The following is a 56,955-nucleotide window of genomic DNA, read 5'->3' as shown; positions in this document are numbered from 1 at the left end:
GGGCGCAATAGTGCTCGACGTCGGCGTCAGCCGCGTAGAGGACGCCAACGGCAAGGCTGTGGTCACCGGAGACGTGGACCCCGCAGCTGCCGACGTCGCCGCCTGGTTGTCCCCGAACCCGGGCGGCGTGGGTCCGATGACCCGCGCCATGCTGCTCGCCAACGTCGTGGAGAGCGCCGAGCGCGCAGCTGGCATCGCCTGAGGCGTACCAGCAGTCGAAAATGCAGGGCGCCTACTCCTCCGGGAGTAGGCGCCCTGCTCCGTTAACCCGACGACGAACACCCGGACCAAAGCTAGGCTCGGTGTATGCAACCCCGTTTCCCTGGTGGCCGCCGTTTCGCAGGCCCACCCACGAGCTTCATCGTCATCACGGTGGCGCTCATCCAGGTGGCGGGGACGCTTTTTTCCGCGAGCCATCAGGACGCCCCACGGCCGTTGGACGCGCTAGCGATCCTGTTGCTGCTGGCCGGGCCTGCTGGACTGGCGTTCCGGAGGCGGGCGCCTGTGGTTATGCTTCCCGTCGCCCTTGTGGCCACGGGTGCCTATGTTGGCCTTGGCTATGCCTGGGGTCCGATTCCGCTCTCGCTGGCGTTGGCCATGGTTCTCACGTCATCGGCGGGTTTGCGGTGGCAGGCGTGGGTGGGGGCCGGAGTCGCCGCTGCCGCAGTGGTGTTCGCGGCCGCACTCAGCGGCGATCCCAACTGGCCCCTCCGCGCTTCAGCAGGGGTGGCATGGGCCGCCATCTTGGTGCTGATAGGACAGGGATTCCGACGCCGGAGCGAGCGGTTCGCGGAATACCGACGTCGCCGGGAGGCCGCCCGGAAGGCCGAACGCGATGAGTACCGGCTCACGCTCGCCCGCGATATCCATGATGTCGTGGCTCATTCGTTGTCCATGATCAACGTGCAGGCATCCGTGGCGTTGCACGTGGGCTCGGATGATCCCCAGAAGCTTCGGCCTGCACTGGAAGCCATCAAGGCAGCCAGCAAGGAATCCCTCACGGAAGTCCGGCAACTTCTGGGCGTGTTGCGGGAGGACGTGCCGCTTGCCCCGGCCGCCCGCCCTACGCTTGCCAGGATCCCCGAACTTGTGAAGAACGCGGAGCTGGGTGGCTTGCAGATCCGTTTTGAGGACCACTCGAACCATGAGCTCGTCGGCCCGGCGCAGCAGGAAGCGGCGTACCGGATCATCCAGGAAGCCCTGACCAACGTCGGCAGGCACTCGGGCGCCCAATCCGCCGTCGTGAGCGTCTCCAGCGGTGAGGGGCTGTTGACTGTCCGGATAGACGACGACGGCGCGGGCATGGGCGGGGCGCTCCCGGGCAACGGCCTCACGGGGATGCGCGAGAGGGCGGTCGGCTTGGGCGGGACGCTTACGCTACACGAACTCCGGCCCGGGCTCCGCGTAGAGGCGCTGTTGCCCATAACAGAGCAGGCAGAAGGAAACCGCCCATGATCCGCATCCTCCTCGCCGACGACCAAACCCTGATCCGGGCAGGCTTCCGTGCCCTCCTGGACGCTGAACCGGACATGGAAGTGGTGGCCGAGGCCGGCACCGGAAGGGAGGCAGTGAGGCTGGCGGCGCGCGACAAACCGGACGTCATCCTCATGGACATCCGGATGCCGGACGACGACGGCCTCACCGCCACCCGCAGGATTCTCTCGGACCCAACCCTGTCCGGCACACGCATCATCATCCTGACAACCTTCGAGCTCGACGAGTACATCGCCGAGGCCGTCCGCGCGGGCGCAGCCGGCTTCCTGGTGAAGGACACCGAACCCGCAGAGCTCATCCGCGCCGTCCGGGTCGTCCACGACGGCGATGCGCTCCTCTCGCCCTCGGTCACCCGGCGGATCATGGCACAGATGGCATCGCAGAGCCGGGCGGCAGGAAAAGTGGTTCCCCTCGAGCAGGTGACGGAACGCGAACGCGAAGTCCTGGCCTTGGTGGGGGAGGGCCTGAACAATGCAGAGATCGCCGAACGCCTGTTCATCACCCCGCTGACCGCGAAGACCCACGTTTCGCGCATCATGACCAAGCTGATGGTGAGGGACCGCTCGCAACTGGTGGTGCTCGCTTACGAATCGGGCCTGGTCCGGCCAGGATGGAGCAGCTGACCGCCGCCCGGCCACTCCGCACGGAGTAGCGGGCCGCTTCCAAGTGACTCCCGACGGCGGACGTCCCGCCGGCCGTCCGCGGGCAGACTCGAATCAGAGCCGAAAGACGGTTCGCGCCGGGAAACGGCGGAGAGAGTTTGGATCACTGACATGTTCACCGCATTGGCTTCAATCGTCGGGGAAACCACCACGCCCGGGGGAGCGCTGGCACAGTTGCCGGCCACCGTCGTCGCGCATGGTCCCTGGGGAGACGGTACGTACTGGCCGTTCTTCCTGCTGTTCCCGCTGTTCTGGATCCTTGTGATCTTCCTGTTCATTTTCGTCGGCCGGAGGGCTTGGCGCCGCAACCATCACTGGGTAGCTACCCAGGGTGCCGAGGGCGTGCTGCGCGAACGCTATGCACGGGGCGAAATTGATGAGACAGAGTTCAGGCAGCGGCTGGAGGTATTGCGCTCGCAGCCACCGTCCTGACCTGGACGAAAGCGAAAATGAGAGGGCTCTTGCAAAAATATCTGCAAGAGCCCTTTCACATATTCGTTGGCGCTACTAGTCTGCTGAGGGTGCACAATGAAGCAACCGGCTCTGCAACACACTCCGAATCGTGGCAAACCAGCTTCGACATGAACCCACCCACCGTCATCAGCGCGCGGAACCTCACCAAAACCTATGGCGAGCTCACAGCCGTGGACAACATCTCCTTCGATGTTCCGGCGGGAGAGTCCTTTGGGCTGCTCGGCCCCAACGGCGCGGGCAAATCCACCACCATGAAAATGATCGGCGGCGTCTCGCAGCGCACTTCGGGAACGCTCAACATCATGGGCCTGGACCCGGAATCCCATGGACCCGAAGTCAGGGCACACCTGGGCGTCGTTCCGCAGCAGGACAACCTTGACGAAGAACTGAAGGTTCGCGAGAACCTGATCGTCTACGGCCGTTACTTCGGCCTGCCGCTGAGCTACCTGCGGCCCAAAGCGGACGAGCTCCTGGAATTCGCGCAGCTCACGGACAAGGCCAACTCCAAAGTGGATGCGCTGTCCGGTGGCATGAAACGGCGGCTCACCATCGCGCGGTCGCTCATTAACGAACCCCGCATCCTGCTCCTGGACGAGCCCACCACGGGCCTTGACCCGCAAGCCCGGCACATCCTCTGGGACCGCCTGTTCCGGCTCAAGGAAAACGGCGTCACACTGATCCTGACCACCCACTACATGGACGAGGCAGAGCAACTCTGCGACCGCCTGATCGTGGTGGACAAGGGCAAGATCATGGCCGAGGGATCGCCGGCCAGCTTGATCCGCGAGCACTCCTCCCGCGAAGTACTTGAATTGAGGTTCGGATCCGAGCGGAACTCGCGTATCGGCGTCGAACTTCAGGGCATCGGCGAACGGCTGGAGACACTTCCTGACCGGGTGCTCATCTACGCGCACGACGGGGAGGCGGCCCTGGAGCAGGTTTCGGCGCGGGGGCTGCGCCCGATGACGTCCCTGGTGCGCCGTTCCTCCCTGGAGGACGTGTTCCTCCGGCTCACGGGCAGGAGCCTCGTTGATTAAGGATCCGTTGGGACCTTTCGGTGAAGGTACTGCCAAACCAATCACGACGGCGGAGCAGCCGTTGCGTGCACACCCGCCTGCCGTCTCGGCAGCCAGGGCGCGTCGTTGGGGTTCCTTCTTCTACGCGGAACAGGTGCTCCGGGTCATGCGCAATTACGGCTGGTCCGTGGTGCTCTACAGCGTGGGGCAGCCCGTGGCCTACTTATTCGCCATGGGAGTCGGGCTGGCAAGCCTGGTTGATGCGAACAGCGAATCCGTCTTCGGGGGCGTCAGCTACCTGGAATTCGTGGCACCAGCGCTGCTGGTCTCAGCGGCAGTCATGACGGCTTCCGGAGAATTCTCCTACCCCATCATGGACGGCTTCAAATGGCGGCGCGTATTCTACGGGCCGCACGCCTCGCCCCTGGTACCGCAGCAAATAGCGAGCGGCCACATCTTGGCAAGCACGCTCAGGTTCCTGCTGCAGTCGCTCGTCTACTTAGCGGTAGTGGCCATGTTCGGGGCCTCGCCGAGTCCCTGGGGATGGGCGTCCGCACTGGTTGCCACCGTGGCGGCATTGTCCTTCGGCATGCCACTCATGGCCTATGCCGCCAGCATCACCCAAGACAAGGGGCAGTTCGCGCTAGTGCAGCGATTCATCGTCATGCCACTGTTCTTGTTCTCCGGGACGTTCTTCCCCCTGGACACGCTGCCGTGGGCTGTCCGCTGGATCGGCTGGATATCGCCAGTGTGGCACGGAACTGAGCTGGGGCGGGTCTTCACTTATGGCATGGACGAGAACCCCTTGCTGACCATGACGCATGTGGTGTACCTCCTGGGGACCGCCACGGCCGGCTGGCTGCTGGTCAGGCGCCAGTTCGTGAAGAGGATGGGCTCATGAGCATCCTGACCGGCGGCCACAGCGCCACGGATATCGCCCGGGAACGCAAGTTCGGACCGCTCTACTCCCGAAATGCCAAGGCAGTGGTGGCCCGTGGCCTCATGGCCGCCAAGTCCAGTACCTGGCTGGTGTTGCTGTCCGGGTTCTTCGAGCCGGTCCTCTTCCTGCTGGCCATGGGCGTAGGGATGGGCTCGATCGTGGGCACAGTCCAAGGACCCGGCGGCGCGGACATCAGCTACGCGGCCTACATAGCGCCGGCACTCCTGGCGGTCTCAGCCATGAACGGCGCCATTTACGATTCCACCTGGAACGTCTTCTTCAAGATGAACTTCGCAAAGCTGTACCAAGGGATGCTGTACACATCCCTTGGCCCGCTGGACGTTGCCATGGGCGAGATCTTCCTGGCGCTGTTGCGGGGTCTTCTCTACGCCACAGGTTTCACGGCAGTGATGGGAGTCATGGGGCTGATTACTACCTGGTGGGCCATCCTGGTTATTCCTGCGTCAGTACTGATCGCCTTCGGCTTTGCGAGCTTCGGCATGGGCATCACCAGCTTCATGAAGACGTTCCAGCAAATGGACTGGATCAACTTCTTCCTGCTGCCCATGTTCCTGTTCAGTGCCACGTTCTACCCGCTCAGCGTCTACCCGCAGGTCATCCAGTGGTTTATCCAGGCCATGCCCCTATGGCACGGGGTCGAGTTGCTGCGGCAGATCAGCGTGGGCTCGTTCAGTCCTGCCACTGCCATCCACGTTGGCTACTACCTGGTGATGATTGCCTTGGGGATCATGCTCACCACCGGACGGCTGCGTCAACTGTTCCTGAAGTGATGGCTTTGTGTTCGCCATCCGTGGAAGCGGCACAGGCACCTTCAGGGGTTTGCGACAATTGACTCATGCAATCTCTCGGCGACCCGCACCCGTCCACGTCCTCGTCCGGTAGAGGCCTTTTCAAGGGCTTCCGCATCGGCGGCCTGGGGATGACCGTAGTCATCATCGCTTTCGTGGTGGCTGTTATTTTCGCGGCCAACCAGAACGATTTTGTGGGTTGGGTAGTTGCGGTGGTCGCCTTCGGCTGGCTCGCACTCGCCGCCTTCGTGGTGTTCAGCATTCGAAGGGCCGCGCGGCGCGCCGGAGCAAAATTGAGCGAAGCGCAAGCCGCCTTCAACTCGGCAACCGGCCGCGCGCCGTCGTCGTCCTCGGCTGACAGCGGCGGCACCCGCGTTGTCGCTGAACGCAGCCAGGCCGATGAAGTACGGGACCTCAAGCTGGACCATTCCTTCAAGATTGTCCAGGTGCAGGTGCGCGTTGTGGACGAGGAACGTGCCAAGGGTGCAGCGGCAAACCAGGACACCATCAACCGCGCGCTGGAAACCATCGCGATCACGGCCACCAATGCGCGGGACATGATCAAGTCCTCAGGTGGCTCGGACGAGCCCGTGGCCGGCACCATCATCGACTAGAGTAGACCGGGTGAGTACGGCATTGAAGAAGGACTTCCTTCGCATCGCATCGGTCAACGTCAATGGCCTTCGGGCTGCCTACAAGAACGGCATGGCGGAATGGCTGGAGCCACGCGAAGTAGACATCCTCTGCTTGCAGGAAGTCCGCGCTCCTGACGCAATCGTCAACACCCTGCTCGGCGAAGGGTGGTACATCCTCCACGCCGAGGCTGAGGCAAAGGGTCGCGCAGGCGTTGCCATTGCTTCCCGCGAGGAACCCACAGCCACCCGGATCGGAATCGGCGATGACTACTTCGCCACCGCCGGCCGCTGGGTTGAAGCGGATTTCATCGTCACGAACACCGGCGGTGAATCCTCCACGTTGTCCGTGGTCAGCGCCTACGTTCACTCCGGTGAGGCAGGTACGCCCAAGCAGGATGACAAGTACCGCTTCCTGGACGCCATGACCACCCGCCTCCCCGAGCTCGCCAAGCACAGCGATCACGCGCTGGTAGTTGGCGACCTCAACGTCGGACACACTGAACTGGACATCAAGAACTGGAAGGGCAACGTCAAGCGTGCCGGTTTCCTGCCGGAGGAGCGCGCTTATTTCGACCGCTTCCTGGGTGAAGAAATCGGATGGAGGGATGTCCACAGGGGCCTGGCAGGAAATGTTGCCGGCCCCTACACCTGGTGGTCCCAGCGCGGAAAGGCCTTTGACACTGACACAGGCTGGCGCATCGACTACCACCTGGCTACTCCCGGACTTGCAGCAGCCGCGTTCTCGGCTGTCGTGGATCGGGCGCCTTCGTGGGACACCCGCTTCTCTGACCACGCACCGCTGGTAGTGGACTACCGGCTTTAAGCTTCACGAAAGTATTGCTCAATGACTAGCTCCATCACGACTGAAACCGGCACCCCAGCCGCCACACTGCCCAGCGGGAGTACCGTGACCTCCACCAAGCTTGCCGTTGGCGCCAAGCAGCGCGTCCTTTCAGGTATGCAGCCCTCTGCTGATTCCCTGCACCTTGGCAACTACCTTGGCGCTTTGGTCAACTGGGTTCGCATGCAGGACGAGTACGACGCCGTCTTCTTCATTCCGGATCTGCACGCCATCACCGTTCCGCAGGATCCTGCCGAGCTCGCCCGCCGCACCAGGGTTACGGCTGCCCAGTACATAGCCGGCGGCGTGGACGTGGAGAAGTGCACGCTGTTCGTGCAGTCGCAGGTCCCCGAGCATGCCCAGCTTGCGTGGGTACTGAACTGCATCACCGGTATGGGTGAAGCCGGCCGCATGACGCAGTTCAAGGACAAGGCACAGAAGCAGGGCTCGGACCACGCCAGCGTCGGCCTGTTCACCTATCCCATCCTGCAGGCTGCAGACATTCTGCTCTACCAGCCGCACGGCGTACCTGTCGGCGAAGACCAGCGCCAGCACGTGGAGCTCAGCCGGGACCTCGCGAACCGCTTCAACAGCCGTTTCGGCGAGACGTTCCAGGTGCCCGAGCCCTTCATCCAGAAGGAATCGGCAAAGATCTACGATCTCCAGAACCCCACGGCCAAGATGTCCAAGTCCGCTGAATCACCCGCTGGCCTCATCAACCTGTTGGATGACCCCAAGACCGTGGCCAAGCGCATCAAATCCGCTGTCACTGACACTGAGACCGAGATCCGCTACGACCGCGAAAACAAGCCGGGCGTCTCCAACTTGCTCACCATCTACTCGGCCATCAGTGGTACCCCGGTGGAGAAGATCGTGGCCGACTACCAGGGCAAGATGTACGGCCACCTCAAGGTAGATCTCGCCGAACTCGTCTCCGGACGCCTTGCGCCCATCCGTGAGCGGGCCAACGAACTTCTAGCGGACCCCGCAGAACTGGACCGTCTCCTGGCTCACGGTGCGGACAAGGCGCGTGAGATCGCCTCGGCGACGCTCGCCGATGTCTACTCCAAGGTAGGCTTCCTGCCCTACCGCGGGGATGCCTACCGCAGCGAGCAAGGAGTCCGCTAAGTTCATGTGCGCAGCTGGCCAGCTTAACGTCAAGACCGATACCCCCCAAGGCGTCGGTCCGGACGAATCGCGCCAGCCTGCTGTCACCGGCACCGATTGCGGTGCCGGTGACACCATGTGCGTTGGGGTGATCCTCGGCTTCCCGCCGGAGATCGCGCGTGAACTGCAGGCCTGGCGCGCCTCCTTTGGGGATCCCATGGCCGAAGTCATCCCAGCCCACATCACCCTCATCACCACCACGCCCACCCAGGATTGGGCAGCCACCCGGGACCACGTGCGCGAGATCGCCCGCTCACAGGAACCGTTCACCATCACCATCTCCGGTACCGGTTCGTTCCGGCCCGTTTCGCCCGTGGTTTTCGTCAACGTGGAAGAAGGCTTTGAAGAGTGCGTGCAACTGCACGAAAAGCTCCAGACGGGTCCGCTTGAGCGTTTGCTTCCTTTCCCGTACCACCCGCATGTCACCGTGGCCCATGATGTGGCCGAGGAAAATCTGGACGAGGCCGAAACGGTCCTGAGAGATTACCGGGCGACCTTCCCAGTGGTTAGCATGGGACTTTACGAGCACGACACCAATGGAATTTGGCAGCTACGGGAAGAGCTCGACTTTGGCGGCGACACTGACGAAACGCAGCAGGCGGAATCAACATCCACCGGCGGGAAGTCCTCCGCTGCCAACTGAGCTGGCAAAGCTAAAACTTCAACTTCTTCACAAGCGGCAGGACTGGGGCCATGCCAAACGTGCCGGAGAAGGCCTGCCGAAGAGGGCCGGAGCCCTTCTCGCCCTCCTGATTGCCAGGCTGAACACCAACCGGGCCATGCGCTCCTTCCAGAACTACACCCGGCAGCATGGACCGCTTCTGAGTGCGGGCATCGGCTTCAACATGTTCTTCTCCATCACGGGTCTGCTCACCACGGGTTTCGCCGTCGCCGGAATCGTCCTCGGCGGCAACCCGGTCCTCGAAGACGCCGTCATTGGCAGCGTTGCCTCTGCAGCTCCGGGACTCCTCCAGGTCAATGGCGGCGAGGGACTGGTCGATCCCCAAACACTGCTCAATCCCTCAGGGCTTGGGTGGACCGCGGTCATCGCGGCTGCGGTAACCATCTTCACGTCCCTTGGATGGATTGCCAGTGTCAGGGAAGGCCTGCGTGGCGTAATGGATGCTGATCCGCTCCAGCGCAGCCCCATCCTGCAGAAGCTGATCGACGCCGGCACCCTCCTGCTCCTTGGCGTGATCCTCGTGGTCAGCGCCGGCGCATCCCTGATCTTTGGCACGGCTGCTGCGTGGATCTTCGACCTCCTCCGGTTGGACGAAGCAGTGGCGGCTCCCGTGGCGGCCGTCGTCAAAGTCGTCGTCCCCCTCCTGCTGAACTGCGCGACGGCGGCAGTGTTGTTCCATATCGCAGGTGGCCTCAAGCTGGGGCGCCAGGCGTTCATCGAAGGGGTTGCGCTGGCTGGCATCGGGACCACCGTGCTTCAGCTGTTCAGTACCGAACTCCTCGCCCGGGCAGGACAGAACCCTGTCCTCGCCTCGTTCGCCATCATCATCGGCCTTCTGATCTGGTTCAACCTGGTAAGCCAGGTGTACCTTGTTTCGGCTTCGTGGGCCGCCATCCGCGAAGCTGACCTGCAGGCAGGGGAGACCCCGCGCAAGAGGCTCCTCGGTTCACGCCGCACAACGCCCCAGACGTAAGAGTTGCTTTCTTCCAGGAGGTTTCATGAACAACCAGTTGTGGATCGCTTGCCTCCTGGGAACCGCTGCAGGGCTGGTGGTTGGCCAACTCGTGTTCAACTCTCCATTTGTGGGAATCCTCGTTGGCCTCGGCCTGGGCGCCTTGGTTGGAGCGGCTGTAGGACCCCGCCGCGAATAGAGGACCCCGCCGCGAATAGCAACGCGGGGTCACTTACGGCCCATCCGGAGGGGGATTATGGGCCGTAAGTGACCCCGCGTTGGTTCCAATCCGGCTATGGTGCCCGGACCAGACCTTCCCACCTGACGGTCCAGTCAGCCGGGAAACCTGGTGCGTGGCGGTCCGGTCCGTTGTCCCAACCAGCGGCCATCAACGCGACGGCGGCGAGCAGCCCACCATTCCCAGGCAGATATAACGGAAGCGAATCCGTTTGACGCTTGTGCCCGTTTGTCAGCACGGTGTTTTTTCCGGCGTCCAGCAGAAGGGCGTCGACGGCGGCCTCCGGGTCCTCCAATCGGGCAGCGGTCATTGCCATTACTGGATAGTCCCACCCCCAGGTGCTTCCCCAATCCCAGTCCGCCAGGACATCCGACAGGGTAGCGCGCATGATGTCCGGATCAATCAGGTCCGTCAGAGGGAGGACCCCCAGCGCGCACAGCATCGAAGGGTGGTCCGTGCGGATAGTGAAGGGCTCCACGTCGATCGCAGCGTAAACGCCATTCACCACGCGTGGCTTTACCAAAGCGTCCGCAACGTCAGTCCACGCTTCCACGGGTTCCAGACCCAGCCGCTCGCGCCAGGCAGCTGCGGTCCGCAGCCCCCACTGCCAGTAGGCCAACTCAAATGTGGGATTGGTGACCCTGGCCCGGATGGAGCCGTAGCTTTCCTGTGCCGGAATCAAGGGTGGCGCCAGCTCGAATCCACGCTGCGTTAGATGGGCGAAGCTGGCCATGAAGGCAGCTGACTCGAACACAATCTCCGCGAATTCTTCCAACACCTCACGGCTGGGATTTGCCCGGTACGCAAGCTCGGCCAAGTAAATGGGGTGTGGCTGCTGCCAGATCAGGAATGTTCCGATCGGACTTGGGCTTTCCCGGCCGTCCGGCCCGATCTGCTTGGGCCAGCGCACGCCGTCGAATCCTTGCGCGTTTGCCGTTTGACGCGACACCTCCAGCACTGTGGAGTACCACCGTAGCGATGGCAGGAGCAGCTCCACCCGGTTCCAGTGGGCAAAGTGTGCAGCATGCCACCAGTGCATTTCCAAATGGAAGCGGCCGCGCCAGGAGTTGCACACGAGTCCGGTTTCCTGCGGAGGCAGCGAACCTGAGCAATTGATCGCCGTCAGATACTGCGAAAGGACAATCCGGCGCTCAAGTTCCTTTGCTCTGGGATCGTCGGTCGCATCAAGTTCGATCGCCCCGCCGGAGGACCAGAACCCGGGCCAATAGGCCTCCGAAGCTGCGGTCACGCTAAGGGCAGGTGAAAGCCCGACGCCGGTCTGGCCAATGGCGTCAGGGCTCACCGCTGGCGTCGTGGCTGTTGGCCTGTTGTTGCCTCGAGGGATGCAGTCGCCATCTCCGGCGGACAGGAAGGCGACGGTGAAGTCCAGCATCTGGTTGGTTTCCGGACGCCCGGTCATGGCGTGAGCTACTCGGAGTTGGTGCTGTCCGGTCTGTTCCACTGTCAGGTTGTCGCCGGTGATCACCACCTGATAGCGGGCCTCATCCAGTTCCCGGTGGACTGTCCATGTTGGACAGCCATCATGCTCTTCGGACATCACGGGACCGTCTACCGAGGTGGTGTGGGCGTCCGGACTGTTCCAGTCAGCCGCGTCGTGCCAGGCCTCGGAACCGTAGGGGAAGCTGATGCCAATAAGCAGACCGGCGCCCAGTGCTGGCGACTCCACGCGGAAGCCGAGTTCGTCACGGTCCGGGTGGCACGCCGTCGTGACCTTGACGCGGTGTCCGGCCAAGGTGAAGCGGCTGATGATTACTCCCGACCATAAATCGAGTGTTTGTTCGGTGTCTGTGATTTCAGCCTCAAGGATGGAGCGCGCCGTGCCATTCTCCAGCCACTGGAAGCCGATGCGCCCCAGGTCCAGCCGGTGCTGGTTCGCCCGGAGCCAGGTTTCAGCCGTGGATGTGTCTGTCTCGCGATCATTGACGATGCCACCCACCATGTCCACGTAGGGCACTGGGCCGCGGGGGGAATCGTAGAGGACTATCGAGTCGGCAAGGTCGTACGGCTGCGGCGGCGGCACGGAGTGCCAACCCCATTGTGACTGGGTTCCCAGAAGCGTGCCCGGCGGGAGGTCATCGCGGGCGCCCACAGGGTAAGACGCCGACAGGGATTGGAGTCCGGTGACGTCAACGGTGAAGCCGAACTCGCCATTGCCCACGGAGAGCGGGCTTCCGGGATCGAGACGACTCTGATGGACGTTGTGCCGCTGAACGAGAGCCTTCCGGTCGATTTTTCCGGCTGTTGTGTGCACTCCGCACGCCCTCCCAGTTTGTGATCGAAATAGTTAATACTCATAACTATTGACGAGCATAAACCCTCTTGATACGTTTCAGGAACCGTTTTCTCAGACTTGAAGGAAGTTACCCAATGACGCGTAAATCTGTCCGTCGCATGCGAAAGTCAGTAGCAGTTTTGGCTGCCGTCAGCCTGTTGGGGCTCACCGTGGCATGCTCCAGCCCCTCATCCAACCAGTCCGGGGACGGGCCCGTGGAAATACGGTTCTCGTGGTGGGGCAATGCCACCCGCGCTGAACTGACCAGCAAGGCCATCAAGGAGTTCGAGGCCGCCAACCCCAACATCAAGGTCAAGCCGGAGTACGGCGACATTGGAGGCTACTTCGACAAGCTGGCAACCCAGGTGGCAGCCAACGACGCCCCCGATGTCATCACCATGGGAGGTGCCTACCCGGCCGAGTATGCAAACCGTGGCGCCCTGCTGGATCTGTCCAAGGTGGAGGGCTCACTCGACCTCTCCAAAATGGATCAGGGAGCCCTTGAAAACGGCCAGGTCAAGGGCAAGCAGTACGGCATCTCAACCGGTGCCAACGCTTTGGCCATCGTGGTGAACCCCGCTGTTTTCCAAGCGGCAGGCGTCTCCCTGCCGGATGACAACACGTGGTCATGGGATGACTTCGCAAAGACCGCAGAAGACATCACGGCCAACAGCCCCAAGGGAACGTACGGTACAGCCACAGTCCTCACGCATGACTCGCTGGACGCTTTCGCCCGTCAGCGGGGCAAGTCGCTTTACACAGAAGACGGCCAGTTGGGACTGGACAAGGAAACCGTGCAGGACTATTTTGATTTCTCGCTCAAGCTCAGCGAGTCAGGCGCGGCCCCCAGCGCTTCGGAGACGGTAGAAAAGCTCAATGTCAGCACTGAGCAGACACTTATGGGCATGGGGCAGGCGGGCATGATGCTCACCTGGACGAACTCCCTGACCGCACTGAGCAAAGCCTCCGGCGCTGAGCTGAAGTTGCTGAAACTGCCTGGGGAAACGCCCGCTCCCGGCATCTGGCTGCAGTCTTCGCAGTTTTACACCATCTCAGCCCGCAGCAAGCACACGGATGCCGCTGCCAAGCTGGTCAATTTCCTCGTGAACAATGAGGCCGCAGCAAAAATCATCCAAAGCGACCGTGGCGTACCCAGCAACTCCGGCATGCGTACGGCCATCCAGGATCTGCTGACGCCGCAGGGCAAGGCAGAGGCCGCCTATATCGACCAGATCGGCAAGATGGATTTCGCCCCCACATTCATCGGTCCCACCGGTTCAACAGCGGTCTCCGAGATCACGGCGCGCATCAACACCGAAGTCCTCTTCAAGCGGCTGACGCCGGAGAAAGCCGCCGAGCAGTGGCTTAGTGAGAGCAAAGCGGCCATCGGCAAATAGGGAACACCAACGCGGGGTCACTTAGGGCCCATCCGGAGGGGGATTATGGGCCCTAAGTGACCCCGCGTTGCTTTAATCAGTGGGCGTCCCGGACTTCCAAGTAGGGATCAGCCCAGGCGCTGATGATCCGTGCCACCCGGGCGGCTTGTCCTTTGCCCGTCAGGAGGTGCTCGCTGCCCTCCAGGGAAATGAAGCTGCGGGGATGCCGGGCCGTCCGGAAGATTTCGCTGGCGTTATCGATGCCCACGGTGTTGTCAGTGGGGGAGTGCATCACCATCAGAGGCTTGTGGAGGGTGCGGATGCAGTCGCGCAGGTCAGCGCGTTCCACGTCCTCCACAAAGTGCCGGCGGATTTCCATGGGCCTGCCGCCCAGGTCAACCACGGCGCTGCCGTCGCGCAGGATGGAATCTATTTCGGCGTCGAACATGTGCTCGACGTGCTTTGGCTCGTAAGGTGCGCCCACGGTCACTACGGCGTTGAGGCCGGGGATGTCGCGTGCAGCAGCCAGAACCGCGGCGCCACCGAAGGAGTGGCCCACCAGCAAGGAGATCCCCCTGCCCTGCTCCCGCATGAAATCGGCAGCCAGGATGGTGTCGGCCACTTTGACGCTGAACGAGCCTGCGGACCATTCTCCGGCAGAGCCGCCCAGGCCAAGGTTGTCGAACCGGAGCATGCCCACACCCTGCTCCGCGAGCCCTTTGCAGATCCGGGAAGCAGCAGGGCTGTCCTTGCCCAGGGTCAGGCCGTGCGAGTACACGCCCCAGCCACGTACAGGGCCCTCAGGCACGTCTACAATGCCAGCAAGGGCATCACCCGTACTTCCAGTGAAAGTGATCTTCTCAGGGCGTGACACGCTGGTCTCCTTGCTTTTGCACTATCGGGCCGGAGCCGGACTGGTGAAGTGATTAACGACGACGGCGCCACTCACCAACAGGGGTGGGCGGCGCCGTCGTCGTTTGGTTCCTAGGGGGACCGGCGAACTAGATCTTGCGGGCCAGGATGGCCTGCTTCACCTCGGCGATTGCCTGGGTCACCTGAATGCCGCGGGGGCATGCTTCCGAGCAGTTGAAGGTGGTGCGGCAACGCCACACGCCTTCTTTGTCGTTCAGGATTTCCAGGCGCATGTCGCCGGCGTCATCACGGGAATCGAAGATGAAGCGGTGTGCGTTGACGATTGCGGCCGGACCAAAGTACTGGCCGTCGGTCCAGAAGACCGGGCAGGACGAGGTGCAGGCAGCACAGAGGATGCACTTGGTGGTGTCGTCAAAGCGCTCACGGTCTTCAACGGACTGCAGGCGTTCCTTGGTGGGCTCGTGGCCCTTGTTGATCAGGAACGGCATGACTTCGCGGAACGACTGGAAGAAGGGTTCCATGTCCACGATCAGGTCCTTCTCCACGGGGAGGCCCTTGATCGGCTCGACCGTGATGGGCTTGGTGGTGTCCAGGTCCTTCAGCAGCGTCTTGCAGGCGAGGCGGTTACGGCCGTTGATGCGCATGGCATCCGAACCACAAACACCGTGTGCGCAGGAGCGGCGGAAGGAAACGCTGCCGTCGATCTCCCACTTGACCTTGTGCAGGGCATCCAGAACTCGGTCCGTGCCATACATGGTCAGCTTGTAGTCATCCCAGCGGGCTTCTTCCGAGATTTCGGGATCGTACCGGCGGACGCGCAGGGTGATGTGGAAAGTGGGGATTTCACCGTCGCCGGCGACACTCGCCGGAAGCTCGATCTTGGAAGCGGGCTCTGCCATTTCGGTAGTCATTAGTACTTACGCTCCATCGGCTCGTAACGGGTGAAGACAACGGGCTTGGTCTCCAAACGGATGCCCGCAACGGATTCGGCCGACGAGTCGACGGTAACGGAGGAGTCCAGGTAAGCCATGGAGTGCTTCATGAACTTTTCGTCGTCGCGGTCCGGGAAGTCCTCGCGGTAGTGGCCGCCGCGCGACTCTTCACGGTGCAGTGCACCGACGGTCATGACCTTGGCCATGTCCAGGAGGAAGCCCAGTTCCACGGCTTCCAGCAGGTCCAGGTTGAAGCGCTTGCCCTTGTCCTGGACGGTAACGTTCTTGTACCGCTCTTCGAACGACGCGATGTCGCTGAGCACCTTTTCCAGGGATTCCTTGGTGCGGAACACCTGCATGTTCGCGTCCATGGTGTCCTGCAGTTCCTTGCGGATCTGGGCAACACGCTCGGTGCCGCTGCCGTTAAGCAGGCCGTCAAGGATGCCTCGCGTCATGGCCTCCGGGTCCTCGGGCAACTCGACGAAGTCGGCCGTCTTGGAGTACTCCGCAGCCGCGATGCCGGCGCGCTTGCCGAAGACGTTGATGTCCAGAAGCGAGTTGGTGCCCAGACGGTTGGAGCCGTGGACGGATACGCAAGCAACTTCACCGGCTGCGTAGAGGCCCGGAACGATCGTGTCGTTGTCCTGGAGGACTTCGGTGGTGATGTTCGTGGGAATGCCGCCCATTGCGTAGTGGGCGGTGGGGAACACCGGAACCGGGTCCGTGAACGGTTCCACACCAAGGTAGGTGCGGGCGAACTCGGTGATGTCCGGAAGCTTGGCCTCGATGTGGGCAGGCTCAAGGTGGGTCAGGTCCAGGAGGACGTAGTCCTTGTTCGGACCACAACCACGGCCTTCACGCACTTCGTTCGCCATGGCGCGGGCCACGATGTCACGGGGTGCAAGGTCCTTGATGGTGGGGGCGTAACGCTCCATGAAGCGTTCACCCTCGGAGTTACGCAGGATGGCACCTTCACCACGTGCACCCTCGGTGAGGAGGATGCCCAGGCCTGCGAGGCCGGTCGGGTGGAACTGGAAGAATTCCATGTCTTCCAAGGGGATGCCACGGCGGAAGGCGATGCCCATGCCGTCGCCTGTCAGGGTGTGGGCGTTGGAGGTCGTCTTGAAGACCTTGCCTGCACCGCCGGAGGCGAACACTACGGACTTGGCCTGGAAAACGTGCAGTTCACCGGAAGCAAGATCGTAGGAGACTACGCCGGCGACACGCTTCTGCTTGTACGGGGTACCGTCTTCGCGTACTGCGTCTTCTTCGACGATCAGCAGGTCAAGGACGTAGTACTCGTTGTAGAACTCAACGTTGTGCTTGACGCAGTTTTGGTACAGCGTCTGCAGGATCATGTGGCCCGTGCGGTCGGCAGCGTAGCAAGCACGGCGGACAGGAGCCTTGCCGTGGTCGCGGGTGTGGCCACCAAAGCGGCGCTGGTCGATCCGGCCTTCGGGCGTGCGGTTGAACGGCAGACCCATCTTCTCCAGGTCCAGCACGGCGTCGATGGCTTCCTTCGCCATGACCTCGGCTGCGTCCTGGTCAACCAGGTAGTCGCCACCCTTGATCGTGTCAAAGGTGTGCCACTCCCAGTTGTCTTCTTCGACGTTGGCCAGTGCTGCACACATGCCACCCTGGGCTGCACCGGTGTGCGAGCGGGTGGGGTAGAGCTTGGTCAGTACCGCTGTGCGTGCGCGCTGACCGGATTCGATCGCGGCGCGCATGCCGGCGCCACCTGCACCGACAATGACGACGTCGTACTTATGGACCTGCATACCAGATGCTCTCTCTTTCAAAAATTCAGATGGTCGGCGGAGGCTGTTCCGCTAAGTCAGGCGCAACCGGTTCCCTGCAGGGCCGGCCGGCTGCGCCAGGAAGCCGCTACGGGGCCGGGCAGAAGCCGCCGGGCAGCTGAACGCCGTCGACGACGGGGCACGGGTTGAACGTGAAGATCACCAGGGTGCCGAGAATGATGATGACAGCCGTGGCTGCATAGAGGACTACCTTGAGCCAGAAGCGCGTGGAGTCCTTTTCCGCGTAGTCGTTGATGATGGTGCGGACGCCGTTGGTTCCGTGCAGCATGGCAAGCCAGAGCATCGCGAGGTCCCAGAACTGCCAGAAGGGATCTGCCCACTTACCGGCAACGAAACCGAAGTCGATGGCGTGGATACCCTCACCCACCAGCAGGTTCACGAAGAGGTGGCCGAAGATCAGCACCACCAGGACGATGCCGGAGAGGCGCATGAAGAGCCAGGCGATCATCTCGAAGTTGCCACGGCTGGAGCCGGTGCGGTTGTACTTCGGAGCAATCTTGCCCGAACCGATTTTTCCGCTGCGGGGGGATTCGATCGTCGTCATGGTTTAGTGGCCTCCCAGCGCGAGGGAAAGGTGGCGGATAGCGAAGCCGGCGAACGTAACGAGCCACAGCGCAAGCACGATCCACAGCATCTGGCGCTGGTACTTCGCGCCTTTCTTCCAGAAGTCGATGGCGATCACACGAAGGCCGTTGAAGGCGTGGAAGATGATCGCCGCGACCAGGCCCGTTTCACCCAGGGCCATGAGGGGGTTCTTGTAAGCACCAATGACGGCCGTGTAGGCCTCGGGGGACACGCGCACCAATGAGGTGTCCAACACATGGACCAACAAGAAGAAAAAGATCACTACACCGGTAATACGGTGTCCAACCCAGGACCACATGCCTTCACGGCCGCGGTACAAGGTGCCAGCTGGTTTTGTCGGCACTGATTAAACCTTCCTGCAACACAGCGGCGCTGGCATGGGATCCATGCGGGGGGAACGCCTGCTGCGAGAGCACTCGTAGCTCACGCCTAAATCTAGGCTTCGCTACCAGCTTATTCAATTTAGGACGCGCTTCTCTGGTTGTTAATTCCATGTTTCCTGCCCGTATTTAGGCGATATTTCGGCGATTTCCCGTACTTCGTGAGACGAAGGCCACATGTGTGGAGGCCTGCGGGGCTTCGCAGCCGCGTCGGATAAAGTGTTGCGGTGAGTACAGAAGACGCGACATTCCCGGAATCTCCATTGAACCGCTTCCACGCGGTTATTCCGGCGGGCGGTGTGGGGACCCGGCTGTGGCCACTCTCGCGTGCCGCTGCGCCCAAGTTCCTCCATGACCTGACCGGCTCCGGCAGCACGTTGTTGAGGGCCACCTATGACCGCCTTGAGCCGCTGGCCGGTGAGCGGGTGCTTGTTGTGACCGGCGAGGCACACCGTGCCGCTGTATGCCGGCAGCTCCCCGAGGTGGGCGACGACGAGCTGGTGCTCGAGAGCGAGCCCAAGGACTCCGGTGCTGCCATCGGATTGGCCGCCGCGATTCTCCACCGCCGCGACCCGGAGACCATCATGGGTTCGTTCGCCGCGGACCAGGTGATCAGCCCTGACGACCTCTTCCAGGAGACCGTGCGCGAGGCAATTTACACCGCTGCCACGGGCAAGATCGTCACGATCGGCATCAAGCCCACGCACCCCTCCACCGGCTTCGGCTACATCCGCTCCGGTGAAGCACTGAACGTGGAAGGCGCTCCGAACGCGCTTGCCGTGGCTGAGTTTGTTGAGAAGCCCAGCGAGGAAGTCGCGAAGAAATATGTAGAAGCAGGGGACTACGTCTGGAACGCAGGCATGTTCGTGGCTCCCGTAGCGCTCATGCTCCAGCACCTCGAAGCGAACCAGCCGGAGTTGTTCAAGGGCCTCCAGGAAATTGCCGAAGCCTGGGATACGCCACAGCGCGCTGAAGTTACCGCGCGTGTCTGGCCCACACTGCCCAAGATTGCGATCGACTACGCGGTTGCCGAGCCGGCAGCGGCAGCCGGCGATGTCGCCGTCGTGCCTGGTACTTTCCGCTGGGACGATGTTGGCGACTTTGCCGCGATCGGCCGCCTGAACAACGCGGGCGACGTCGATGAAGTTACCGTTCTTGGCGAAGGTGCCCGGGTGTTTGCCGAGAACGCGAGCGGCGTGGTGGTGTCCGATACCAAGCGCGTGATTGCCCTCATCGGCATCAAGGACGTGGTCATCGTGGACACGCCCGACGCACTCCTGGTGACTACCAAGGAACATGCCCAGTTGGTCAAGGGCACTGTCGACGCCCTGAAAGCGAGTGGCGATACGGACGTCCTGTAGCAATCCCTTATACCGTGAGCCACCTCTTTGGTTGTCCTGCGCCTGAACGCAGCGTAACCAAGAGGTGGCTTTCGTTCTTCGGAGGCCGCGGATGGCTAGAGTTGTGACGTGCGCAATTACACGACTGAAACCGAGCCGACCCCCGTTGTAAGTCCGTGGGTGGATGAGCTGCTGCCTGGACTCATCGATTTCAGGCGGGACCTGCACGCGCACCCTGAACTCTCCTTCAAGGAATTCCGCACCACCGACAAACTCGTGGAGCGGCTCGAAGCTGCAGGATTGCAGCCGCGCCGCCTTGAAGGAACCGGACTTACGGTTGACGTGGGCGAAGGCCCTATTGCCACTGCACTGCGCGGTGACATCGACGCCTTGCCCATCATCGAGGAAACGGGTCTGCCGTTCGCTTCGAAGAACCACGGCGTCACGCACGCCTGCGGGCATGACGTCCACACCACCACCATGCTCGGCATCGCCTTGGTGCTGCAGCGGATGCACAAGAACACCCCGCTGGGCGGGACTGTCCGCATTATTTTCCAGCCAGCCGAGGAGACGATGCCCGGCGGTGCTTTGTCGTGCATCGAGCAGGGTGTGCTGGAGGGCGTTCCCCGGATCCTTGCGTTGCACTGCGATCCCAGGATAAACGTGGGCAAGATCGGCACCCGGATCGGGGCCATCACCTCGGCATCGGACACCATCAAGATCGAGCTCACGGGCCGGGGTGGCCACACGTCCAGGCCGCACCTGACGGAAGACCTGGTCTTTGCCCTGGCGCAGATTGCGGTCAACGTACCCGCCGTGCTCTCCCGTCGCGTGGATGTCCGCAGCGGCGTGTCAGTGGTGTGGGGCCAGATCTCGGCAGGTTCTGCACCCAACGCCATCCCGGGCACTGGCTACATGGCGGGCACCATGCGCTGCCTTGACCGCGATGCCTGGCATAGTGCCGGGGAGTTGCTGGACGACGTCGTGAAGCAGGTTGCCGCTCCTTACGGCGTGGACGTGCACCTGGAGCACACCCGCGGCGTTCCTCCAGTGGTCAACTCCGAGCATGAGACAGCCCTGATTGAAGCGGCGGCGCGAGCTGAACTCGGCGAGAACGCCGTCGTCCTGACACCCCAGTCCATGGGTGGCGAAGACTTCGCCTGGTTCCTGGCAGACCTCCCGGGAGCCATGATGCGGCTCGGCACCCACACGCCCGGCGGCGAGGAATATGACCTTCACCGTGGCGACTTCATCGTGGATGAACGCGCCCTTGGCTACGCCATCCGCGTCCTGACCGCAGCCGCCCTCCGCACCATCCGCGACCTCCAGGACTGACCCCAACTGAGTCGCAGTTAAGCGCGTTTTGAGCTCTCAAAACGCGCTTAACTGCGACTCAGTTGGGTACCAGCACGGGAAGATGAGTTGTGCACAATTGAATTGTGCACTATCGTTTTCTTCATGAGTGATGCACCCCGCCTCCGCCACCAGGTCTGCTTTGCGTTGTATTCAGCGTCCAAGGCGGCGACGGCGGTCTACCGCCCCGTGCTGGACGAGCTGGGTCTGACCTATCCGCAGTACCTGGTGATGCTGGTCCTGTGGGAGCAGGAACCGCGCAGCGTGCGGGAACTCGGCGCCGAACTCGGGCTCGACTCCGGCACCTTGTCGCCTCTCCTGAAGCGCCTTGAAGCCCTTGGGTTCGTTGAGCGCCATCGTTCCCTGGAGGATGAACGCCGTGTGGATGTCGTCCTGACCGACGCCGGCAGGGAGTTGAGCACCCGCGCCCAGGCCGTCCCCAAGCGCCTCGCTGATGCCGCCGGCCTGTCCGCGGACGAGATTGAGCAACTGCATGCCACGCTCGGCAAACTCACGGCTGCACTGCAGAAGTCACTCTGAGAATTTTTCCAAGCCACACCCAAGCCCTTTGATATCCAAGAGAAAAGGAAGATTCGTGAAGACTCTCTACACTGCCGAGGCTTTGGCCTCGGGCGAAGGCCGCGACGGCAACGCCCGCACCAACGACGGCAAGCTCGACGTCGCCCTCGCCAGCCCGGTTGAGCTCGGAGGCAACGGACAGGGCACCAACCCCGAGCAATTGTTCGCCGCCGGCTACGCGGCATGCTTCCACTCCGCCCTGCGTTTGGTGGGCCGCATGGAACGCGTTGACCTCAGTGATTCCGCCGTTGCCGCCAAGGTCCACTTCGGTGCACTCACCGACCGCGAGGGTTACGGCTTGGCCGCCGAGCTGGAGATCGCGCTGCCCGCCTTGGATCGCGACACCGCCGAGGAACTGATGGCCAAGGCCCACCAGATCTGCCCGTATTCCAACGCCACCCGCGGCAACATGGCAGTGGACCTCAAGCTCGTGGAGTTTGCAGCATGAGCACTGCAACAACTGTCCTGCCAGTGGAAACCCGGGAAATCCAGCTCACCTCGCGTCCTGTCGGCCGCCCATCGCCGGAGAACTTCCGTCTGGCCGCCTCCGGGCTGCCGGACCTTCAGGACGGGCAGATCCTGGTCCGGAACCAGTTCATGTCCGTGGACCCCTATATGCGCGGGCGGATGAATGACGTCAAGTCCTACTCGGCACCTTTCCGCCTGGATGCAGCGCTCGACGGCGGTGCGGTAGGTGAGGTGATCGCGTCCAGGTCCGACGCGCACAAGGTGGGTGACGTCGTCGTGCATCAGCTGGGGTGGCGTGAGCACGCGGTGGTGGACGCGGCCGCGACAACCACCGTTCCAAGCGGCCTTGCTCCAACATCGGCATTCCTTGGTGCTTTGGGCATGACTGGCCTGACCGCGTATGCGGGCCTGCTCAAAGTTGCCGAGTTCAAAGAAGGCGATGTCGTCTTCGTGTCGGGAGCAGCGGGTGCTGTGGGATCCATGGTGGGCCAGATTGCGAAGGCGTCGGGAGCCGGCAAGGTGATCGGCAGTGCCGGTTCTGCCGGGAAGGTCGCCAGGCTGCTGGAGCTCGGCTTTGATGCCGCCTTCAACTACAACGATGGTCCCGTTCTTGAGCAGTTGCGTGAAGCTGCGGGGGAGCGCGGCATCGATGTGTACTTCGACAATGTTGGTGGCGAACACCTTGAAGCCGCCCTGGCTACGCTCACCGTGGGCGGGCGCGTTGCCATGTGTGGTGCCATTGCCCAATACAACTCCACCGAGCCGCCGGTTGCACCAAGGAACCTGGCCGTGGCGATTGGCAAGCAGCTGACACTGCGTGGATTCCTCGTTGGTGGCCAGCGTCAGCACGCGGCGGAATTCGCGGAGAAGATGGCCGGTTGGCTGGCGGACGGAACGGTTCGCTACGACGAGACGATCGTGGACGGCCTGGAGAACGCACCACAGGCATTCATTGATTTGCTGGACGGCGCAAATACCGGAAAGATGCTCGTCCGGCTGTGATCTGCGGGGTGGGCCGGGTGTGACTTGCACACCCGGCTACTGCTTGGTAACAAAAGGTCAACAATCTGCCCTCGGGGACCGGATTGTGCTACCTGCGTGTGGTCTGCGCCACTAGTGTTGGGGGTATCAAGGCGCTTCGGCGCAGTGCTGCGAACTTCAGTGAAAACAGAATTTCTGCCTCGGGTATTCGAAACGGACACTCATTGACCATCCGTCGTAGCGCGACTCACTTTCTTCCTGGAGGAAAATTGAAGAACCCACTGCGTTCCACCCTTAAGCGCGGTTCAATGGCCGGAATTGCAACCGCAGGAGCCGCAGCGCTCTTGCTCAGCGGTTGCGGACAAGCTCCTGACGCCGGTTCGGGCGCCGCCACCAAGAGTGACTACATCGGCTGCATTGTGTCCGACTCCGGCGGATTCGATGACCAGTCCTTTAACCAGTCCTCCTTCGAGGGTTTGCAGAAGGCCGAAAAGGACCTCGGCATCACCATGAAGTCGGCGGAGTCCAAGGCCAACAGTGACTACGAGACCAACCTCAACGGAATGGTTTCCGCCGGCTGCAACCTGACCATCACGGTCGGCTTCCTCCTCGGCGATGCCACCAAGGCTGCCGCGGAGAAGAACCCGGACAAGCACTTTGCGATCATCGACGTCTCGTACCCGGCCCCCGTCGCGAACGTGAAGCCCGTGGTCTACGACACCGCACAGGCCGCTTACCTGGCTGGCTACGCAGCTGCTTCAGCAACCAAGACCGGCAAGGTGGGTACCTTCGGCGGCATCAAGCTTCCCACGGTCACCATCTTCATGGACGGCTTCTATGACGGCGTCCAGGCCTACAACAAGGCCAAGGGCAAGTCCGTCCAGGTTGTCGGCTGGGACAAGACCAGCCAGGATGGCTCGTTCACGGGCGACTTCGAGAAGCAGGACACCGGCAAGCAGATCACCAAGAACCTCCTGGACCAGGGTGCGGACATCGTCATGCCCGTAGCGGGCCCTGTAGGCAAGGGTGCCGGAGCAGCGCTGAAGGAAGCCAAGGCAGCCGGCAAGGACGTCAAGCTCATCTGGGTTGACTCCGATGGCTACCTCACCGCCCCTGAGTACAAGGACCTCATGCTGACCTCCGTGGTCAAGCAGATGGGTCAAGCCGTGGAAACCCTGGTGAAGGACGACAAGGAAGGCAAGTTCAGCAACGAAGCCTACGTTGGCACCCTGGCCAATGAGGGCGTCGCCATCGCCCCGTTCCACGACCTCGATTCCGCAGTTTCCGCCGAGACCAAGTCCGAGCTCGACAAACTGAAGGCGGACATCGTGTCCGGCAAGCTGGTTGTTGAATCAGCGTCAAGCCCCAAGAAGTAACAACTCCCGGACGCGCCGCCAGTACCGAGTGCCGGTACTGGCGGCTCGTTTTTGCCCTGACCTGCGCCTATTTTGCGGACGCCAGCGCCTATCTTGCTGGCCCTCGCAAGAATAGGCTTCTGCTCAAAGCCAATGGCTTTGAGCAGTACAGCCGTCCCTCGGACTCAAAGAACGGTGGGAGTTGTGAAACTCGAATTGAAGGGGATCTCGAAAGCCTTCGGGACCTTCTACGCCAACCAAGACATCGACCTCGTGGTCGAATCCGGCCAGATCCATTGCCTCCTCGGCGAAAACGGCGCCGGAAAATCAACCCTCATGAACGTGCTGTACGGACTCTATGAACCGACGGCCGGACAAATCCTTGTTGACGACAAGCTCGTTAACTTCCGCGGCCCCGGCGACGCCATGGCCGCCGGCATTGGCATGGTCCACCAGCATTTCATGCTGGTTCCAGTCTTCACTGTCGCCGAAAACGTGGCCCTCGGCGCAGAGCCGACGTCGTTTGGCGGCGTCCTCAGCATTGATGAAACCCGGAAGAAAATCCGGGACATATCAAAGAAGTACGGCTTCGACGTCGATCCCGATGCTCTGGTTGAGGACTTGCCCGTAGGCGTCCAGCAGCGCGTCGAGATCATCAAGGCGTTGGTCCGGGAGGCCAAAGTGCTCATCCTGGATGAACCCACGGCAGTCCTCACGCCCCAGGAAACCGATGAACTCCTGGACATCATGCGCCAGCTCAAGGCAGCTGGCACATCGGTTGTGTTCATTTCGCACAAGCTTCGCGAAGTGAAGGCCGTCGCGGACGTCATCACGGTCATCCGTCGCGGCAAGGTAGTAGGAGATGCCCCACCTACAGCCTCGGCCACGGAACTTGCTTCCATGATGGTGGGCCGCCCGGTCAGCCTGACCTTGGACAAAGCCACGGCCCAGCCCAAGGAAACCACGTTCGTGGTGAAGGACCTGACAGTCCGCGCCCCCAATGGAACCAACGTGGTTGACGGCATCAGCTTCGACATCGCCCAAGGCGAGATCCTCGCCGTCGCGGGTGTCCAGGGCAACGGCCAGACGGAACTTACGGAAGCCATTCTCGGTATCCAGCCGCACGTTACGGGATCCGTGACGCTGGACGGCAAGCAGCTCCTGGGCCTGCCGGTCAAGGACGTGCTGCGCTCCGGCGTCGGGTTCGTCCCGGAAGACCGCACAGTGGACGGCTTGGTGGGTCCCTTCTCTGTTGCCGAGAACCTGGTGCTGGACCTTTACGACCAAGCACCGTTCGCCAGCGGCATCAGCATGAAGCCCTCCAAGGTTGCAGAAAATGCCGAAGCGAAGATCCAGGAGTTCGATATCAGGACGCCTTCGGCGGGAGCAGCGGCCGGAACCCTGTCCGGCGGCAACCAGCAAAAAGTGGTCATGGCCCGTGAGCTCTCCAGGCCCTTGCGGCTGTTCATCGCAAGCCAGCCCACGCGTGGCGTGGATGTTGGCTCCATCGAATTCCTGCACAAACGCATAGTTGCCGAGCGGGACGTCGGAACACCCGTGATGATCATTTCCACGGAACTCGATGAAGTGATCGAACTCGCGGACAGGATCGCTGTCCTTTACAAGGGGAAACTCGTGGGCATTGTCCCTGCCGGAACTCCCCGCGACACGCTCGGCCTGATGATGGCCGGCGTCGGCCCGGAAGGAGGCTCCCATGACGAGTAACGACCAGACCCCCGGTAAGGACCAGACCCCCGGCAAAGACCAGACTCCCGAGGAATCTGCCTCGGAAGTACGTGCGGCGGATGTCGCACTCGACACCGCTGGCGGCACGTTGGAACCGTCCATCGTTCCTGTGTCCTCGCAGAGCGGGGACACCGGTCACCGGCAAGCCAGCACGATGCGCAGAATCGTCATGGGCAACGGCTTCGTGTCGGTCCTGGCCGTTATCGTGGCGCTGTTCCTGGGCGGATTGCTCATTGCCAGCACGGACAAGAAGGTTTCCGAGAGCGCGGGTTACTTTTTTGCCCGGCCATCCGACTTCCTGCTGGCGCTGTGGAATGCCATGACCAAGAGCTACGTTGCGTTGTTCCAAGGCTCGGTCTTTAACACCCGCCAGGGTTTCATGCCACTGCTTGAAACAATGACGGTAGCCACGCCCCTGATCTGTGCAGGCCTCGGCGTTGCCTTGGCCTTCCGGGCCGGCCTGTTCAACATCGGTGCCCAGGGCCAGATCATCATCAGCGCTACGTTGGCTGCCTATGTCGGGTTCACCTGGCACTTGCCGTTCGGGCTCCACCTGCTGCTGGTCATCATCATGGGCGTCCTCGGAGGCGCCGCATGGGGTGCGATTGTTGGCATCCTCAAAGCCAGGACCGGCGCACACGAGGTCATCGTGACCATCATGCTGAACTATGTGGCGCTGTTCCTTTTGGACTTCCTCCTGAACACGGCGGCCTTCCGGCGCCCGGGGGACAACAGCCCCATTTCACCCCGCTTGGATGAGACTGCCACCTACCCCGTGCTCATCCCGGATTCCCGGCTTCATCTGGGCTTCCTGGTGGCCGTCCTGCTGACATATGGCGTGTGGTGGATGCTGAACCGCTCCACCATTGGCTTTGAGTTCCGCGCTGTTGGTGCCAACCCCGTTGCTGCACGGACGGCCGGGGTCAAGGTACCGCGGGCCACTATCCTGGTGATGGCGTTTGCCGGCGCGCTTGCTGCCTTCGGCGGCGTTGCCCAGGTAGCGGGTACGGAAAAGGTCCTGACCGGCGGCATTGCAGCCCAGATCGGTTTCGATGCCATCACAGTTGCCCTGCTTGGCCGAAGCACTCCGTGGGGCACGTTCTTTGCGGGCCTCCTGTTTGGTGCTTTCCGGGCCGGTGCAGTCCAGATGCAGATCCAAACGGGCACGCCGATCGACATCGTGTTGGTGGTTCAATCGCTGATCGTCCTGTTCATCGCAGCACCGCCATTGATCAGGTCGATCTTCCGGCTTGAGCCGAAGAAGAACAAGACAACGAAGGCGGCTCGGAAAGCTGCCCTTGCCAACGCCGCCGGAGGTGCCAAGTGAGCGCAACATCCACCGCCCACATGGCGGGAGGAACAGAATTGCCTGGACTTCGCCCCTCCTTGAAGGTCCCGGTTTCGCTCGGCGTCCTGGCACTCATTGCGCTCGTCTTCTTCGGCCTCATGGGTCCGGACCAGACAGCAGAGATGAAGATCAGCGATCCCGGCGATGCCTTTGTCGTCCCGGCGCTGGCGATTCCAGGCCAGGTAGGTGGCATCGTCCTGGCCATCGTGCTCCTGGCCATGGCCGCTTACTCCATCTTCCTGTGGACGCGGGGAGAGCGATCACCCAAGTGGTTGCCCATCGCGTTTGCGGTGGTCTTCGTCTTCGCCTTGTTGGTATGGATTGTTGCCGGTGCGCGCCAGCCCTCAATCTCCCTTGCCGGCCTGGTTGCGGGTTCGGTGACCTTGGCTGTTCCCTTGGTGTTTGGCTCCCTCTCCGGCGTCTTGTGCGAGCGGGTTGGCGTGGTCAACATTGCCATTGAAGGCCAGTTGCTCTTTGGAGCCTTCACCGCCGCCTTGGTTGCCACGGTGACTGGTAGCCCCTACGTCGGCCTGATTGCTGCCGCAGCCGCCGGCGCAATCGTGTCCATGGTCCTCGCCGTCTTCAGCATCAAATACCTCGTCAACCAGATCATTGTGGGCGTTGTCCTGAATGTGCTGGTCTCCGGCCTCACGGGCTTCCTGTTCGGCACCGTCATGGTTCCCAACAAGGAGCAGTTCAACACCCCTGGCCGCCTGGATATCCTGCCGATTCCGTTCCTTTCGGACATTCCCATCGTTGGGCCCATCCTGTTCAAGCAGTCCATCGCGGGCTACCTGATGTATGTGGCCGTGGCCGTAGTGTGGTTCGGCCTGTTCAAGACCCGTTGGGGCCTGCGCGTCCGCGCTGTCGGCGAGCACCCGCAGGCTGCGGACACCTTGGGCATCAACGTCAACGCCACCCGCTTCTGGAACGTGACGCTTGGCGGTGCGATCGCCGGCATCGGCGGTGCCGTGTTCACACTGGTGACCATCGACTCCTTCACCAAGGAAATCTCCGGTGGCCGCGGCTTCATCGCCCTGGCAGCCCTGATCTTCGGACGGTGGAATCCGATCGGAGCCTTCCTCGCCTCCCTGCTGTTCGGCTTTGCATACAACCTGCAATCGATTCTGGGCATCATCGGAACCCCGGTTCCGAGCCAGTTCATGGCCATGCTGCCGTACCTGGTGACCATTTTCGCCGTCGCTGGTTTGGTGGGTAGGTCGCGGCCACCTGCCGCAAGCGGCATACCGTACGTGAAGGGTTGACGATGCCGACTCTTCATGAAAGGCGCGTCGATTGGCATGCGCTGGAAGAAGCTGCAGTACAGGCCATGGAGCGGGCCTATGCCCCGTATTCCAAGTTCCCGGTGGGGGCTGCGGCCCTCACCGAGGACGGCCGGATTGTCAGCGGCTGCAACGTGGAGAACGCCAGTTATGGACTGACGCTGTGCGCTGAGTGCGCGTTGGTGGGCCAGCTGCACATGACCGGCGGAGGCAGGATCGCGGCTTTCTATTGCGTCGATGGCGAAGGGAACGTCCTCATGCCGTGCGGGCGTTGCCGGCAGTTGCTCTACGAATTCCGGGCGCCCGGCATGCAGCTCATGACGACGCAGGGAATCAAGTCCATGGACCAGGTGCTGCCTGACGCCTTTGGTCCCGAAAACCTGGAGGAAAGCACGTGAGAAGCACCGAAGCCTTCGACGCCGTTCAGATCATTTCCATTAAACGCGATAAAGGCACGCTCACACCGGAACAGATTGACTGGACCATCGATGCCTACACGCGCGGCGTGATTGCCGAGGAGCAGATGGCGGCGTTGAACATGGCGATCCTGCTCAACGGCATGAACCGTGAGGAAATCTCCCGCTGGACTTCGGCGATGATCGCCTCGGGGGAGCGGATGGACTTTTCCTCGCTGACAACGCCCGACGGCGGCCGGAAACCTACCAGCGATAAGCACTCCACCGGTGGGGTAGGGGACAAGATCACCCTGCCGTTGGCTCCGCTGGTGGCAGTTTTCGGCGTCGCCGTTCCGCAGCTGTCCGGCCGTGGACTCGGCCACACGGGCGGCACTTTGGACAAGCTCGAAGCGATCCCCGGATGGCGCGCGAATTTGAGCAATGAGGAGATCATGGCCCAGCTCCAGGATGTGGGAGCGGTGATTTGTGCTGCCGGATCCGGTCTGGCGCCGGCTGACAAGAAGCTCTACGCCCTGCGCGATGTCACCGGAACCGTCGAAGCGATCCCGCTGATTGCTTCCTCCATCATGAGTAAGAAGATCGCCGAAGGTACGGGCTCGCTCGTGCTTGACGTGAAGGTGGGATCCGGTGCGTTCATGAAGGATGAGGCGCGGGCACGTGAGCTGGCGGAGACCATGGTGGCCTTGGGGAAGGACGCGGGTGTTCACACTGTGGCACTGATGACCGATATGTCCACGCCGCTGGGCCTGACAGCAGGCAACGCCATCGAGGTGGAGGAATCCGTGGAGGTGCTTGCGGGTGGCGGTCCGGAAGACGTCGTCGAACTGACTGTCCGCCTGGCCGAGGAGATGCTGGCCGGGGCCGGCATTCACGACGCCGATCCTGCGGCTGCCCTCAAGGATGGGCGCGCCATGGATGTCTGGAACCGGATGATCGAAGCACAGGGTGGCGACCCGCGCGCTGCGTTGCCGGTGGCGAAGGAATCCGAGGTTGTCTACGCCCCGGCCGACGGTGTCCTGGTGGAGCTCGATGCTCTGTCCGTGGGCGTTGCGGCGTGGCGGCTCGGAGCCGGCCGGGCCCGCAAGGAGGACAAAGTCCAGGCCGGAGCCGGGGTACGGCTGCACGCAAAACCGGGCGCGCTGGTCAGGGCCGGCGAACCGTTGATGACCCTGTTGACGGACACTCCTGAAAAGTTTGACAGGGCCAAGGAAGCACTGCAGGACGCCGTGGTGATTGCGCCTGAGGGCTCGAGACCGGCCCATCAGCTGATCATCGACAGGATCGCCTAGGCTTAGATCCTGTGCAGGCCATCAACGATTTCATCCTCGCCGCGGCCGGGCAGCCGTGGGTGTTGTTCCTTGTGTTGGCCTGCTGCCTGATCGACGGTTTCTTCCCACCGATTCCCAGCGAGTCCGTGGTGGTCGGCTTGAGTGCGGTCTCCGGCGGCGGAGGCTCGCCCAACGTGTGGCTGCTCGGTGTGGTGGCTGCAATTGGCGCTTTCTCAGGCGACAATATTGCCTACTTGATCGGCCACCGCATCGGGATCCAGCGTTGGCGCTGGATGCGCACCCAGCGCATGCAGGGCGCCTTCCGCTGGGCCGGCAAGGAACTTCGACGGCGGTCGGCCTCACTCATCATGGTGGCGCGCTTCATTCCGATCGGACGGGTGGCGGTCAACCTGACGGCCGGTGCCACGCATTTCAACCACCGCCGCTTTATTGGGCTCACCGCAATGTCGGCCATCCTGTGGGCCAGCTATTCCGTGGTCCTGGGGTACTTCTTCGGGGTCTGGTTCGAGCACAACCATCTATTGGGTGCCGCGATTGCGATTGTGGTGGCGGTGATCCTGGGAATCATCATCGACCGCATCATCAGCAAAGTCCGGGGATCGGTTCCGCTGGACCGCAAGAACATCGCCGAAGGCACGAATGTCGCTGGGGAAGAAGCCCCGCCTCCACCCACGGTATGACACGGACGACGCCGGAAGATCAGTCCGGCGGCTGAGGCCGGAACGCGGGGTCCACGAGTAGCGTTAAGTCAGTGATCCCGAGGCCGGGGCGTAGCGAACGACGTCCCGGCCATGGGACACTAAGAGCGACTTCCGTCACAGTGTCAAGTCATATTCGCCTAGGAGCTACCGCCGCGTGGAGTTTTTGAACCAAATGCTCGAGCATGCAGCAGGGCAGCCCTGGATTTATCCGGTCCTTCTGGTCTTCTTCTTCATTGACGGATTTGCCACCATCCTTCCCAGCGAAACAGCCATCGTTGGCCTCTCGGCACTATCCCTCCACAACGGACAGCCCAACCTGTGGATCCTCGGCGGCACCGCATTGGTGGGTGCCATGGCAGGCGACAACATGGCCTACATGCTGGGCCGCAAAATTGGCTTGAACCGTTGGAAGTGGATGCGGCGCCCCAAGGTCCGGAAGATGTTCGCCTGGGCCCAGTATGAGCTCGACAAACGTGGGGCTGTCCTGATCTTCACGGCCCGGTATATTCCCTGGGGACGTGTGGCTGTGAACTACGTTGCCGGACAGACGGGATTCCGTCACAGGACATTCTTCTTCCTGGATGCCTTTGCCTGCGTCACCTGGGTTTGCTACTCCATCGGCATCGGACTCCTCGCAGGGCAATGGGTGCACAACAACCCGCTGCTTGGCGTGGGCATTGCAGTGGCGTTCGCGGTGATCCTGGGCATTGTCGTGGACCACGTCCTTCGCTGGTGGCACAAGTACCTGGAAAAGAAGGACCTGGAGAAGAAGGATCAGGCTGCCGCCGCTGCGGCAACTGCGCTGGCGCCCACGACCAACCCGCAGGAGTTGACCCCAAAGGCGGCCGCCGGCGTCGACCTCTCCAAGCCTGCTGGCTAAGCACCTGCGGTCCCCCTACAGTTAGTACGTGACTGAGCCCATTGTTGACGCTGCCCCTGCCCTCGACTTCGATTTGAAGAGCCTTCCCAAGGTTTCCCTCCATGACCACTTGGACGGGGGACTGCGGCCTGCAACCATCATTGAATTGGCGCACGCCGTCGGCCACACGCTGCCTTCCACTGATCCTGTTGCCTTGGGCCAATGGTTCCGGGAATCCGCGGACTCCGGTTCGCTGGTGCGGTACCTGGAAACGTTCGACCACACGATTGCCGTGATGCAGACCAAGGAGGGCTTGTTCCGGGTCGCCAAGGAATTCGTGGAAGACCTCGCCGAGGACGGCGTCGTGTACGGTGAAGTCCGGTGGGCCCCTGAGCAGCACCTGCAGAAGGGCCTGACCCTGGATGAAGTGGTGGAAGCGGTCCAGGATGGCCTCGAAGCCGGCGTGGATGCGGCTGAAGAACGCGGCCAGCAGATCCAGGTGGGGCAACTCATCACTGCGATGCGCCACGCTGACCGCGGCCAGGAAATCGCGGAGCTGGCTGTTCGACACCGCGCCAACGGCGTTGTCGGTTTCGACATCGCGGGAGCCGAGGACGGCTTCCTGCCTTCACGGTTCAAGGACGCCTTCACCTACCTTGCCGAGAACAACTTCCCGGCCACGGTCCACGCCGGTGAGGCCGCAGGCCTGGACAGCATCCAGTCGGCGCTCGTGGACGGACGCGCTTTGCGGCTTGGGCACGGGGTGCGTATTGCCGAGGACATCACGGTGGAGTTTGAGGACAACTCCGACGACGACGGCGAGGACACCATCGGCATGGTGACACTCGGCGGCGTGGCCGCCTGGGTGCGCGACCGCGGAATCGCCCTGGAAATCTGCCCGTCATCGAACCTCCAGACCGGTGCTATCTCCAGCTTCGGCGAAGGCATCGAGAGCCACCCGTTGGACATGCTTTTCCAGCTCGGTTTCAACGTCACCATCAACACGGACAACAGGCTCATGAGCGGTGTCACGTTGACGGACGAGTTCGAGCTCCTGGTGGAGACTTTCGACTACGACCTCGATGATTTGCTCGAACTGACGCTCAACGCCGCAGAGGCCGCCTTCCTGCCCTTGGACGAGCGTGAAGCTTTGGTCGAGTACATCAACGATGCCTACGCCAACCTCGGCTAAGGAGTCCGGCAACGGCATTTCGGAGCTGATCCGGACCATAGCCTCATTGCGCGAGCATTGCCCTTGGATGGGTGCGCTGACGCATGAGTCCCTGGTGGAGTACCTGATCGAGGAAGCCTACGAGGTTGTGGACTCGATTGAGGCCGGGGATTCGCCCGCCAGGGACGAGGAGCTTCGCGGCGAGCTGGGCGACGTACTGCTTCAAGTGGTGCTGCATGCCCGGCTTGCCGAGGAGCGCGGCAGCTTCGACTTTGATGCTGTGGCCCGCGGCATCAACGCGAAGATGGTCCGCCGCAATCCACACGTCTTCAAGCCGGACGGTTCGCTGCAGGCCACGTTCCCGGCGACGGTCGAGGAAATCATCCTGAAGTGGGATGCCGTGAAGCGTTCCGAGAAGCCCGGCCGTGCCGATCCGTTCGAGGGAATTCCACCGCACTTGCCTGCCTTGGCAGGGGCGCAAAAATCCCTGGACCGTGCTGCCCGTGCGGGTCTGTCGGTCGACGCCCAAAGCCGGGCAACCGCCGTCGGGCTTCCTGCGGTTCCAGACTCGGAAGAGGCGCTCGGTGAGCTGTTGCTCGCCGTCGTTGCCGGTGCCAGGGAGCAAGGGCTCGACGCCGAGCGTGCCCTCCGCGCAGCAGTTCGATCGTTTCAGAACGGGAAGGCCCGGCCTTCATGACGTGAGGAGTTTGAACCCGTTCCGTAACCTAAGCCACTCTCGACTACGCTAGTAGCGACGAGGACGTTGAGAATTTCCCTCCACATTCCTGTAATTTGCCCATAAGGAGCACATCCATGGCGCTTATCGATGCCATCCACGCCCGCGAAATCCTTGATTCCCGCGGAAACCCGACCGTAGAAGTTGAGGTCCTGCTTTCCGACGGCCAGATCGGCCGCGCAGCAGTTCCCTCCGGCGCCTCCACCGGCGAACACGAAGCTGTTGAACTCCGCGACGGCGACAAGGGCCGTTACCTCGGCAAGGGTGTCCAGAAGGCCGTTGACGCGGTCATCGACGAGATCTCGCCGGCACTCATTGGTTTCGACGCAACGGACCAGCGCAGCATCGACCAGGCCATGATCGACCTCGACGGCACCCCGAACAAGAGCAAGCTCGGCGCCAACGCCATCCTGGGTGTTTCCCTGGCCGTTGCCAACGCAGCCGCTGCTTCCTCGGACCTGCCGCTGTACAAGTACCTCGGTGGCCCGAACGCACACGTCCTGCCGGTTCCGCTGATGAACATCCTCAACGGTGGCTCGCACGCCGACTCCGATGTTGACATCCAGGAATTCATGATCGCCCCGATCGGTGCCGAGACCTTCTCCGAAGGCCTGCGCTGGGGCGTTGAGGTGTACCACAACCTCAAGGCCGTCCTTCAGGAAAAGGGCCTCTCCACGGGCCTCGGCGACGAAGGTGGCTTTGCCCCCAACCTGCCGTCCAACCGCGCTGCACTGGACCTGATCCAGGAAGCCATCAAGAACGCCGGCTACACCCCGGGCACGGACATCGCCCTTGCCCTGGACGTTGCATCCTCCGAGTTCTACAAGGACGGTGCATACCAGTTCGAAGGCAAGGCACTGACCGCCTCGGAAATGAGCGCCTACTACGCCGAGCTCGTTGCCGACTACCCGCTGGTCTCCATTGAAGACCCGCTGGACGAGAACGACTGGGAAGGCTGGAAGACCCTCACCGACACCATCGGTGACAAGGTCCAGCTGGTTGGCGATGACCTCTTCGTCACCAACCCGGTCCGCCTGCAGCAGGGAATCAGTGCCGCCACGGCCAACTCCCTGCTGGTCAAGGTCAACCAGATCGGTTCCCTGACCGAGACCCTGGACGCCGTTTCCCTGGCCCAGCGCTCCGGTTACACCACCATCACCTCGCACCGCTCCGGCGAAACCGAGGACACCACCATTGCTGACATCGCCGTTGCCACCAACGCGGGCCAGATCAAGACCGGTGCCCCGGCCCGCTCCGAGCGCGTCGCAAAGTACAACCAGCTCCTGCGCATCGAAGAAGAACTCGACGACGCCGCACGCTACGCCGGCCGCAGCGCGTTCCCGCGTTTCAAGGGCTAGCATTCCGCGAAAACAGCTGACCGGTGGCTATGGTGGAAAGACCATAGCCACCGGTTCTGTTTAACGCTTGCCTGCGGAGCCGCGGGCACAGCAGGACCTACGCAAGTTCCGCACACGTACGTTACGCGCAGGGCAAGCGCAGCAACCCGCCAGGCAAGCACCGGGCATTACAGGAGTGTCATGGCCACCCGTCGTCCAAAGGTTCCCAGGGCCGACGCCCTCGGAAGGCCGAACAGCGCAGGAAGGCCAAACAGCTCAGGAAGGCCGAACAGCGCAGGCAGGCTAAACGGCGCAGGCACGGCCAACGGCCCGGCACGGCCCGCTACGGCAGGCAAGCCAAACAGTGCAGGCCATGCCGACGGGGACGTCATCGAGGCAGAGTTCGGCGCTTCCCGCGCCCCTGCGGAATCCTCGACGCCGGCAACGGCCGCCAGAAAAACCCGGGCTCCCAAAACCCCGGGCAGCGGCAGAAGCCCCGCCACCAAAACCACGGGCAGCGGCAAGAGCCCAGCCACCAGGACGAGCCCCGCCGCGTCCACGAAAGCTTCAAGCAAGGCCTCCGGCAACAGTGCCGGTGATGCCCAGGACCTCGATCCCGTACCGGCCAAGGCGTTCTCGGGCAGGATGCTCGCGCTGGCCGTCGTCATGATTGCCATCACCATCATGCTGGCGCCCACGGTCCGGATTTTCCTGGAGAAACGGGCCGAAATCTCCGCGCTGGAGGCCGAGATCGCCAGCAAGCAGGCAGAGCAGGCGGAGCTGAACAAGCAGCTTTCCCGGTGGCAGGATCCCAACTACGTGAAACAGCAGGCCCGCGACCGCATTAACATGGTTATGCCGGGTGAAACGGGTTACTGGGTATTTGGCGGGGAAGAAGCCGCCGGTACCCCTGGGGGCCGCACCGGCTCCGGCTCATCCGCAAACCCGGCAAACCTGCCCTGGGTGGATGCGCTCTGGGAGTCAATCAGACGATCGGCAACAGACTAGACGCGGTGCCCGCCGCCGTCGTGTTCCTTCCGGGACATGGCCAAAAGGGCAGGAAGGTTGGCAGCGCAAGTGGAAGAGAACACGGCAGCCATGCCGCAGGAATCCCGCCAGCCATCAGCACACGACCTCGATGTCCTCAGCCGCCAGCTGGGCAGGCCGGTGCGGGACGTGGTGGAGATTCCCGCCCGCTGCGTATGTGGGAATCCGCTCGTGGCGGCCACGGCGCCCCGGCTCAGCAACGGGACCCCATTCCCCACCACGTTCTACCTGACCCACCCGGTCATCACGTCCGCTGTGTCTCGCCTGGAAGCGGGCGGGCTGATGAATGAGATGAATGATCGGCTGACCGCGGACCAGGAACTTGCGGATGCGTACCATGGTGCCCACGAGGCCTACCTGCAGGCGCGCAACGAGATCGCTGGACGTTCCGGGACCGGTGCCGTGCCGGAAATCGACGGGATCTCCGCTGGTGGCATGCCCACCCGCGTCAAGTGCTTGCACGTCCTGGTTGGCCACTCGCTGGCTGCCGGTCCCGGGGTCAACCCGCTGGGCGATGAGGCCCTGGAAGCAATTTCAGAGTGGTGGACCAAAGATCGTTGCTACTGCGATGGCGCCTGGGACACTGCAGGCGAGGCGCCCTCGAGGGATCTTAGCCGTCACGGTCCTCAAGGTTTGCCTGACATCGTGGGTCGCCCGGCACCGGTCCGTAAACCCAAGGCCGCGTCCGTTAGCGAAGTGGTGGAGGACGCATGAGCCGCGTTGCTGCCATTGACTGCGGAACCAACTCCATCCGTCTCCTCATTGCCGATGCCTCGGCGAACGGCGCCCCCGGGCCGCTGACCGACGTCGTGCGTGAAATGCGTGTGGTGCGGCTTGGCCAGGGCGTAGATGCCACCGGAGAACTTGCTCCCGAGGCCTTGGAACGCACCTTCTCCGCCACAGCGGACTATGCAGCGCTTATCCGCGAACACGGTGCCACGCGCGTGCGCTTTGCCGCCACCTCGGCCACCCGCGACGCCAGGAACCGCCAGGTTTTCGTTGACGGGATCCGTGAGCTTCTGGGTGTGGAGCCTGAAGTTATCTCGGGTGATGAGGAAGCTGCGCTGTCCTTCGCAGGGGCAAGCAGTGTTTTGCCGGTAACGGGGGATGACGCCGTGCTGGTGGTTGACCTTGGCGGTGGCAGCACCGAATTCGTCCTCGGCGATGCCCATGGCGTGATTGCTGCGCGTTCGGTGGACATTGGCTGTGTACGGTTGACCGAACGGCACCTTCGCAGCGACCCGCCTACGGCGGCGCAAATTGCCGCGGCAGAGGCCGACGTCGACGCCGCACTCGACCTCGCCGCTCAGACAGTCCCGTTGGACCGTGCCACAGCCGTGGTTGGCGTCGCGGGTTCCATCACCACCATCACTGCGCACGCCCTGGGCCTCAGCGAATACCAGCCGGACCGGATCCACGGCGCCTACCTGGACATTGAAACCATCAGCGACGCGTGCACCAGCCTGCTGGAGATGACCCGCGACGAGCGGGCGGTCCTTCCCTACATGCACCCAGGCCGCGTGGACGTTATTGGAGCTGGAGCCCTGGTGTGGCGGCGCATCCTGGAAAGGCTTGCTGCGGCGGGCAACGGTGCCATCGGCGGTGCAATTTCGAGCGAGCACGACATCCTGGATGGGATTGCCCTGAGTATCCGGGACTCCGCATGACCCTGCGATGCAACCGCCTGCTTTCTGCTGCCCTGGCCACGATGCTGGCCGGGGGAGCGTTGGCGGGTGCGCTGTTGACTGCACCGGCAGCGATGGCGGACGCCTGGCGGGACAAGGAGTACTGGCTCAAGGAATCGGGAATCACGAATGCCTGGCAGGTCTCCAAGGGTGCAGGAGTCAAGGTCGCCATCATCGATAGCGGCGTTGACGGGAACCACCCTGACCTCAAGGGCGTCGTCGTGGGCGGAACGGACGTTTCCGGAGCCGGGGCGCCCAACGGACAGAAAAGCATAGGCGCCAAGACAGAGCACGGAACCCTTGTGGCCACCATGCTTGCCGGGCGCGGTCACACCACGCCCACAGCTTCCCCGTCGCCCTCAGCCTCACCGACGGTTCCTCCTGCCGGGGGACCGGACGGGATCATCGGCGTCGCGCCTGAAGCGGAGATCCTGGCAGTGTCCACCTGGCTGGGGTCACCTAATCCGGGAGGCAAGACGGACCAGGAACAGATTCCGGACGCCGTGCGCTGGGCCGTGGACAATGGCGCGAAGGTCATCAATATTTCCCTGGGCAGCACCTCACCGGTTTGGCCTCAAAGTTGGGATGCCGCCTTCCTGTATGCCGAGCAAAAGGATGTGGTGATCGTCGCCGCCGCGGGCAACCGGGTGGGTGGCAACGTGCAGGTTGGCGCTCCTGCCACCATTCCCGGCGTGCTCACCGTGGCAGGGCTCGACGGCGATGGCCGGGCCAGCGTCGACTCCTCCTCCCAGGGGATCAGCATTGGCGTTGCAGCACCGGCAGAAAATCTGTTGGGAGGCCTTCCCGGGGGCGGATACGCGCAATGGGCTGGAACGTCCGGGTCCGCGCCCATCGTTTCCGGCGTGGCTGCGCTCATCCGGTCCAAGTGGCCTGACATGAGCGCGAAGCAGGTCATCAACAGGATTGTCAGCACGGCCAAGGACGCCGGTGCCCCTGGCAAGGACCCCCTTTACGGCTACGGCGTGCTCAACGCAGAGGCAGCACTGAAGGATCAGGTAGAGACAACAAGCACCAATCCACTCGGATCGATCGCGGACTGGATCCGCGTCCACCGGCGAGGTGACTTCAGCACGCCCTCCGAGGCCCCTGTGGCCAGTCCTACAAGCGCTGCACCCACCTTGGCAGATCCGACGGTTCCCGTCGCCGCTACTCCTGCACATGTGGATGATGCCCTTCCGGCCGCTGTCGTACTCGGATTCGGCGGCATTTTCGCAGTGATCATCGTGGGCGCATCCATTCAGTTGCGCAGGGTCGCCAAGAACCCTTCCACTGCCGGGGAAGAGGCAGAAACGGGAACGCTGGAAGCGGTGGATCCACCCACCCGGAAGTAGCTAGTGAAGATTTTCACAAAGTGCTGTACTCTGGTTTCATGGCAACCACCCCAGAGCTCATTGACCGTCCCCGGGTTCTCGTCGTCGGCGGCGGCTACGTCGGCCTGTACGTAGCCCTTAAACTGCAGAAGAAGATCGCGAATGCAGGTGGCATCGTCACCGTCGTAGATCCACTGCCCTACATGACGTACCAGCCGTTCCTCCCCGAGGTCGCTGGTGGCAACATCGAGGCACGCCACGCCGTCGTCTCCCACCGTCAGCACCTCAAGCAGACCGAACTCATCCAGGGCCGCGTCACCAGCATCGACCACGCAAACCGCACTGCGGTCGTGGCTCCTGCCAATGGTGAAGCTCCGTTCGAGGTTCCGTACTTCGACGTCGTCATCGCAGCCGGTGCCATCACCCGCACGTTCCCCATCAAGGGCCTCGCTGACAAGGGCATCGGCCTGAAGACCATTGAGGAAGCCGTAGCACTTCGCAACAAGGTGCTGGAGCGCATCGAAGCCGCTTCCACCATGACGGACCCCGCAGAGCGCGCCAAGGCCCTCACCTTCGTGGTTGTCGGTGGCGGTTTTGCAGGCATCGAATGCCTCACCGAAATGGAAGACCTCGCCCGCGCAGCGGTCAAGAACAACCCGCGTGTCCGCCAGGAAGAAGTCCGCTTCATCCTCGTCGAAGCCATGGGCCGCATCATGCCCGAGGTCACCGCATCCCAGGCCGAGTGGGTCGTAGAGCACCTGCGTAGCCGCGACATCGAGGTCCTCCTCAACACCTCCCTGGACAGTGCAGAGGGCAACCTCAAGCTGATCAACCTCCCGGACAAGACGTCCGCCGGTGAAGTCGAAGCTGACACCCTCGTGTGGGCTGCCGGTGTGCAGGCCAACCCGATGATCCGCTCAACGGACTTCCCGCTGGAACCGCGAGGCCGTGTCCGCGTCCTCCCGGACCTCCGTATTGCCGGCGACGAAGGCATTGTCGAGAACGCCTGGGCAGCTGGCGACATCGCCGCTGTTCCGGACCTCACGGGCAAGGGCCTGCCGGACGGTACCTGTGTGCCGAATGCCCAGCACGCGCTCCGCCAGGCAAAGAAGCTCGCCAAGAACCTGTGGGCTTCCCGCTGGGACAAGCCGCTGCACGATTACAAGCACAAGAACCTTGGTGCTGTTGCCGGCTTCGGCGAGTGGAAGGGCGTTGCCAACATCAACCTGCTCGGCCGCATCGGCCTCAAGGGCGGCCTCGCATGGCTGGCACACCGTGGCTACCACGGAATGGCGATGCCCACGGTTGAGCGCAAGTTCCGCGTGATCTTCGGCTGGATCCTGGCCTTCTTTGCTGGCCGCGACACCACGCAGCTGATTGACCTGGACAACCCACGTGGCGCATTCGTTGCAGCTGCAACCCCGGCCCCCAAGCCGGCTGCTGCACCTGCACCGGCTCCCGCGCCTGCTGTTGCGGAAAAGCCTGCCGAGGACAAGACTCCGGTATCGGCTGACGCCAAGTAGTACACGTCCGACGACGGCTGCTCCCTCAGGGGAGTGGCCGTCGTCGTTTAAGCTGTTGCCATGCCTGGCGAAACCGATCTGAAGACCCTCCTGGAGTCCCTGCATCCTGTCATCAGGGATGGTGACTATGTGTACGCTCTCTGGCCGCACGGCAAACCGCTGGAAGGCGACATCGAGGCCGCCGTCCGGGAGGCCGAAGGTTTGACCGTGGTGCTGCGGCGGGACGAAGCGGACAGGCTTGGTCTTTCCTACGATTTCGTGGCCGCCTGGATCACGCTCCAGATCCATTCCGCCTTGGAAGCCGTGGGTTTGACGGCGGCCGTGAGTGCGGCGCTGACGCACGCAGGCATCAGCTGCAACGTCCTGGCGGGCTTTCATCATGACCACCTGCTGGTCCCCGTAGCGGAAGCGGACCGAGCGCTGGACGTGCTGCGTTTGCTGGCCCGGGGAGTGGTCCTGCGGACGGAGCGGCCAGAAGACCGTCCTGAAATCCTGGAACTGACCGCCCGGGCCTTTTCGGTGTCTCCAGTGACCGGCGAACCGGTCCAGGGGACGCCCTTGGAGGTTGGCTTGCTGCGCGAGCTCTTCGAGTGCGACGAGTACATTCCAGAGTTGAGCATCGTAGCTGAGATCGGCGGGGACATTGTTGGCCACGCCATCAGTACCCGTGGCTGGATCGGCGACCTGGAACTTGTGGGATTGGGTCCCATCGGAGTGCTTCCCCAGTTTCAGCGACGCGGCGTCGGCTCGGCCCTCATGCGTGAAACCGCCGCGCGTGCCACGGCGGCAGGGGAGCCTGCCATAGCTTTGTTGGGCAGCCCCCTCTACTACCCGCGCTTCGGCTACGTGCCCGCCACCTCCCTGGGTGTGGAACCGCCCGAGGCTGCCTGGGGCGATCACTTCCAGCTGCTGCCGCTTCCGGCATGGCCCGACGGCGTTCGGGGGACCTTTCGCTACGCGGCGCCATTCGAACGCGTGTAGCTGGGATACCATGGTGCGGGCGCCCCAGTAGCCCAATTGGCAGAGGCAGCGGACTTAAAATCCGCGTGTTGTGGGTTCGAGTCCCACCTGGGGCACAAATGGAAGGGGAGGAGGTTACCTCTCCTTCCATTTTCTTGCCCCAGTTTATTGGCCGCATTCTTCATACACTTTTCCCAGCAGGCTCGCAGATTCCCCACAGGCAACGAGTGTTATAGGGATGTGACCTGAATCACTTATCTTCCCGGATCAATTGCACTAGTTTGAGTCTTAATCAGGAACACCTGAGTTATCGCATCAAAGGCAGTTCGCACCTTTCGATCGAGGAGACAACGAATGTTTGATCTTTCCCAAGCGGCGCCCCGAGCCGCCAAGCTTACAGCGCTTGGCATTGGGGTTGCCCTCCTGGCCACAGCTTGTGGTGGGTCCTCCACGCCAAGCCAGACCGGGTCCAGTTCCGCCGCCGCTGCAGGCATCTCCTGCCCGGCTCCGAGTGCAGGGGCGGGAGCCGGCAACAGCCAGGCTGCTACCAACACGGGACCCGTACCTCCCTCGACCACCACTACCGCCACTCCTCTCAAGCTTGGATCGCTGCTGCCGACGACGGGGTCGCTCGCGTTCCTCGGCCCACCCGAAATCGCTGGCGTCAACCTCGGTATCAAGGAAGTCAATGATGCCGGCGGCGTTCTGGGCGCTCCTGTTGCCGTTGTGCACCGTGACTCCGGTGACACCAAGACCGACATCGCAACCCAGTCCACCACCGCACTCCTGGGCCAGGGCGTGAGCGCAATCATCGGTGCAGCTTCGTCCGGTGTTTCCAAGACTGTTATCAACCAGATCACGGGCGCTGGGGTCATCCAGTTCTCGCCGGCGAACACGTCCCCTGACTTCACTACATGGGACGACAAGGGCCTGTACTGGCGTACTGCTCCCTCCGACGTCCTGCAGGGCAAGGTCCTCGGCAACTACATGGCTACCTGTGGTGCGCAGACCGTGGGCATGATCGTCCTCAACGACGCCTACGGCACGGGCCTGCAGAAGAACGTCAAGGAAGCCTTTGAGGCTGCTGGCGGCAAGGTTGTAGCCGAGGAACTCTTCAACGAGGGTGACTCGCAGTTCAGCAGCCAGGTGGACAAGGTCATCGCCGCCAAGCCCGACGCCATCGCACTGATCACCTTCGACCAGGCAAAGAGCATCGTCCCCCTGATCACCGGCAAGGGAATCAAGCCCACGCAGCTGTTCATGGTTGACGGCAACACCTCGGACTACAGCAAGGACTTCCAGGCCGGCACCTTGAAGGGCGCACAGGGAACCATCCCCGGTACGTTCGCCAAGGACGCCTTCAAGCAGAAGCTCCTAGCCATCGATCCTGCACTGAAGGATTACAGCTACGCAGGCGAGTCCTACGACGCCGTGAACCTGATCTCGCTGGCCTCTGAAGCTGCCAAGAGCACCAAGGGCACGGACATTGCAGCCAAGCTCAAGGACGTTTCCCAAGGTGGCGAGAAGTGCACCGACTTCGCCTCCTGCGTAACCCTGCTTCGCCAGGGCAAGGACATCGACTACGACGGCCAGTCGGGTCCGGTAACGTTCTCCGACGCCGGTGACCCCACCGAGGCGTACATCGGTATCTACGAATACCAGGACAACAACACCTACAAGCCGGTCCGCGAAGAGTTCGGCAAGCTCTAAGCCAAATCCTGACCAGACCGCAACCGGAACAGGTCCCCTACCTTTCGGAAGGGGACCTGTTCTGCTTCATAGGGGTGTGTTGTGGGGCAACGGCCGCACATGAAGGAGGGCCCTGGGTATACCCAAGGCCCTCCGTGCGTGTGTGATACGGCTCCTAGACCTCGTCGGCCAGGGTTCCCAGGTACAACTGGATGACCTTGGGGTCCTTCATGAGTTCGCGACCCGTGCCCGTGTAGGCGTCCTTCCCTTGGTCCAGGACATAGCCGCGGTCGCAGATCTGCAGGCAGCGGCGGGCGTTCTGTTCCACCATGATGACTGAGACGCCGGCGCGGTTGATCTCATGGACCCGCAGGAACGTCTCGTCCTGCTTGACGGGGGAGAGGCCCGCCGATGGCTCGTCGAGCAGGAGTACCGCGGGATCCATCATGAGTGCCCGCCCCATGGCTACCATCTGACGCTCCCCGCCTGAGAGGGAACCGGCCCGCTGGGCACGTCGCTTGGCCAGTTCGGGGAAGAGGCTGGCAACGAAGTCGAACCGCTCGGCGAAGTCCTTGGGCCGCTGGAACATGCCCATCTGGAGGTTCTCTTCGATGGTGAGCGTGGCGAAGACGTTGTTGGTCTGGGGTACAAAGCCGACGCCCTGCGTGACAAGCTTGTTGGCCTTCAGGCCGGTGAGATCCTGCCCTCTGACCACCACAGTGCCGGAGTGGACCTTGACCAGGCCGAACATGGCTTTCAGCAGGGTGGACTTACCGGCGCCGTTGGGGCCGATAATTCCAATCAGTTCGCCCTTGCGGGCCTCGATGGAGCAACCATTGAGGATGTTGACGCCGGGAATGTAGCCAGCCACCAGGTTGGTGACTTTGACGACGGAATCGCTGGCGGGTGCATCTGCTGAGGCGGGCATTGCGCTGGTGCTGCTCATTTCCCGTCCTCCTTCTTGGTTTCTACGATGTCGGAGAGGATACCTGCGTCTTCCGTTCCCACCACCGACTCTTCGTCGGCCTCAAGTTCTGCCTCGAGCACCTTGATGCCTTCTGCGTCGCCGAGGTCGACGTCATGGTGTGCGCCGAGGTAGGCGTCGATCACGGCAGGGTTCTTCATGACCTCGCCGGGAGGCCCTTCGGCCACGATCTTTCCTTCTGCCATGACTACTACCCAGTCTGCGATGTGGCGGACCATGTTCATGTCGTGCTCGACGAACAGGACGGTCATGCCTTCAGCCTTGAGGTTCTTGATGTGGTCCAGGAGGGACTGGGTCAGTGCCGGGTTCACGCCGGCCATCGGCTCGTCGAGCATGACGAGCTTGGGCCTGACCATCAGGGACCGTGCCATTTCCAGGAGCTTACGCTGGCCGCCGGAGAGTGAAGCGGCGTAGTCATCCTTCTTGGTGTCCAGCTTGAACTTCTCCAAGAGCACGTGTGCCTGTGCTGTGATCTCCTTCTCGCGGCCACCCCAGATGCCCTTGAACAGGGCTTTGGAAAGACGCTCGCCTGGCTGGTCCGCGGCACCGAGCCGCATGTTTTCCATGACTGTCAGCTTGCCCATGACTTTGGTCAGCTGGAATGTCCGCACCATGCCCATGCGTGCCACTTTGTAGGACGAGACGCCGGCAATGCTGTTTCCTTCGAACTGCCACTTGCCCGTGTTTGGCGTGTCGAAGCCGGTGAGCAGGTTGAACAGTGTGGTCTTGCCGGCACCGTTCGGCCCGATCAATGCAGTGATCTTGTGGCGCGGAATTTCCAGGTATTCCACGTCCACGGCGTTGATGCCGCCGAAGGAACGGGTGACGTTTTCGGCCACGACGATCGGATCGCGCTTTTTGCAGCCGGGGGTGTTTTCCCCGACCGCAATGGGGCGGGAATCGGTCATGTAGTCGATGCCTGCCTCGTCGCTTGGCGTAGCGCGGTGGGCAGAACTACCACTGCTGGAAGGCGTAGCTGGGTTCATTGGGTTGTTGCTGTTGTGTTCGTTGGTCTCACTCATGCGAAAGCAAGCTCCTTCTTATTGCCGAAGACGCCTTGCGGGCGGAAGATCATCAGGAGCATCAGGGCCACACCAACAAGGATGTAGCGCAGCTGGCCGGCCTGAACGGTGGTCAGCCAGGTGATGACTCCGGATTCGATGAGCCCATAAAGCAGGCTCTGTGTCAGCGAGAGCACTACCCAGAAGATCATGGCTCCGATCACCGGGCCCAGGACGGTTGCCATGCCGCCGAGCAGGAGACAGGTCCAGAGGAAGAACGTGAGCTCCGTGCCGTAGTTGGATGGTTGGACGGCGCCGCGGGGGAGAGTGAAGATCATGCCTGCAAGGGCACCCAGGATGCCGCCGATGATAAGGGCCTGCATCTTGTAGGAGTAGACGTTCTTACCTAGTGACCGAACGGCATTCTCGTCCTCGCGGATGCCCTTCAGGACGCGGCCCCATGGGCTGCGCATCAGCAACCAGACAAGCAGGCAGCAGATAATGACCAGGCCCCAACCGACAACGCGGATGAAGAAGTCACGGTTGTTCATGCCCATGTAGGACCCCTCGGGGAAGGGATTCATGGAGTAGAAGCCACCCTCGAACGCGGCCAGTCCGTTTGCCGAACCCGTGACGCTGGTGAGCTGGTTGGTGGTGACAACGTAGCGCACAATTTCTGCTGCTGCGATCGTGACGATAGCGAGGTAGTCCGCCCGCAAGCGCAGGGTCGGAATGCCCAGGATAAAGGCGAAGATCACCGAACACAGGACCGCGATAAGCAGCCCGATGAAGAACGGCGTCTTGAAGGTCAACGTGGAGATGGCGAAGCCGTAGGCTCCCACTGCCATGAATCCGGCCTGGCCGAAGTTCAAAAGGCCTGAGTAGCCGAAGTGGACGGCGAGGCCCAGAGCAGCAAGTGCGTAGGCCGCCGTCGTCGGGCTGAACAATTCGCCAAGGGCGCTGGAAAGAATAAATCCGAAGTCCATGGCCCGCTCCTAACCCACACGCTCACGCCGGCCGAGGATACCCTGCGGTCGGAACAGAAGGACAACAATCATGATGAACAGGGCGCCAACGTACTTGAGGTCGGCGGGGAGGCCAAAGACAGTCGTCAACTCCACGAAGATCCCGACGACGATGGAGCCGATCAGGGCACCGAAGACAGTTCCCAGGCCACCGAGCGTCACGCCGGCGAAGATGAGCAGCAGGATTTGCGAGCCCATGTCGAAGGTCACGCCGGGCCGGTAGTAGGCCCACAGGATGCCGCCGAGGGAAGCGAGGACGCCGCCAACAATCCACACGAGCCGGATGACCGAGTCGACGTCGATGCCGGAAGCAGCCGCCAGGGCAGGATTGTCCGCCACCGCCCGGGTTGCTTTGCCCAGACGGGTCTTCAACAGGACGATGCCGATCAGGGCAATCACCACGGCACTGATCAACAGGGACCACAGGTTGTTCGGAGAGATGGAGATGGGCCCGATCTGGACCTCTGCGCTTTGGGCTCCGGGCAGCTGTTGGGTGGCGCCGCCGAAGAAGAACTGGATGACGTAGCGGATAGCCAGTGCCAGGCCGATGCTGACAATCATCATGGGCACCAGGCCCGAGCCGCGCCGTCGCAGAGGCCGCCAGAGCCCGGCATCCTGGACATACCCGAAGAGCCCGCCGCCGATCAGCGAGAGCAGGATGGCCAGCCAGAACGGCAAACCAAAACCGTTGAACATGAATACCAGGACAGCGCCCATGGTTACCATCTCGCCGTGGGCGAAGTTGGTAAGGCCTGTGGTACCGAAGATGAGGGACAATCCCACGGAGGCAAGTGCCAGGAGCAGGCCGAAGCTCAGTCCTGCAACGAGGCGATTGAGGAGGTTTTGGCCAAAGTCCTGCTGCTGGACGACGATGCCTTTGCCGAACGCGAAGATCACCGACAGGTTGGACGTTTGGTTGAACGTGACATCGCGGGGATTTTCCTGGCCGTCGGCCAGTTTGATGCCCTCCGGCAAGGTGGAGGTATCCAGCTCAACCCTGTACGTGCCCTGCACCGGGACGCCGATGCTCCAGGCGCCGTTGGCTCCGGAGGTTGCTTCGCCTTCGAATCCGTTGCCCGAGGCCTTGATCTTCACGCCCGGTATGGGAGCACGGGCGTCGTCGCGGAGGAAGCCGCTGATATTGTTCTGGAAATTCGTTGGGGATGGCGAAGGCGAGGGGGTGGTAGCCTCCGCCGAAGGGGCGGCGATCAACAGAGTGGCAATGAGGGCTGCGAAGAACGCCCCCACGGCTCTCTGCAGTCCCTTGGACCGTCTCATGGACGGGTCGCGCAGTGTGCTTCTCAAAATGGAAACCTCCACAGTGGGGGTGGTCCCGGCTGCGCCATTGCAGCCGGTGCGAACGGTCATGGGGCTTGTGAACAGTTCTTGCCTAGCTGCCTCGATTGTGATCTAAGTCACCCATGTGTGGCCTATGTTACCGCTCGGTGCGGCTAAAAAATGCACAGCATAGAGGTCAGAAGATCGCGATCGGATAACAACTGTGAAGCTATAGGCAACAAGCAATCTTCCACATTCGTGTCACGGTTGAGTTTCGTCTGGGTGAACAAGGGAACTTTCCCTGCCTTGGGCGCGTGGTAATTGGTACCGTGAATTATCACTTAGCCCTTTTTCAGGAGGACACCCGCAATGGCACTTGGCGGAAACCCTATCTTCAACGGAAAGAATTTCCGTGGAGCCAAACAGGCACCGCCTGTTCCGCAAAATCCGTACTCCAACCCGTACGGCCAACAGTTTAACCAGGCACCTGGCCGCGCGCCCGGACAGGTCCTCGACGCCCAGTCAGCTTGGTCCGCTCCGCAGCAGAACATGACCAACGAACAACTGCAGCAGATGTACAACCAGCCTGCAGCAGGACCCGCCGAAACCGGGCGGATGACCTACGACGACGTCATCATGAAGACCGTCGCGTGCCTTGTGGCCCTGGTCGTCGGCGCCGGCATCACGCTCTTTGTGGCTCCGGGCCTGTCCACGATGCTCATGATTGTCGGTGCACTGGGCGGTTTCGTCCTGGCACTGGTCAATACCTTCAAGAAGCAGCCTTCTCCCGCGCTGATCCTGGCCTATGCGGGCCTTGAGGGACTCTTCCTCGGTGGCCTGACCCGGATTCTTGACGGAATGTTCCCGGGCGTGGGCCTCCAAGCGGTCATCGGCACGCTGGCCGTCTTCGGCGTTACGCTGCTGCTGTTCAAGAGCGGTAAGGTCCGCGCAACGCCCAAGATGGTGCGCTTCTTCATGATCGCCACCATCGGCTACGCGGTCTTTGCGCTGATCAACCTCGTCATGATGTGGACCGGCGCGGTCCAGGAACCGTTCGGCCTGCGCACGAGTATCACGATTGCAGGCATCCCGCTGGGTGTCTTCATCGGCATCCTGGCGATTGGCCTGGCAGCTTTCTCGCTCATCATGGACTTCACCAGCATCGAAGAAGGCGTCCGTGCCGGCGCCCCGGAGCGCTACTCCTGGATCGCTGCCTTCGGCCTGACCGTCACCCTGGTTTGGCTCTACGTCGAAATCATTCGGCTCCTGGCGATTCTGCGCGGCGACGACTAAGTCCGCCCGGGTTCAGGAAAAATGCCCCCGAAATTATTTCGGGGGCATTTTTTTGTCTAAACGGGTTCAACCATGGGCGCCGTCCCAGAAGGCCTCAACCCAGGCGTTCGAAAACAACAGCCATTCCCTGGCCGCCTCCCACGCATAATGTGGCCAGGCCAAGGGTTCCGTCGCGTTCTTTCAAGCCATTGAGGAGCGTAGTGGTCATGCGTGCTCCAGTCATGCCGAAGGGGTGGCCCAAGGCAATGGCGCCGCCGTGGACGTTGAGCTTCTGTGGGTCGATGCCCAGTTCACGGGCGCTGGCAACCACTTGAACCGCAAAGGCTTCGTTGAGTTCCACGAGGTCGATATCGTCAATCGTCAGTCCTGCCAGTGCCAACGCCCGCCGCGTTGACTCAACTGGCCCCATGCCCATGAGTTCGGGTGAGAGGGCTGAAACGGCGGTGGAGACAACGCGCGCGAGCGGTTGTAGTCCAAGCTCGCGCGCACGGGAGTCACTCATGACCAGGACGGCGGCGGCACCATCGTTCAAGGGGCACGCATTGCCCGCGGTTACTGTACCTTGGGGCCGGAAAACGGGCTCCAGGGCGGATACGGCTTCCAAGGTCACTCCTGCCCTCGGGGAGTCATCCTGCTCAACCAGGGTCCCGTCCTTGCGCGTGTATGGTGTGATTTCGCGGGCGTAGAAGCCCGAGGCGATGGCAGCTTCGGCGCGATTCTGGCTCAGCACGCCCCACTCGTCCTGCTCTGCCCGGCCTATTCCGTAGCTGGTGGCCACATTCTCGGCTGTCTGGCCCATGGCGATATAGATATCGGGAAGCCTCCCGCCAAGCCGCGGATCCGTCCAGGGAATGTTCGACGCCGCCCGGGCAGCTGTCCGCTGGGCTGCTGATTCGAAAAGTGGGTTGCGGTTGCCGGCATCGGTCTGTCCGGCCCCTGCCCAATTCTGGTATCTCGAGACACTTTCCACGCCGGCCGAGACGATCGCGTTCGCTTCACCGGCCTTGATGGCGTGGAATGCCATGCGAAGAGTCTGGAGGCTGGACGCGCAGAACCGGTTGATGGTCGCCGCCGGTACGCGGTCCAGTCCTGCAAGGACAGCGACGACGCCGGCCATGTTGGAGCCCGCTTCGCCGCTGGGTTCGGCGCATCCCAGGAGGATGTCATCAAGGCCGCCTCCATCTTCGGCGGCAGGATCGAAACCTGGAACTTTCGCGAGTGCGGCCTGCACCATGGCGGTTGCAAGGTCGTCGGGGCGTTCGTCCTTGAGGGAGCCTTTGAAGGCCCGCCCGATTGGACTTCTGGCAGTGGAAACGATGACAGCCTCAGTCATGGCCCCAGCTTACGCCCGGCATCTGGGATGAAGACGGGCGTAAGCCTGGGCCGTCAAGCCAAGCGAAGGGCGCCTGCTGCCGGAGTCACCGTGAAGATGTCAGGGGCGGTAAAGCCGCTCTCAGTGAAGGAACGCACGACGGCGTCGCGCACCTGCTGCTCCCGGCCTGCCGGAGTCAGGGCGATGGCAGAGCCGCCGAAACCTCCGCCGGTCATGCGGGCGCCGATCGCGCCGTTGGCCCTGGATGTCTCCACCGCGAGGTCCAGCTCAGGGCAGGAGATCTCGAAGTCGTCGCGCATGGACACGTGGCTGGCGTCCAGCAACGCACCAATGCTGGCCGGGCCTTCGCTGTTGAGGGTTTCCACGGTCTGGAGTACCCGGTCGTTTTCGGTGACGACGTGCCGGACCCTGCGAAGGGTTGTCTCATCCAGCAAGCCCGCGGCTTCCTCCAAAGATTCCACGCCGACGTCGCGCAGGGCTTTGACACCGAGAATTTCGGCACCCAACTCGCAGGAGGCACGCCTGGAGGCGTAACCGCCGTCGGCGTGTGAATGCGACACCTTCGTGTCGATGACCAGCAGGACCAGGCCCGATGCCTCGGCGTCGAAGGGGACAAGGTCAACGTGCTGGTCCCGGCAATCCAGGAACACGGCATGACCCTTGGCTCCGCGCAGCGAAGCTGACTGGTCCATGATGCCGGTGGGTGCGCCGACGAACACGTTCTCAGCGCGCTGGGTGGCGAGCACCAGGTCCTCTGCGCCTAAACCTGCCCCTGTGAGGTCGTTGAGGGCGGAAATGACGGCACATTCGATCGCGTGGGAGGACGAGAGCCCCGCACCCAGCGGCACGTCCGAATCGAGCAGCAGGTCAAAACCGGGAACGTCGATGCCACGCTCTTTCAAAGCCCAGGCAACGCCGAGCGGGTAGCGCGACCAACCGTTGCCGGATCCCGGCTCCAGGCTTGAGAGATCCGCCTCCACCAAGCCGTGGCCACCGAACAGGGACAGCAGCCGCACTGTGGAGTCCGTACGAACCCGAACAGCCACCTTGGCCGTCTTATCAATGGCGAACGGCAGGACGAAGCCCTCGTTGTAATCCGTGTGTTCACCGATCAGGTTCACGCGCCCCGGTGCCTGCCACACGCCGTCGGGAACTGAGCCGAAAGTTTCCTGGAAGCGGGCCGAAAGCACGCTGGTGTCAGTGGTGGTGCTCATGCTCGGGTGCCTTCCAGGGTGTCGGTCAACTGCGTGGTGTCGGCGGCTGCGGCGACATCGCGGAGTCGCTGCGCCACAGCTTCGGGGGTGGTGTCATTGATGAACGCGCCCATGGCTGCTTCGGAGCCTGCCAGGTACTTGAGCTTATCGGCAGCGCGGCGCGGTGAAGTCAGCTGCAGGTGCAACTGGCCGGCGGGGCGCAGGACCGGGTCCAGCGGTGCCTGGTGCCAGGCGGAGATATACGGCATGGGTGTGGGGTAGAGGGCATCAAGCCGCTTCAGCAGATCCAGGTAGACGTGGGAGAGCTCGTCGCGTTCTTCACCCGTCAGGGCCGCGAGGTCAGGGACGCTGCGGTGGGGGACCAGATGGATTTCCAGAGGCCAGCGGGCGGCAAAAGGCACGTAGGCACTGAAGTGCTTGGCTTCGAGGACCATGCGGCTGCCATCCTCGCGTTCTGCTTTGAGCAGTGACGCGCCGAGCGTTTCTTTCGCGTCGACGTCGTCGTAGTATTTGCGGGCTACCGCGCCCAGAGTGGCAGCCCGGGGCGTGACGTAGGGGTAGGCGTAAATCTGGCCGTGGGGGTGGTGCAGCGTGACTCCGATATCGGCGCCGCGGTTCTCGAAGGGGAAGACCTGCTTGATGCCGGGCAGGGCACTTAACGCCTCTGTACGTTGCGCCCATGCCTCGATGACGGTGCGGGCGCGGGTCTCTCCCAATTCGGCGAAGGATCCGGTGTGCTGCGGCGTGAAGGCCACAACTTCGCAGCGACCGAAGGCGGGCCCGGTGACCCCGTGGCCGGCGAGTCCGTTGCGGGGGATCTCCGGGATGTCGCCCAGTGCCGGTCCCAGCGAGGGGAATCGGTTTTCGAACACCACGACGTCGTAATCCGGGGCGGGGATCTCGGATGGGTTATCAGCAGTGGTGGGGCAGATAGGACATTGGTGGGCCGGGGGGAGGTGGGTGCGGCTTTGGCGATGGGCGGCCACAGCTACCCATTCGCCGGACAGGGCGTCGTATCTGACCTCTCCGGGCTCGCCACGGGCCGGAAGCCCGCGGTGGTCCACCAGCGAGTCCGGTGTGCGCTCGGGAGTTCCGGGGTCGTCAAAGTAGATCAACTCACGGCTGTCAGCGAGGCGGGTGTGGGTCATACGGATCATGGGTTCATCATCCCACAAAGTAATCAAAAACGCATAGTTTCAAACAAAAGTTAACAAGTTGATCCGGGAAAGTGAGCAGGCATGCAGTACGGTATTGCCATGCCTGCCTCTCCGCCCCCTGCATCGTTGCCAGACGCCCAAAGCCCGGCCGAATCAGCACCCCGCCGCTTCGCCACCGGCCGCCAATTCGAGCTTCGAAGGGACGATGCGCTCGCCGTCGTGACCGAGCTTGCTGCAGGCCTTCGGCTGTACTCCCGCGGAGGCGTCCAACTCACCGAAAGTTACGGTGACGCCGAGATTCCGCCAGGCGCCACAGGCATCACGCTCGCCCCGTGGGCCAACCGGGTGGAGGATGGCGTCTGGTACCTCAACGGCAAGAAGCAGCAGCTCGATATCACCGAGGTCTCACGCAACAACGCCAGCCACGGCCTTCTCCGCAACACGGGCTACACCCTGGTGGACGAGTCCGAGTTCTCGGTGACACTGGAAGCAACTGTCTTCCCCCAGCACGGATACCCTTTCCTTGTCCGGCACATCGTTCGGTATGAGCTCGACGAAAACCTGGACCTTCGTGTCTCACAGACGATGGTCAACGATTCCCGGGACGATGCTCCCGTGGTCCTGGGCGCCCACCCCTATCTCCGGCTGGGGGAGGTGGCCGCCGAAGATTTGGTCCTGACCGTCAAGGCAGCCACCCGCCTGGTAGCGGACGAGCGATTGATTCCCCGCAGCACCGCTGCGGTGGAGGGCGACTTTGACCTTTCCGGAGGTCGGGCGCTGGGCAGCTTGGACATTGACGTCGCCTTGACGGACCTGACGTTCGACGGCGGTGTGGCCCGCCATACGCTGACCGCGCCGGATGGACGCAGCGTGTCGCTGGAGCAGGACAAGAACTGCCAGTATGTCCACGTGTTCGTCACGGACACCTTCCCTGGCCGATCAAAAGTAGTCGCTATTGAGCCCATGACCGGTCCAGCCAACGCCTTTAACAGCGGGGATGGCTTGCGTTGGCTTGCGCCGGGGGAGACCTTCACCATGGCTTGGGGGATTACCGCCTCCCTCTAGGCCACCTGCGCGGCGGGCCGGTTTCCCATACAGGGCGGGCTGCGGAATTATGGGTTCATGACGCCAACACCGGACGCCAAATCACGTTCTGACCGACAAATAGCCCAGGACATTCCCTACGGGGTGCGCATTGCGGCCGCATGGTCGTGGCGCATGGGCCTGATCCTGCTGATGATCGGCGCTCTGGTCTGGCTGCTGGGCAAGGTCAGCTTCCTCATCATTCCGGTGATGGTGGCGGCTCTCCTGGCCGGACTCCTCTACCCGGTGGTGCTCTGGCTGCGCAAGCGGAATCTGCCCAACGGTGCGGCGGTGGCCATCACAGTGTTGGGTTTCATCGGGGTTATCGGGGGTGCCCTTGCGCTGGTCGGCAGGCAACTTGTCTCAGGATTCGGGGAGCTTTGGACCGAGGCGCTTACAGGAATCCAGCAGATCCAGGACTGGCTGTCTGCCGGCCCCCTGCACCTTACAGCAGACCAAATTGACCAGTACATTTCCGACGGCGTCACAGCCCTGCAGGACAACAGCAGCAGCATCCTTAGCGGTGCCCTGTCCTTTGGCAGCACGGCCGGGCACTTTGCCGCCGGATTGGTCCTGGCCCTGTTCATCCTGATCTTCTTCCTGCTCGAAGGCAGCCGTATCTGGGGCTTCCTGGTCCGGCTCCTGCCCAAGACAGCCCGAAGGGCCGCTGATGGTGCCGGACGGCGCGGCTGGACCTCCATGGTCAGCTATGTGCGGATCCAGATGTTCGTTGCTTTCGTCGACGCCGTGGGCATCGGGGCCGGTGCCGCGATCATCCAGGTTCCGCTCGCGCTTCCGCTTGCGGTCCTGGTGTTCATTGGTTCGTTCATTCCCGTGGTGGGTGCGCTGGTTACCGGTGCGATTGCCGTCCTGCTGGCCCTTGTGGCGAACGGACCCGTGAATGCGCTGATCATGCTGGCCATCGTCCTGCTGGTCCAGCAGCTTGAAAGCCACATCCTGCAGCCGCTGGTCATGGGTAAGGCTGTGGCCCTCCATCCCGTGGCAGTGATCCTTTCGGTAGCTGCCGGATCCTATCTCGCGGGCATTCCCGGAGCATTGTTCGCAGTTCCGCTGCTCGCCGTAGTAAACACGGCGGTTCGCTACATTGCCGGCCGGACGTGGGAACATGATGAAGGATTGGGCGCGGCCGAGCTGCAGCCTGGAGACGCATCGTCGGAAACTGATGGCGACTCCAACTTCAAGGAAGTCCACCTTCCTGGAGCCGGATCCCGCAGCGGCAGCAGCGCTGCCGGCAAGACCAAGGCCGCAGATAACACCTCCGTCCAGGAGCCTGCAGTTGACACCAACAAAGGAGAATAGTCAGTGAATACCCTCGATACCCTGCCCGTCACGCTGGACGATGTCCTCAAGGCGCAGGAGCTGCTCGAGGGCATTATTACCAGGACTCCAGTGGAGTCGTCCCGTGCGCTGGGCAGCCTCGTGGGCGGCAATGTCTTCTTCAAATGCGAGAATCTGCAGCGTGCCGGATCCTTCAAGGTCCGCGGCGCCTACGTACGGATGGCACGCCTGACTGATGCCGAAAAGAAGCGCGGAGTGGTGGCTGCCTCTGCAGGCAACCACGCCCAGGGCGTAGCCGTAGCCGCAAAGAGCCTTGGCATCAACGCGCGCATCTATATGCCGCTCGGTGTCGCGCTGCCCAAGCTTGCAGCAACGCGCAGCCATGGCGCCGAAGTCATCCTTCACGGCCACAACGTGGATGAGGCTTTGGCTGAAGCCCAGCGCTACGCCAACGAAACAGGCGCAGTCTTTGTGCACCCCTTTGACAACGTGGACGTCGTCGCCGGCCAGGGCACCATCGGACTGGAGATCCTGGACCAGATCCCCAACGTGGACACCATCCTCATGGGCGTCGGCGGCGGCGGACTGCTTGCAGGCGTCGCAGTGGCCATCAAGGCACGGGCCAAAGAGCTCGGCCGCGAGATCCGCGTCATCGGAGTGCAGGCCGAAAACGCGGCCGCTTATCCTCCGTCCCTCGCTGCGGACGCCCTGGTGCCGCTGAAAAAGGTTTCCACCATGGCTGATGGCATCGCAGTAGGCCGGCCAGGGCAACTTCCTTTCAGCATCATCCGCGAGCTCGTGGACGATGTTGTGACTGTGAGCGAGGATTCCCTTGCCCGGGCCCTGATCTTCCTGCTGGAACGGGCCAAGATGGTCGTGGAGCCGGCAGGCGCGGTGGGAGTAGCCGCCCTGATGGATGGCAAGATCGAAAACCCGGGGAACACCGCCGTCGTGCTTTCCGGCGGCAACATCGATCCGATGCTGATGCTCAAGGTCATCCAGCGCGGTCTGTCGGCTGCGGGCCGGTTCATGACGGTTCGAATGATGCTGGATGACCGCCCGGGCTCACTGGCGACGATCGCCCGAATCATTGCCGAAAACGACGCCAATGTCACAGGCCTGGACCACACGCGCCTGGGTGGTTCCATCAGCATGGGCGATGTCTCCATCACCATCAACCTGGAAACGAAGGGCCACGAACATGGCGAGCAGGTCCTCGGCGCCTTGAGGGCCGAAGGCTTCCAGCCGATCGTGGTGCACTGACGGGAGTCGCGGACATGGTGCTCGAAACGCCTGATGGATCCAAGGCCGAGGCCAAGGAGACACTCGCGGGCCGAGCCAAGGGCGGCCTGCTGTTCATGGGCAGCTTCGTGATCCTGCTGTACGTCATCGAGTTCCTGAACACGCTGATGAGGCATGGCCTTAACGGTACTTTCGGGCTTCGTTCCCGCAGCATGGACGGAGTGCTGGACATCCTGACGTTCCCGCTGCTGCATGCGAACCTCAACCACTTGCTGTCCAACACCCTGCCTCTCATCATCTTCGGTTTCCTGGTTTTCCTGGCCGGTATCAGGGTCTTCCTCACAGCCTTGGCCTTCAGCTGGCTGGGTTCAGGCCTGATGGTATGGCTGATTGGTGGAGGAGGAGTCACGGTGGGGGCGTCAGGGCTGGTCTTCGGGTTCTTCGCGTTCCTGCTGGTCAGGGGATTCTTCAACAGGAACTGGTGGCAGATTCTGCTGTCCGTGGTCCTCTTCATGGCGTACGGCAGCATCCTCTTCGGGGTGCTGCCCACCGTCATGGGCTTTATTTCGTGGCAGGCCCATTTGGGTGGGGCCATTGGAGGGATTATCGCGGCCCTCCTGTTGCGTCCCAAGTCCAAGTTCGCAGCCTGAGCCAACTAGGTCGCAGCAGAGCGCGTTTTGAA

At 62.5% G+C, this 56,955-nt stretch carries 55 protein-coding genes and 1 tRNA gene (1 of these 56 only partly in view); 43 read left to right on the top strand and 13 right to left on the bottom strand.

Annotated features, from left to right (window positions below; genetic code table 11):
• The 13 genes from J2Y41_RS21815 to J2Y41_RS21755 all read left to right on the top strand — a co-directional run.
• Nucleotides 1–202, top strand: the 3' end of a protein-coding gene (locus J2Y41_RS21815; RefSeq protein ID WP_224166784.1) for a bifunctional methylenetetrahydrofolate dehydrogenase/methenyltetrahydrofolate cyclohydrolase. It extends 692 nt beyond the left edge of the window; the window shows 202 of its 894 coding nt (coding positions 693–894); the start codon falls outside the window, past its left edge; it ends in the stop codon at nt 200–202.
• 104 nt (nt 203–306) lie between these two features.
• Nucleotides 307–1,455, top strand: coding sequence for a histidine kinase (locus J2Y41_RS21810; RefSeq protein ID WP_309931661.1), 1,149 nt, complete (start codon nt 307–309; stop codon nt 1,453–1,455).
• A complete protein-coding gene (locus tag J2Y41_RS21805; protein ID WP_309931659.1) occupies nt 1,452–2,117 on the top strand; it encodes a response regulator transcription factor in 666 nt (221 codons plus the stop codon). The genes J2Y41_RS21810 and J2Y41_RS21805 overlap by 4 nt, the downstream gene beginning before the upstream one ends.
• Before the next feature lie 150 nt (nt 2,118–2,267).
• Nucleotides 2,268–2,588 (top strand): SHOCT domain-containing protein, encoded by a 321-nt coding sequence (locus tag J2Y41_RS21800; RefSeq protein WP_309931657.1) that lies wholly within the window; start codon nt 2,268–2,270, stop codon nt 2,586–2,588.
• 149 nt (nt 2,589–2,737) lie between these two features.
• Nucleotides 2,738–3,667, top strand: a complete 930-nt coding sequence (locus J2Y41_RS21795; protein WP_224093888.1) for an ABC transporter ATP-binding protein — start codon at nt 2,738–2,740, stop codon at nt 3,665–3,667.
• A 40-nt stretch (nt 3,668–3,707) separates the two neighbouring features.
• Nucleotides 3,708–4,547, top strand: coding sequence for an ABC transporter permease (locus J2Y41_RS21790; RefSeq protein ID WP_309931675.1), 840 nt, complete (start codon nt 3,708–3,710; stop codon nt 4,545–4,547).
• Nucleotides 4,544–5,377 carry an ABC transporter permease gene (locus tag J2Y41_RS21785; RefSeq protein WP_224091520.1) on the top strand — a complete coding sequence of 278 codons (834 nt, stop codon included), beginning with the start codon at nt 4,544–4,546 and terminating at the stop codon, nt 5,375–5,377. Before J2Y41_RS21790 ends, J2Y41_RS21785 begins: the two co-directional genes overlap by 4 nt.
• Before the next feature lie 65 nt (nt 5,378–5,442).
• Nucleotides 5,443–6,009, top strand: coding sequence for a hypothetical protein (locus tag J2Y41_RS21780; protein ID WP_309931655.1), 567 nt, complete (start codon nt 5,443–5,445; stop codon nt 6,007–6,009).
• A gap of 10 nt (nt 6,010–6,019) precedes the next feature.
• Entirely contained in the window at nt 6,020–6,853 is an 834-nt protein-coding gene (locus J2Y41_RS21775; protein WP_224166788.1) for an exodeoxyribonuclease III, read from the top strand.
• 21 nt (nt 6,854–6,874) lie between these two features.
• On the top strand, nt 6,875–7,999 hold the full coding sequence (gene trpS, locus J2Y41_RS21770; RefSeq protein WP_224166789.1) for a tryptophan--tRNA ligase: 1,125 nt from the start codon (nt 6,875–6,877) through the stop codon (nt 7,997–7,999).
• A 4-nt stretch (nt 8,000–8,003) separates the two neighbouring features.
• A complete protein-coding gene (locus J2Y41_RS21765) occupies nt 8,004–8,681 on the top strand; it encodes a 2'-5' RNA ligase family protein (protein ID WP_224166790.1) in 678 nt (225 codons plus the stop codon).
• Nucleotides 8,608–9,693: a YihY/virulence factor BrkB family protein gene (locus tag J2Y41_RS21760; RefSeq protein ID WP_309931653.1), complete on the top strand. Its 1,086-nt coding sequence runs from the start codon at nt 8,608–8,610 to the stop codon at nt 9,691–9,693. The genes J2Y41_RS21765 and J2Y41_RS21760 overlap by 74 nt, the downstream gene beginning before the upstream one ends.
• A gap of 25 nt (nt 9,694–9,718) precedes the next feature.
• Nucleotides 9,719–9,871 (top strand): hypothetical protein, encoded by a 153-nt coding sequence (locus tag J2Y41_RS21755; RefSeq protein WP_224091527.1) that lies wholly within the window; start codon nt 9,719–9,721, stop codon nt 9,869–9,871.
• A gap of 94 nt (nt 9,872–9,965) precedes the next feature.
• Here the strand turns inward: J2Y41_RS21755 and J2Y41_RS21750 are convergent, their stop codons facing one another.
• Nucleotides 9,966–12,182 carry a hypothetical protein gene (locus J2Y41_RS21750; RefSeq protein WP_309931650.1) on the bottom strand — a complete coding sequence of 739 codons (2,217 nt, stop codon included), beginning with the start codon at nt 12,180–12,182 and terminating at the stop codon, nt 9,966–9,968.
• 116 nt (nt 12,183–12,298) lie between these two features.
• On the opposite strand from J2Y41_RS21750, the gene J2Y41_RS21745 reads away from it, so the two are divergent.
• Complete coding sequence (locus J2Y41_RS21745) at nt 12,299–13,600, top strand: sugar ABC transporter substrate-binding protein (RefSeq protein WP_309931648.1); 1,302 nt, start codon at nt 12,299–12,301, stop codon at nt 13,598–13,600.
• A gap of 76 nt (nt 13,601–13,676) precedes the next feature.
• Here the strand turns inward: J2Y41_RS21745 and J2Y41_RS21740 are convergent, their stop codons facing one another.
• From J2Y41_RS21740 to sdhC, 5 genes are all read right to left on the bottom strand, one after another.
• On the bottom strand, nt 13,677–14,453 hold the full coding sequence (locus tag J2Y41_RS21740) for a S9 family peptidase (protein WP_224091529.1): 777 nt from the start codon (nt 14,451–14,453) through the stop codon (nt 13,677–13,679).
• Between the two features lie 127 nt (nt 14,454–14,580).
• Entirely contained in the window at nt 14,581–15,363 is a 783-nt protein-coding gene (locus J2Y41_RS21735; RefSeq protein WP_224091531.1) for a succinate dehydrogenase iron-sulfur subunit, read from the bottom strand.
• Nucleotides 15,363–17,162 (bottom strand): succinate dehydrogenase flavoprotein subunit, encoded by a 1,800-nt coding sequence (sdhA, locus tag J2Y41_RS21730; RefSeq protein WP_224091532.1) that lies wholly within the window; start codon nt 17,160–17,162, stop codon nt 15,363–15,365. Before sdhA ends, J2Y41_RS21735 begins: the two co-directional genes overlap by 1 nt.
• 106 nt (nt 17,163–17,268) lie before the next feature.
• Nucleotides 17,269–17,745, bottom strand: coding sequence for a succinate dehydrogenase hydrophobic membrane anchor subunit (locus J2Y41_RS21725; RefSeq protein WP_216924882.1), 477 nt, complete (start codon nt 17,743–17,745; stop codon nt 17,269–17,271).
• 3 nt (nt 17,746–17,748) lie between these two features.
• Nucleotides 17,749–18,129 carry a succinate dehydrogenase, cytochrome b556 subunit gene (gene sdhC / locus J2Y41_RS21720; RefSeq protein ID WP_089594138.1) on the bottom strand — a complete coding sequence of 127 codons (381 nt, stop codon included), beginning with the start codon at nt 18,127–18,129 and terminating at the stop codon, nt 17,749–17,751.
• Nucleotides 18,130–18,393: 264 nt separating this feature from the next.
• Here sdhC and J2Y41_RS21715 point away from each other — a divergent pair, with 264 nt between their 5' ends.
• The 24 genes from J2Y41_RS21715 (at nt 18,394) to J2Y41_RS21600 (ending at nt 43,384) form a co-directional block, all read left to right on the top strand.
• Nucleotides 18,394–19,527, top strand: a complete 1,134-nt coding sequence (locus tag J2Y41_RS21715; protein ID WP_224091533.1) for a mannose-1-phosphate guanylyltransferase — start codon at nt 18,394–18,396, stop codon at nt 19,525–19,527.
• 108 nt (nt 19,528–19,635) lie between these two features.
• Nucleotides 19,636–20,841, top strand: coding sequence for an amidohydrolase (locus tag J2Y41_RS21710; RefSeq protein ID WP_224091535.1), 1,206 nt, complete (start codon nt 19,636–19,638; stop codon nt 20,839–20,841).
• Between the two features lie 123 nt (nt 20,842–20,964).
• Entirely contained in the window at nt 20,965–21,399 is a 435-nt protein-coding gene (locus tag J2Y41_RS21705) for a MarR family transcriptional regulator (RefSeq protein ID WP_309931643.1), read from the top strand.
• Between the two features lie 55 nt (nt 21,400–21,454).
• On the top strand, nt 21,455–21,886 hold the full coding sequence (locus tag J2Y41_RS21700) for an organic hydroperoxide resistance protein (protein ID WP_309931641.1): 432 nt from the start codon (nt 21,455–21,457) through the stop codon (nt 21,884–21,886).
• The gene (locus J2Y41_RS21695; RefSeq protein ID WP_224091539.1) at nt 21,883–22,908 is read left to right on the top strand and encodes an NADP-dependent oxidoreductase; all 1,026 of its coding nucleotides are present in this window, start codon (nt 21,883–21,885) and stop codon (nt 22,906–22,908) included. The genes J2Y41_RS21700 and J2Y41_RS21695 overlap by 4 nt, the downstream gene beginning before the upstream one ends.
• Before the next feature lie 287 nt (nt 22,909–23,195).
• Nucleotides 23,196–24,263, top strand: a complete 1,068-nt coding sequence (locus J2Y41_RS21690; protein WP_309931673.1) for a BMP family ABC transporter substrate-binding protein — start codon at nt 23,196–23,198, stop codon at nt 24,261–24,263.
• Nucleotides 24,264–24,446: 183 nt separating this feature from the next.
• The gene (locus tag J2Y41_RS21685) at nt 24,447–25,967 is read left to right on the top strand and encodes an ABC transporter ATP-binding protein (RefSeq protein ID WP_309931638.1); all 1,521 of its coding nucleotides are present in this window, start codon (nt 24,447–24,449) and stop codon (nt 25,965–25,967) included.
• Entirely contained in the window at nt 25,957–27,315 is a 1,359-nt protein-coding gene (locus tag J2Y41_RS21680; RefSeq protein ID WP_309931636.1) for an ABC transporter permease, read from the top strand. The genes J2Y41_RS21685 and J2Y41_RS21680 overlap by 11 nt, the downstream gene beginning before the upstream one ends.
• A gap of 20 nt (nt 27,316–27,335) precedes the next feature.
• Nucleotides 27,336–28,601 carry an ABC transporter permease gene (locus J2Y41_RS21675; protein WP_396133579.1) on the top strand — a complete coding sequence of 422 codons (1,266 nt, stop codon included), beginning with the start codon at nt 27,336–27,338 and terminating at the stop codon, nt 28,599–28,601.
• A gap of 2 nt (nt 28,602–28,603) precedes the next feature.
• Entirely contained in the window at nt 28,604–29,017 is a 414-nt protein-coding gene (locus tag J2Y41_RS21670) for a cytidine deaminase (protein WP_224091549.1), read from the top strand.
• Nucleotides 29,014–30,324: a thymidine phosphorylase gene (locus tag J2Y41_RS21665; protein ID WP_309931631.1), complete on the top strand. Its 1,311-nt coding sequence runs from the start codon at nt 29,014–29,016 to the stop codon at nt 30,322–30,324. The genes J2Y41_RS21670 and J2Y41_RS21665 overlap by 4 nt, the downstream gene beginning before the upstream one ends.
• A gap of 11 nt (nt 30,325–30,335) precedes the next feature.
• Nucleotides 30,336–31,004 carry a DedA family protein gene (locus tag J2Y41_RS21660; protein WP_309931629.1) on the top strand — a complete coding sequence of 223 codons (669 nt, stop codon included), beginning with the start codon at nt 30,336–30,338 and terminating at the stop codon, nt 31,002–31,004.
• Nucleotides 31,005–31,197: 193 nt separating this feature from the next.
• On the top strand, nt 31,198–31,905 hold the full coding sequence (locus J2Y41_RS21655; protein WP_309931671.1) for a DedA family protein: 708 nt from the start codon (nt 31,198–31,200) through the stop codon (nt 31,903–31,905).
• A 28-nt stretch (nt 31,906–31,933) separates the two neighbouring features.
• On the top strand, nt 31,934–33,076 hold the full coding sequence (locus J2Y41_RS21650; protein WP_309931627.1) for an adenosine deaminase: 1,143 nt from the start codon (nt 31,934–31,936) through the stop codon (nt 33,074–33,076).
• Complete coding sequence (locus tag J2Y41_RS21645; RefSeq protein WP_224166803.1) at nt 33,054–33,752, top strand: MazG nucleotide pyrophosphohydrolase domain-containing protein; 699 nt, start codon at nt 33,054–33,056, stop codon at nt 33,750–33,752. The genes J2Y41_RS21650 and J2Y41_RS21645 overlap by 23 nt, the downstream gene beginning before the upstream one ends.
• A 116-nt stretch (nt 33,753–33,868) precedes the next feature.
• A complete protein-coding gene (gene eno / locus J2Y41_RS21640) occupies nt 33,869–35,149 on the top strand; it encodes a phosphopyruvate hydratase (RefSeq protein WP_216924896.1) in 1,281 nt (426 codons plus the stop codon).
• A 180-nt stretch (nt 35,150–35,329) separates the two neighbouring features.
• Entirely contained in the window at nt 35,330–36,136 is an 807-nt protein-coding gene (locus J2Y41_RS21635; RefSeq protein ID WP_309931622.1) for a septum formation initiator family protein, read from the top strand.
• Between the two features lie 69 nt (nt 36,137–36,205).
• The gene (locus J2Y41_RS21630; protein ID WP_224091559.1) at nt 36,206–36,889 is read left to right on the top strand and encodes a DUF501 domain-containing protein; all 684 of its coding nucleotides are present in this window, start codon (nt 36,206–36,208) and stop codon (nt 36,887–36,889) included.
• A complete protein-coding gene (locus J2Y41_RS21625; protein WP_309931620.1) occupies nt 36,886–37,842 on the top strand; it encodes a Ppx/GppA phosphatase family protein in 957 nt (318 codons plus the stop codon). The genes J2Y41_RS21630 and J2Y41_RS21625 overlap by 4 nt, the downstream gene beginning before the upstream one ends.
• On the top strand, nt 37,839–39,212 hold the full coding sequence (locus tag J2Y41_RS21620; RefSeq protein WP_224091561.1) for a S8 family serine peptidase: 1,374 nt from the start codon (nt 37,839–37,841) through the stop codon (nt 39,210–39,212). The genes J2Y41_RS21625 and J2Y41_RS21620 overlap by 4 nt, the downstream gene beginning before the upstream one ends.
• Nucleotides 39,213–39,250: 38 nt before the next feature.
• Nucleotides 39,251–40,714, top strand: coding sequence for an NAD(P)/FAD-dependent oxidoreductase (locus J2Y41_RS21615; RefSeq protein ID WP_224166808.1), 1,464 nt, complete (start codon nt 39,251–39,253; stop codon nt 40,712–40,714).
• A 60-nt stretch (nt 40,715–40,774) separates the two neighbouring features.
• Nucleotides 40,775–41,695, top strand: a complete 921-nt coding sequence (locus J2Y41_RS21610) for an N-acetyltransferase (RefSeq protein WP_309931616.1) — start codon at nt 40,775–40,777, stop codon at nt 41,693–41,695.
• Between the two features lie 21 nt (nt 41,696–41,716).
• Nucleotides 41,717–41,790: transfer RNA gene (locus J2Y41_RS21605), tRNA-Leu, on the top strand.
• A gap of 238 nt (nt 41,791–42,028) precedes the next feature.
• Nucleotides 42,029–43,384: an ABC transporter substrate-binding protein gene (locus J2Y41_RS21600; RefSeq protein WP_224166810.1), complete on the top strand. Its 1,356-nt coding sequence runs from the start codon at nt 42,029–42,031 to the stop codon at nt 43,382–43,384.
• 154 nt (nt 43,385–43,538) lie between these two features.
• On the opposite strand, the gene J2Y41_RS21595 is transcribed toward J2Y41_RS21600, so the two are convergent.
• From J2Y41_RS21595 to J2Y41_RS21580, 4 genes are read right to left on the bottom strand one after another with little or no spacing between them, the layout of a single operon-like run.
• Nucleotides 43,539–44,309 (bottom strand): ABC transporter ATP-binding protein, encoded by a 771-nt coding sequence (locus J2Y41_RS21595; protein WP_224091581.1) that lies wholly within the window; start codon nt 44,307–44,309, stop codon nt 43,539–43,541.
• The gene (locus tag J2Y41_RS21590; RefSeq protein WP_396133576.1) at nt 44,306–45,370 is read right to left on the bottom strand and encodes an ABC transporter ATP-binding protein; all 1,065 of its coding nucleotides are present in this window, start codon (nt 45,368–45,370) and stop codon (nt 44,306–44,308) included. The genes J2Y41_RS21595 and J2Y41_RS21590 overlap by 4 nt, the downstream gene beginning before the upstream one ends.
• The gene (locus tag J2Y41_RS21585) at nt 45,367–46,335 is read right to left on the bottom strand and encodes a branched-chain amino acid ABC transporter permease (protein ID WP_216924904.1); all 969 of its coding nucleotides are present in this window, start codon (nt 46,333–46,335) and stop codon (nt 45,367–45,369) included. Before J2Y41_RS21585 ends, J2Y41_RS21590 begins: the two co-directional genes overlap by 4 nt.
• A gap of 9 nt (nt 46,336–46,344) precedes the next feature.
• A complete protein-coding gene (locus tag J2Y41_RS21580; protein WP_224166811.1) occupies nt 46,345–47,742 on the bottom strand; it encodes a branched-chain amino acid ABC transporter permease in 1,398 nt (465 codons plus the stop codon).
• A gap of 279 nt (nt 47,743–48,021) precedes the next feature.
• Between J2Y41_RS21580 and J2Y41_RS21575 the strand changes: the two genes are divergently transcribed.
• On the top strand, nt 48,022–48,945 hold the full coding sequence (locus J2Y41_RS21575) for a Bax inhibitor-1/YccA family protein (RefSeq protein WP_224091585.1): 924 nt from the start codon (nt 48,022–48,024) through the stop codon (nt 48,943–48,945).
• A gap of 94 nt (nt 48,946–49,039) precedes the next feature.
• On the opposite strand, the gene J2Y41_RS21570 is transcribed toward J2Y41_RS21575, so the two are convergent.
• Genes J2Y41_RS21570 through galT form a run of 3 tightly spaced genes read right to left on the bottom strand, consistent with a single transcriptional unit; the run spans nt 49,040 to nt 52,649 of the window.
• Complete coding sequence (locus J2Y41_RS21570; protein ID WP_309931610.1) at nt 49,040–50,278, bottom strand: acetyl-CoA C-acetyltransferase; 1,239 nt, start codon at nt 50,276–50,278, stop codon at nt 49,040–49,042.
• Nucleotides 50,279–50,331: 53 nt separating this feature from the next.
• Nucleotides 50,332–51,492 (bottom strand): galactokinase, encoded by a 1,161-nt coding sequence (gene galK, locus J2Y41_RS21565; RefSeq protein ID WP_309931608.1) that lies wholly within the window; start codon nt 51,490–51,492, stop codon nt 50,332–50,334.
• A complete protein-coding gene (galT, locus tag J2Y41_RS21560) occupies nt 51,489–52,649 on the bottom strand; it encodes a galactose-1-phosphate uridylyltransferase (RefSeq protein WP_309931605.1) in 1,161 nt (386 codons plus the stop codon). Before galT ends, galK begins: the two co-directional genes overlap by 4 nt.
• A gap of 99 nt (nt 52,650–52,748) precedes the next feature.
• Here galT and J2Y41_RS21555 point away from each other — a divergent pair, with 99 nt between their 5' ends.
• From J2Y41_RS21555 to J2Y41_RS21540, 4 genes are read left to right on the top strand one after another with little or no spacing between them, the layout of a single operon-like run.
• Nucleotides 52,749–53,714 (top strand): aldose 1-epimerase family protein, encoded by a 966-nt coding sequence (locus J2Y41_RS21555; RefSeq protein WP_309931604.1) that lies wholly within the window; start codon nt 52,749–52,751, stop codon nt 53,712–53,714.
• Between the two features lie 57 nt (nt 53,715–53,771).
• Entirely contained in the window at nt 53,772–55,052 is a 1,281-nt protein-coding gene (locus tag J2Y41_RS21550) for an AI-2E family transporter (protein WP_224166816.1), read from the top strand.
• Between the two features lie 3 nt (nt 55,053–55,055).
• The gene (ilvA, locus tag J2Y41_RS21545; protein ID WP_309931600.1) at nt 55,056–56,294 is read left to right on the top strand and encodes a threonine ammonia-lyase; all 1,239 of its coding nucleotides are present in this window, start codon (nt 55,056–55,058) and stop codon (nt 56,292–56,294) included.
• A gap of 14 nt (nt 56,295–56,308) precedes the next feature.
• Nucleotides 56,309–56,923 carry a rhomboid family intramembrane serine protease gene (locus J2Y41_RS21540; RefSeq protein ID WP_309931598.1) on the top strand — a complete coding sequence of 205 codons (615 nt, stop codon included), beginning with the start codon at nt 56,309–56,311 and terminating at the stop codon, nt 56,921–56,923.
• Nucleotides 56,924–56,955 lie beyond the last annotated feature (32 nt).

The organism is Arthrobacter sp. 1088 (genome assembly GCF_031455315.1).
Classification (GTDB): Bacteria; Actinomycetota; Actinomycetes; order Actinomycetales; family Micrococcaceae; genus Arthrobacter.
This window is presented reverse-complemented; position numbering and strand designations above follow the sequence as displayed.

Bases quoted from the DNA above. Each gene is read 5' to 3' on its own strand.
- J2Y41_RS21810 (WP_309931661.1), top strand. From the start codon at position 307: ATGCAACCCCGTTTCCCTGGTGGCCGCCGTTTCGCAGGCCCACCCACG.
- J2Y41_RS21805 (WP_309931659.1), top strand. From the start codon at position 1,452: ATGATCCGCATCCTCCTCGCCGACGACCAAACCCTGATCCGGGCAGGC.
- J2Y41_RS21800 (WP_309931657.1), top strand. From the start codon at position 2,268: ATGTTCACCGCATTGGCTTCAATCGTCGGGGAAACCACCACGCCCGGG.
- J2Y41_RS21795 (WP_224093888.1), top strand. From the start codon at position 2,738: ATGAACCCACCCACCGTCATCAGCGCGCGGAACCTCACCAAAACCTAT.
- J2Y41_RS21785 (WP_224091520.1), top strand. From the start codon at position 4,544: ATGAGCATCCTGACCGGCGGCCACAGCGCCACGGATATCGCCCGGGAA.
- J2Y41_RS21780 (WP_309931655.1), top strand. From the start codon at position 5,443: ATGCAATCTCTCGGCGACCCGCACCCGTCCACGTCCTCGTCCGGTAGA.
- trpS (WP_224166789.1), top strand. From the start codon at position 6,875: ATGACTAGCTCCATCACGACTGAAACCGGCACCCCAGCCGCCACACTG.
- J2Y41_RS21765 (WP_224166790.1), top strand. From the start codon at position 8,004: ATGTGCGCAGCTGGCCAGCTTAACGTCAAGACCGATACCCCCCAAGGC.
- J2Y41_RS21755 (WP_224091527.1), top strand. From the start codon at position 9,719: ATGAACAACCAGTTGTGGATCGCTTGCCTCCTGGGAACCGCTGCAGGG.
- J2Y41_RS21745 (WP_309931648.1), top strand. From the start codon at position 12,299: ATGACGCGTAAATCTGTCCGTCGCATGCGAAAGTCAGTAGCAGTTTTG.
- J2Y41_RS21735 (WP_224091531.1), bottom strand. From the start codon at position 15,363: ATGACTACCGAAATGGCAGAGCCCGCTTCCAAGATCGAGCTTCCGGCG.
- sdhA (WP_224091532.1), bottom strand. From the start codon at position 17,162: ATGCAGGTCCATAAGTACGACGTCGTCATTGTCGGTGCAGGTGGCGCC.
- J2Y41_RS21725 (WP_216924882.1), bottom strand. From the start codon at position 17,745: ATGACGACGATCGAATCCCCCCGCAGCGGAAAAATCGGTTCGGGCAAG.
- J2Y41_RS21705 (WP_309931643.1), top strand. From the start codon at position 20,965: ATGAGTGATGCACCCCGCCTCCGCCACCAGGTCTGCTTTGCGTTGTAT.
- J2Y41_RS21695 (WP_224091539.1), top strand. From the start codon at position 21,883: ATGAGCACTGCAACAACTGTCCTGCCAGTGGAAACCCGGGAAATCCAG.
- J2Y41_RS21690 (WP_309931673.1), top strand. From the start codon at position 23,196: ATGGCCGGAATTGCAACCGCAGGAGCCGCAGCGCTCTTGCTCAGCGGT.
- J2Y41_RS21680 (WP_309931636.1), top strand. From the start codon at position 25,957: ATGACGAGTAACGACCAGACCCCCGGTAAGGACCAGACCCCCGGCAAA.
- J2Y41_RS21675 (WP_396133579.1), top strand. From the start codon at position 27,336: ATGGCGGGAGGAACAGAATTGCCTGGACTTCGCCCCTCCTTGAAGGTC.
- J2Y41_RS21670 (WP_224091549.1), top strand. From the start codon at position 28,604: ATGCCGACTCTTCATGAAAGGCGCGTCGATTGGCATGCGCTGGAAGAA.
- J2Y41_RS21655 (WP_309931671.1), top strand. From the start codon at position 31,198: ATGCTCGAGCATGCAGCAGGGCAGCCCTGGATTTATCCGGTCCTTCTG.
- J2Y41_RS21645 (WP_224166803.1), top strand. From the start codon at position 33,054: ATGCCTACGCCAACCTCGGCTAAGGAGTCCGGCAACGGCATTTCGGAG.
- eno (WP_216924896.1), top strand. From the start codon at position 33,869: ATGGCGCTTATCGATGCCATCCACGCCCGCGAAATCCTTGATTCCCGC.
- J2Y41_RS21635 (WP_309931622.1), top strand. From the start codon at position 35,330: ATGGCCACCCGTCGTCCAAAGGTTCCCAGGGCCGACGCCCTCGGAAGG.
- J2Y41_RS21625 (WP_309931620.1), top strand. From the start codon at position 36,886: ATGAGCCGCGTTGCTGCCATTGACTGCGGAACCAACTCCATCCGTCTC.
- J2Y41_RS21620 (WP_224091561.1), top strand. From the start codon at position 37,839: ATGACCCTGCGATGCAACCGCCTGCTTTCTGCTGCCCTGGCCACGATG.
- J2Y41_RS21615 (WP_224166808.1), top strand. From the start codon at position 39,251: ATGGCAACCACCCCAGAGCTCATTGACCGTCCCCGGGTTCTCGTCGTC.
- J2Y41_RS21610 (WP_309931616.1), top strand. From the start codon at position 40,775: ATGCCTGGCGAAACCGATCTGAAGACCCTCCTGGAGTCCCTGCATCCT.
- J2Y41_RS21600 (WP_224166810.1), top strand. From the start codon at position 42,029: ATGTTTGATCTTTCCCAAGCGGCGCCCCGAGCCGCCAAGCTTACAGCG.
- J2Y41_RS21595 (WP_224091581.1), bottom strand. From the start codon at position 44,309: ATGAGCAGCACCAGCGCAATGCCCGCCTCAGCAGATGCACCCGCCAGC.
- J2Y41_RS21590 (WP_396133576.1), bottom strand. From the start codon at position 45,370: ATGAGTGAGACCAACGAACACAACAGCAACAACCCAATGAACCCAGCT.
- J2Y41_RS21585 (WP_216924904.1), bottom strand. From the start codon at position 46,335: ATGGACTTCGGATTTATTCTTTCCAGCGCCCTTGGCGAATTGTTCAGC.
- J2Y41_RS21580 (WP_224166811.1), bottom strand. From the start codon at position 47,742: ATGACCGTTCGCACCGGCTGCAATGGCGCAGCCGGGACCACCCCCACT.
- J2Y41_RS21575 (WP_224091585.1), top strand. From the start codon at position 48,022: ATGGCACTTGGCGGAAACCCTATCTTCAACGGAAAGAATTTCCGTGGA.
- J2Y41_RS21570 (WP_309931610.1), bottom strand. From the start codon at position 50,278: ATGACTGAGGCTGTCATCGTTTCCACTGCCAGAAGTCCAATCGGGCGG.
- galK (WP_309931608.1), bottom strand. From the start codon at position 51,492: ATGAGCACCACCACTGACACCAGCGTGCTTTCGGCCCGCTTCCAGGAA.
- galT (WP_309931605.1), bottom strand. From the start codon at position 52,649: ATGATCCGTATGACCCACACCCGCCTCGCTGACAGCCGTGAGTTGATC.
- J2Y41_RS21555 (WP_309931604.1), top strand. From the start codon at position 52,749: ATGCCTGCCTCTCCGCCCCCTGCATCGTTGCCAGACGCCCAAAGCCCG.
- J2Y41_RS21550 (WP_224166816.1), top strand. From the start codon at position 53,772: ATGACGCCAACACCGGACGCCAAATCACGTTCTGACCGACAAATAGCC.
- J2Y41_RS21540 (WP_309931598.1), top strand. From the start codon at position 56,309: ATGGTGCTCGAAACGCCTGATGGATCCAAGGCCGAGGCCAAGGAGACA.